This window comes from Mycobacterium sp. IDUB_17, from assembly GCF_055419465.1.
Window position 1 is genome coordinate 569,768 of record NZ_JBVAXS010000003.1, and the last position, 54,595, is coordinate 624,362.

Sequence of the window (54,595 nt, forward strand, 5' to 3'; positions counted from 1 at the left end):
GTCGTTGGGGTCGGGTTCGACCAGTACGTCGTCGGCCAGGCCGCAGCCGCCGGCGAACGCGCGGAGGTTCGACGATGCGTTGGAGTAGGTGCCGTCCTGGCGGACGACCCCGTAGAGCATCGAACCGACGAAGACCACCACCATGAACCCGGCCGCGATCGGCACCGGGGCGGCGGTCAGTGCCCGCGCCACCCGGCCCTCGGCCGAGGGCCGCAGGTGGAGCCAGTACGCCCACAACGCGGTGATGGCGAACAGCGCGAAGAAGATGGCGCTCACGGTGATTCCGCCGATTGCGGGCTTGTCGTTGTTGAACGGCACGCCGTAGCTGGACACGTACCACCAGCCGTTGGTGGTGGCGAAACACAGCGCCAGGACGAACAACACCGCGGATGTGAACGCCATCCGGTTGCGCGCCGAGCGGAGCACGACCGGCGACGCCAGCACCGTGACCACCGCGGCCATCGCCGCACCCACCGCGGCGAAGAGGCCGAAGTGGTGCACCCACTTGGTGGGGGTGAACATCAGGCAGAACATGGTGGCGAAGATGATGCCCATCAGCCGCCATACCGGGCCGCGGGCCACGCCGGGAACCCGCTTGCGCCGCAACATGATGAACAGTGAGGCGAACAGGCTCAGCGCGGTGATGATGAAGCCGAACCGGCGGGACAGCGAGCCGTCGACGGTCGGCAGGATCAGGTAGTAGTAGCGCAGGTTCTCGGTGTACCACTCCTGGCTCGGGCCGATTGCGGTACGAATCCTGGTCGCCTCCAGCACTGTTGCCAGCGTCTGGTCGGCGAAGACCACGGTCAGGATCACCGTGCCGGCGGCCAGTAGCGGCAGCACCAGCGGCCAAATGCCGAGCGTGCGGCCACGACGCACGAGGATGCGCAGCAGCGGGCGGCCACCGGCGAGCAGCGCGGCGACGGCGATCAGGCCGGTCGGCTGGATGCCGAGGGTGAAGGCCGCGGAGATGATCGCCATGGCGGCCGGCGTGAGCCGTCCGGAGATGATGGCTCGCTCGATCAGCACGTAGGTGATCAGTGCGCCGGTGGCGATCTGGCCCTCGGGGCGCAGGCCGTTGTTGAACGGCATCCAGGCGGCCATCAGAACCAGGCCCGCGGCCCACAGTGCGGGCTTGGACGCGATCACCGCGGGCCCGAGGCGGGGCAGCACTTCACGCGACAGCAGCAGCCAGCAGACCAACGCGCAGATCAGGTCGGGCAGTCGCATCCAGATGCTGGCGTCGCTGACATGGGTCATCAGGGCCAGCAGGTTGTAGAACCAGCCGAACGGATCCTCGGGGCTGCCGAACCAGCGGAAGTAGTTCGACATGTATCCGGCGTGGTCGGCCACCCGTGCCATCTGCAGGATGTAGCCGTCGTCCGACGAGTTCGCCCCGATCACGTGCCAGGTCAGGAATCCGCCGACCACCACCACGTCGACGGCGCTGAAGGTGCGCCAGCGCGACGGGATCAGGTGGTGCATCCGCCGTCCGTCGAGCCGGTCCAACCGCCACAACGCCACCAGTGCCACCACGGTGGCGGCGATGCCCAGCAGCATCGCCACCAGCTTGAGTGCGGTGGGCTTGGAGGTGAACCGGGTGTCGATCGTGGCCGACAGGGAAAGTCCTTGCGGCGCAGGCCCGCTCAATTCGGTGAAGACGCCGACGACCTGGGGCCGCAGGTTCGGGTCGGGGAAGCCGGTGCGCAGCTCTTTACCGTCGGTGCCGGTGAGGCCGACGAACGTGGCGAAGGTGCCCGCTTCCGACGAGGTGATCTCGATGCGTTCGCAGGCAGGCGAATTCACCTTGTCCCGAGTCACGCTCGCGATCACCACGTTGCGGTCGGTGATGTCGACGCGCTTGCTGTTGACGTTGACGAACAGCGCGTTGAGCGCGGCCTGCCTGCCCTCCTTGGGCGCGGTGCCCAGCACCATGCCGCCCTCGGGCGGCATGGACCGGATCACGTCACAGGGCACCGTCACCGACATGGTGACCGGCGTCTGGGTGATCAGCGGCGCGGTGACGCTGTTCATCTGACCCGCCTGGGGCCAGTTCAGCGTCGCGGTGGTCTGCACCACCGGCAGCAGCGGTGTGGCCACCGCGCACAGGAAGCCGATCAGGCCGGCGATCATCGCGACCCAGCGGGTCACCTGAACGCCCTTGTCGGCGCTGTGTTCACGCAGGGTCACGCTCATGGCAGGGCTCGGATCGGTCCGGGCCGGCTGAAGCCGAACACTCGCTGGGTTCCTTCATCGATGTGGGCGACGGGCGCCTGCCCGGCCGGCACCACCGGGTCGTATTTCTCGATCGAGCCCCAGTCCCGGTACCAGTCGTCACGCAGATACGTCGGAATGGTCGACGTCCGCAGCAGCGCCTGGATGAAGAGGAAGGGGCCACCCTTCTGGGCGGACTGCCACATGTTCGACGACACCACCACTTGCTTGACGTTGGGAAGGATGCGGTACTCCGGCAGCTCGGCCACACCGAGATGTTCGGAGAACGGCCGCTGGCAGGGGAAATTGGCGGCGGTCGCGATGTCCATCAGCACCGGGGTCTGCGCGCCGAGGAACTCACTTGCGGTCTGCAGGGTCGGCACCCGCGGCGGGGTGAAGCCGAACCACTGGTCTTCGGAGAGGTTCGGGTCGTCGGCGACAATCCGCGCCACGTTGGCCTCCGGCGGCGCCCAGGCCAGCGGGAAACGCAGGTTGCGCCAGGCGTATTGGGCGAACACGTCGATCGGTTGCACGGCGTCGAGGGCCTGGAAGCTGCCGTCGGGACGGTGTACACCCCACTGCAGTTTCAGCGACTGCCCGTAGTGGAACTCGTGCTCTTCGTCGTAGTACCAGATGGCGCCTGCCGCGGCGACGGTCACGAGCGGTCGGTCCGCGGTGCGCGGTGGCAGCTGGTACCAGGCCGAGGTGGCCTTGGCGGCGACGGTGTTCTCCTTGTAGCTGCCCATCACCGGGGTGCGGGCCGGGTCCAGGCCGAACGGCAGGTATACCCGGGAACCGTTGGCGCCGACGGGTCCGTAACCGCCGCCGGTGCCCGCCGCGTAGGCGATGCCGACGTTGGGCTTGTTGGGCGATCCGTCGGAGTTCACCGTGCCGGGGTTGGCGACGACGGGCTTCGGCGGTTCGAGGGTGTCGCTGATCCCGTTGGGGGTGAAGCCGACCGGGTTCTCGCCGCCCAGCGGGCCGTACTCGCCGTAGGTCTGGCCCGGAACCGGTTGCAGCATGCCGGCATTGGTGTCGGCTTCGACGAGAACGTCGTCGGCCATGGCGCAACTGTCCGACGACAGACCCGAGGTGAGCGCCGAGACGTTGGCCTTGGCGGTGGTGTAGACGGGGTAGCGCTGGACGAAGCCCTTGGCCATCGACCCGACTTCGAGCACCACCATGATGGTCGCGACCACGAGCAGGGGCGTCGATGCCAGCGCCCGGTTGCGCCGGGTGTTGGCCACCTCGGTGTGCCCGGCGTAGTCGATCCGGAAGTGCAGCCAGCCGGCGAGCACCGCGGTGATGATGGCCAGGGCCAGGAACATGGTGGTGACCGGATGCCCGGCGATCACGGGCTGGCGGTCGAACCAGGGCACGCCGTAGTTGCCGACGTAGAACCAGGCGTTGTTCCCGGATGTGGCCCAGGCGAGTACGAACAGCAGCGCCGTCACGTAGAGGGCGAGGTTGCGTCGGCTGTGCAGGCCCACCAGGGCGAAGGCGAATGCCGTCACCGCGCCGAGCGCGGCGGCCAGCCCGGCGAATGCACCGAACTGCACGGCCCACTTGGTCGGGGTGAAGTGCAGCAGCAGCAGGCCGATCGCCGTGGTGCCGATCAGTCGCCAGACCGGCCCGCTGGCCAGCCCGGGCACCCGGCCCTTGCGCAGCAGGACGGCGATCATGCCGAACAGGCACAGCATCATGGCCAGCACCGCGAACCGGCGGGTCAGGGAGCTGTCGACAGAGTCTTCGACGGTCAGGAAGTAGTAGCGCAGGAATTCCTGGTACCAGGAGATGGTCGGGCCGACGGTGTATTTGATCCGGGCCGATTCGGCAACGCTGGCCAGGGTCTGGTCGCGGAACACGATGACGAATACCAGTGCGGCCGAGCCGGCGAGCGCGGCCAGGGCGGGCAGGGCGATGCGGCGGCTGCGGATGGTACTGACGACGCTGCGCGCGCCGACCAGCAGCGGGGCCACCGCGATGATTCCCTGCGGGGCCAGCGTCACGCTGAGCGCTGCGACGATGATCGCCAGGCAGGTGGGCCACAAACGGTGAGTTCCGATGGTCGTCTCGATGAGCGCCCACACCGCGAGCACGCCGAAGGCGATCAGCGGTTCGGGCCGCAGGCCGTTGTTGAACGGCAGCCAGGCGGCCAGGAACACCGCTCCGGCGGTCCACATGGTGACCTGGTTGCGTGCGACGCGCCGTCCGAGGCGGGGCAGGACCCAGCGGCTGAGCAGCAGCCAGGTGCCGATCGCGGCCAGGGTGGCGGGTACCCGCATCCAGACACCGGCCGTGCTGATCGCTGCGAAGTGGGCGAGCACGGACTGGTACCAGTCGAACGGTGCCTCGGTGGCGCCGAAGTAGCGGAAGTAGTTGGCGGTGTACCCGGCGTCGGCCGATACCCGCGCGATGGTCAGGTTGTAGCCGTCGTCCGATGAGATGGCGCCGATGACGTGCCACAGCAGCAGGCCGCCGATGACGCCGATGTCGGCGATCCAGGTCGAGACCGGAACCTTCACGAAGCGCTGCCAGGCCCCGCCGACCCGGTGGCCTCCACGGCGGTCAAGAACGGCCAGCGCCACGATCGAGGCCACCACGCACAGCACGCCGAGCGTCATCACCAGCAGTTTCAGCGGGGTGGGGGAGGTGATGAACCGGGTGTCGATGTCGACGCGGGCGCTCAGCCCGGGCTGCGGTGCCATCTTCAGATCGGTGAACAGGCCGGCGACCTGAGGCTTCTTCTCCACGGCCCCGGTGCCGGTGGCGCCGGGGATGCCGACGAAGTCGGCGCCCACTCCGCCGACGTTCGCCCACAGGTGCATCGCGCTGCAGCCGCCGGCGTTGATCGCGGCGCGGGGGGCGACGGCCACCACCGAGTCACGGAACGCGACCACCACGGTTTCGGTGTTGGCCCGCACGAACAGCCCGTTGCGGCTGGCGTCGATGCCGGCCGAGGGGATGGTCGAGAACACCAGGCCGCCCTCGGCGGGCAGCGTGGCGATCGCCGAACACGGGATGGACACGTCGAGCGACTGCGGGGCGCCGGACACCAGCGGGGCGGTCACCGAGGTGACGTCTCCCGCGGTATCGGTGCCCTGCGGCCACAGGACGGTCGCAGTGGTCTGTTTGACGGGCAGAAGTGGCACCAGCGCGCACAGCACCACACCCGCGATGCCCGCGACGATGGCGATCAGGCGTGCGATGCCCACAACACGGTCGGTTGGCTCATCGGAAGGCACGAGGCTCGATGTTATGCGACCCGTATGTGAGCCCCGGTTCCAACCGCCGAGTGGCCAGTTATGTCGCGGGATTGCCGCCGCTATGTGACATAACTGGCCACTGAAGGTGGGTAATGCGAACTAGCTGTGCCGCAGCGGCGCCGGGCTCCACAGTCCACTGCGGATCGCGGTGCCCAGGTCAAGACGGGCCGGTCCGGCGTCCGGGTACCACGGCGTGAGCCGTTGCAGCGAGCCCCAGTCCCGGAACCAGTCGTCCCGCAGATAGGTCGGCACGCTCGACGGCCGCAGCAGCAGTTCGGAGATGCCCAGCGGGCCGCCGCCCAGGTAATCCATCACCGGCGAGTTGGCCTCGGCGCCGAAGCGGTCCGGCAGGATCCGCCACTTGGGCACCTCGGTCACGCCGTACTGATGGCCGAAGGGCCGCTGGCACGGGAACGCCAGGCCTACCAGCCAGTCCAGCAGGACCGGGTCCTGCGACCCGACCACGTCCTGCAGGGTGCGCAGCTCCGGAATCCGCGGCGGGGTCACCGCGATCCAGTGCTGGGGGGCCAGGTCGTCGTCGGTGGCGACCAGCCGGATCTGGGTGGCCTCGCGCGGAATGGCGGCCATCGGGGCGCGCAGGTTGCGCCAGGCCGGGGCGGCGCCCACGTCGGCGAATCCGACGCCGCCGCCGGGCTTGTTCTCGGCGGCCTGCGCGTCGGTGGCCCACTGCACCACGACCTCACCCGGATCGAAGCGGCCCGCGGCCGAGACGACCAGCAGCGGTCCGGCCTGATCGCGATCGGGCAGCCGGTACCAGGCCGAGCGCATGACCGCTGGCTGCTGGGTGCCGGCTCGCCAGCTGCCGAGCACCGGGGTGGTGGCCGGGTCGAGCCCGTAGGGCAACCGGGCCCGGGAGCCGTTGATCCCGGCGGCCGCGGTGGTGCCACCCTCGGTACCCACCTCGCTGCCGGTCACGGTGCCCGAGTCGGTGTCGGCGAAGTTGCCTGCGCCGGGCTGCTCCATCACCGGGTCGGCCGAGACGTCCGACGGGATGCCGTTGGGGCCGAATCCCTGCGCGGTGACCGCGCCGAGGGCCTGCCCGGGCGGCTCACTGACCGGTGCCAGCAGGCCGGCGTTCGCGTTCTCCTCGACCATCACGTCGCTGGCCAAGCCGCAGGTCTTGCCGGTGAGCGCCTCCAGGTTGGAGCGTCCCACCGACCAGGCCGGGTACTGGGCGGTCATCGCCAGGGTCAGCGACACCACCTCGAACATCACCACCACCCAGGCGGCGATCGCCAGTGGCGATTGCACGATCCGCTGCCAGCGGTGCTGCGGGCCGTCCGGGGATTCGTCACGGTCGCTGAAATGGAACCAGGCCGCCAACAACAAGGTCAGCACCGACAAGCCCAGCAGCATCGTGGTGAACCCGAAGTGCCACTCGGGGAACGAGTTCGACCAGGGCACCCCGAAGTTGGATACGTACCACCAGCCGTTGACGGTCGCGAACGACAGCGCCGCCACGAACAGCACGAGCGCGGCGAACATCGACCGGTTACGCCGGGACTTCATCGCCACGGCCGTCACCGCGACCGCGGCCAGCGCGCCGAGAGATCCGGCCAGCCCGGCGAACACGCCGAAGTGGTGGGTCCACTTGGTCGGGGTGAACATCATCGCCAGGAACGAGATGATCGTGATGCCGATGATGCGCCGGCTCGGACCGGCGGCGGTGCCTGGGATGCGGCCCTTGCGCAGCGTCATCGCCACCGAAACAGCCAGTGCCACCAGCAGGGTCAGCACCGCGAAGCGTCGCGCCACCGAACCGTCCGGGCTGCTGGTGAACAACCGCGAGTAGCGGATGTGCTCGTCGAACCAGGCCAGGCTGGGGCCGACGGCGGATTTGAAGGTGCTGGCCTGCAGCTCACCGGCCAGGGTCTGGTCACGGAAGATCAGGATGATCGTCACGGTGCAGGCGGCCAGGATCGGGGCCAGCAGCGGGAGATGCCCGAAGCGTGAGGTATGCCGGGCCACAATGGTTTTCAGTGGTCCCACGGCGACCAGCAGGGCGCCGATGGCGGCGATGCCGGTGGGCCCGGAGAACAGGGTCAGCGCGCCGATGACGATCGCGACGGCCACCGGCAGCATCCGGTTGGTGGCCACGCCACGTTCCACCGAGCACCAGGTCAGCAGGATGCCGAGGGCGATGATCGGTTCGGGGCGCAGGCCGTTGTTGAGCGGCAGCCAGAACGCCAGGAACATGCCTGCGGCCGTCCAGGCGGCCGCGCGGTTGGTCTTGACGGCGCGACCGAGTCGCGGGAGTACCTCACGGCTGATCACCCACCAGCAGGCGAGCGCCATCACCAGGGTGGGCAACCGCATCCAGACGCTGTTGGTGGAGACGTGGGCCCACAGTGCGAGCAGGTCGTAGTACCAGCCGAACGGGGCCTCGGGGGTGCCGAACCAGCGGTAGTAGTTGGCCATGTAGCCGGCGTGTTCGGACACCCGCGCCATGGTCAGGATGTAGCCGTCGTCGGAGGTGTTGGCCCCGACGAAGTGCCACCACACCAGCACGGCCGTGACCAGTCCGTCCAACGGTGTCATCGACCACCAGCGGGGCGGCAGGAACCGCCGGTGCCGGACGCCGTCGGCGGTGTCGAGGCGGTGCAGCGCGGCCAGCGCGATCGCGGTCATCGCGACGCCGATGATGATCGCCAGCATCTTGAGCAGCGTCGGGGCGCTGCTGTAGCGGGAGTCGATGGTGGCCGAGAACTTCAGGCCCTCGGGTGCCGGGCCGGACAGGTCGGTGAAGACGCCGACGATCTGCGGCCGGAAGTCGTAGCCGCCCCGCTCACCGCGCAGGGGCGCGGCGGGGTGGTCGGCGGTGGCGCTGGCATCACCCTGGGTGAGCCCGACGAATTCGCCGGTCACCTTGTCGGCGTGTGCGGTGAATGTCAGGGACTGGCAGGCCGGGCTGAGTACCGCGTCCAACGGGGCGCTGACCACCGGAGTGTTGCGCACGATGACCAGCAGGTCGTTGTTCACCCGCTCGATGAGCAGGCCGCGGTCGATGGCCTTGGGTGCCTGCTTGGGAACCGTGGAGAGCAGGACGGTGCGGCCCCGGTTCTCCGGCCCGGCCAGTCCTGCGGCGGCCTGGCACGGCACGGTGATGGTCAGATCGGTGGCGACGTACCCGATCAGCGGGGCGTTGATGCTCTGCCAGGTGCCGTTCTGCGGCCAGTTCAGCTGGGCCGTGGTCTGCTTGACCGGTAGCAGCGGTGTCGCCACCGCCATCAGTACGCCGAGCAGACCGGCGACGATCGCGATGAGCCGCGCCGTCCGGTGGTTGCTGCCGGCGGTTCCTTGCGGTCCCGTCACGGGCTCTGATGCTATCGGCGTATCAGTGGCCATCGGGAATGGGCTTTCTGATCGCCAGGACGAATGGGCCGATGTCAGTCACCTCGAAACGTGGATCTTTGAACAGTGCCGCGTCGAGCGCCACGTGGTAGCGGCGCACGTTCGGCTGGTTGGGGTAGACGTCGGAGGCCAGGCGCAGCGTGTAGGTGTCGTTCGCGCCGTGGCGCATCAGGAACACGGTCGGCGCCTTCCAAGGCATTTCGTCAAGAGCCTTCACGAACTGGTCGGGCTTGCTCAACGTGGCCCAGCCCTCGATGGCCCTGGCGCGTTTGTCGAACTCGGCCAGCGGGTTGGCGTAGTGCGACGTCAGCCCCTGGAACCCGTAGTAGGGGTAGAAGGACAGGAAGCTGTAGTCGGCGGTCAGCACGACGGTCTGGTTGCGCGGCACCCCGGTGATCTCGGCGATCTTGGCGTCGATCTCGCGGTAGTAGCGCTCGGCCCCGGGTGCCCGGCGGTCGGCCCGCTGGCCGCTGCCGTCGGTGTCTGTGTAGGCCACGTTGATGTCGGGGCGCAGTACGTCGGGGATGTCCTGACTGAACGTGATGCCGCCGATCGCGCCGACGGTGGCCGCCGCCGCGACGACGCGACGTGCGGTCTCCGGCTGGTAACGCCTGGCTGCGAGACGGGCCAGGCCCTGTGCCGATTCGATGAACCCGAACGCCCCGGCGGTGGTGAGCAGCACGGTCAGTGTGGGCTGCAACCGGAAGGACAGCAGCGTGGTGCCGGCGAGTGTGGTCAGCATCGACAGCAGCGACCAGGCGTAGACGGCGAGCACCGCGACGGCCAGTGCGCCGGCCCGCGTCGAGCTGCGCGCCCGGACCACCAACCACAGCGTGCCGAGCATGCAGAGCGCGCCGAGCAGCGTGAAGCTCAGCATCGGGAAGGTCAGCTGGGCGCCGGCGTCGGGCAGGTAGTGCTGGGCGGTGCCCTTCTCGGCGGGTGTTCCGCGCAGCGCGGCCAGCAGGTACGGGGCCCAGGTGAGCAGGGCGATCGCGCCGGCGATCACCGCGATGACGATGCCTCGCAGCAGCGGGTCGAAGCGTCGGCGCGCCACGACCAGCACCAGTCCCATGATGGCGAGCGTGAATGCGCAGTAGAGGAAGAGCAGGGTGTAGAGCAGCGCGGTCATCCCGAGGAAGATCCCGACGCCGACGACGGCGGCCCAGCCTCCGTTACGGGTCTGGCCGCGCAGGCCCGACCAGGCCAGCACGAACACCGGCGGCAACAGCACGGTGATGATCGCGGCGTACGGTTCGGTGGAGGCGTAGGCCAGCATGGCCGCGGTGCTCGCGGTGGTCACGATCAGCGCGGACTCGAAGCGAATCATGGTCGCCCACAACACGAATGCGAGTGCCACCGCGATGGTGATCGAGACGATCGACCAGGGCTTGAACATCTCCCAGGCCGGGGTGTCGGTGGCCGCGGCGATGCGCCCGCCCATCCAGAACCAGCCGGCCGGGTAATACGGCGGAAGCCCGAAGTAGGTCATGTCGTGCAGGCCCGGGGCGTCGGCCAGCCGGGTCAGGTACTCGGTGCGGAACTGCTGGTCGACCGAGACCCCGAACAGATAGAGCTTGGTGGCGCCCAGCGGCATCGCCAGGGTGACCACCGAGAACGCGGACAGGAAGATCAGCGCGGCCAGCCGGGCCAGGGTGCGCCGGCCCCGGCGCCAGATCAGGCCCGCGGCGAAGATTCCGGCCAGGGCGCCGACCTGGCCCACCGTGGTGAGCGCATGCAGCTGGTTGGACGTGTTGTAGGCCGGCCACTGGACCTGGGCGATCGCGGCGATCGACACCCCGGCCACCGCCGAGGCGAGCATCAGGGCGACCACCATGTGTCCGATGACCCTGGCCGGACGCGCCTGCATCAGATGGGAAGCTTGCGGAAGATGGGCCGCGGGATGTGCCGCAGAACCATCATCACGTACCGGAACGCCCCCGGCGCCCAGACCAGCTCCTTGCCCTTGGCCGACGCGGTGACGGCCAGTTCGGCGACGTATTCCTTGTCGACGGTCAGCGGGGCTTCCTTGACGTGGGCGCTCATCCGCGTGCGCACCTGTCCGGGCCGGATCACCAGCACCCGCACGCCGAACTCGCGCAGTGCCTCGCCGAGGCCGAGGTAGAACCCGTCGAGTCCGGCCTTGGTGGAGCCGTAGACGAAGTTGGACCGGCGCACCCGCTCGCCGGCGGCCGAGCTCATCGCGATGATCCGGCCGTAGCCCTGTGCCCGCATCTTCTCGCCGACCAGGACGCCGACCGAAACGGCTGCGGTGTAATTGATTTCGGCGATCTGCACGGCCTTGCGCTGGTTCTGCCACAGCTCTTCGGCGTCACCGAGGAGGCCGAACGCGACGATCGCGACATCCACGTCGCCGGAGGCGAACGCCTTGTCGATCACGTCGGGGTGGCTGGCCGTGTCGATCGCATCGAAGTCGATGACTTCCACCGAACTGGCGCCGGCCGTGCGCAGCTGGGCCACGGCGTCGTCGCGGCCCGGATCGCCGGGCAGGGCGGCCAGCACGATGCGGGCAGAGGCGTCGCGCAGATAGCGCTCACAGATCGCCAGCCCGATCTCTGAAGTGCCGCCGAGCAGCAGAATCGTCTGGGGGTTACCTACGGCGTCGAACACCATCTAGCGCAGCTCCAAGCCTCGGGGGACATCGTGACGAGGGTACCGTGCGGTTTCCTTCGAAAATTCGAGCAATCCGGGCGCAGGGTCTTGACCGCATTTCCTACACGACGTAGCTTTTTTCTACATCGTGTAGGAAACGGGGGAGATCATGACGATCCGGGACTGGCTGACGTTGCCCGAGACGGAGCCGGGGGAGGACTACGGGTTCTTCGGCCCCGATTCGGTGACATGGAAGGTGTGGAGTTACCCGACCTCGCTGTCGATCGGGTTCCAGCGGGCCGTCGTCATCGAAGAACTCGACCCCGCGCTCGTCGCGGCGGTCGACAAGACCCACGAGATCTACTCGCGGCCCCGTACCCGGTACGACCGGACGCTGCGCTACTTCGCCATGGTGGCGTTCGACGACAGTCGCTCCACCACGAAGGCCGCCGACGTCCTGGTCAAGATCCATTCCAAGGCCATCGGCACCGACCCGGTCACCGGAAAGACCTACGACGCCAACAACCCGGACTCGCAGCTGTGGATCCACCTGACCGCATGGCATTCCATCCTGGTGGCCTATGAGAAATACGGCCCGGGCCGGCTGTCACCCGAAGAGGAGCTGCAGTACTGGCGGGAATGCGCGATCGCCGCCGAACTTCAGACCTGCGATCCGTCCGACGTTCCCCTGACCCGCGAGGGCATCCGCGAGTATTTCGAAAAGATGCGGCCCCACCTCATCGGCTCGGACATCGCCCGCCAGGCCATGCATCACCTGCTGGGCGCCGAGGTGATGTTGCCCAAGATGCCACTGCTGCTGCGTCCGGGCACCAGGGTGATCACCGCGTTCCTGCGCCGCGGCACCCTGGCGACGATGCCGCGCTGGATGCGACAGATGGCCGGGCTCAACACATCCCGGCTTCTCGACGCGCTGGTGGTGCCGCCCCTGAGTGCCGCATTCACGGTGATCGCCATGAGCACACGGCTCGAGCTGATCCTGCTGCGCCTGCTGTCCCCGGCGACCCTGCCGATCGGCGCGCGGGTCCTGCTGTCCGTTCCGCCAAAGGACCCGGTCACCACGACCCCGCGCGAGGCCCAGCGTCGTTACGGCTACGCGGCACCGAGCCAGGCGCACTTCGAGTTTCGGGAGAAGCAGGCGGTCCGCGTGTTCGGTGAAGGTCTCGCACCGAGTGACGAGGGCATCGTCGAGTCCCAGCCGATTCTCGGTGGGATCGGATAGCTCGTGATCAAGAATCTCCTCGACTACCGGTTGAGCATCCGGCAACTCGTCTACCTCGCGATCGTGGTGGGGGCCCCGTACCTCGTGATCGGCATGATCTGGGCCCTCACCCACAGCGATCACATCGCCGGGCTCACGGGTCTCGACAAGCTGTTCTCGCTGCTGGGCGAGATCGTCGCGTGGCCGGTGCTGATCATCGCTAATGTCACGCTGACATGAGTGAAGCGAAGTGAACGAAGCCGCAACTGCCAACCGGACCCGCGCCGAGCATCTGGGCCCGGACCGGCGCCGGCCGCAGGTCCTCGACACCGCGTTGGAGATCGCCGCGCAACAGGGCCTGGCCGATGTGACGATGGGAGCCATCGCAAGCCGTTTGGGGGTCACCCGGCCGGTGGTCTACGCCTGCTACCCCGGGCGTGGGGAAGTGCTTGCCGCACTGTTGGATCGGGAAACCAACCAGGTGCTGGCCAGCCTTTTCGAACTGCTGCCGCCGCAGCGCACGGGTTCCATCGAGCAACTGTTCGTCGACGGGTTCCGCGCGCTGCACAGCACCGTGCGCGAGCGCCCCGCCTCATGGCGCATCATGTTCGGGGCGGATCCTGACCCGGTGCTGACCGCGGCCATCGTGCGTGGCCGGGACCGTCTCCGCGGCCAACTCGCGACCGTGATGCGCCCACTGCTGCAACGGTGGCAGGTCGCGGATCTCGACGCCGCACTGCCGATGCTGGTCGAGGTGTTCCTGGCGATCTGCGAGGCGGCGGTCCGCAAGATGCTCGCCGACGACGACGAACCGCTGGTGGCGGAGACCTTCGGCAAGGCTGCCTATCGCGCCATGCGGGCAAAAGCCTAGCGAGACAACAACACCCCGCGAGCCGAGGCCCGCGGGGTGTTGCGTTACTTGTCAGATCAGACGTCGAACCGGTCGGCGTTCATCACCTTGTTCCAGGCGGCGACGAAGTCCTTGACGAACTTCTGCTTGGAATCGTCCTCGGCGTACACCTCGGCCAGGGCCCGCAGTTGCGAGTTCGAGCCGAACAGCAGGTCGACGCGGCTGGCGGTGTACTTCTGCGCACCGCTGGCCCGGTCGGACCCGATGTAGGTGCCGTCGTCGGCCGGCGACGGTGCCCACTTGATGCCCATGTCGGTCAGGTTGACGAAGTAGTCGTTCGTCAGCTTGCCCTTGTTGGCAGTCAGCACACCGAGATCCGAGCCACCGTGGTTGGCGCCCAGCACGCGCAGGCCACCGATCAGTACGGTCAGCTCCGGACCCGACAGGCCCAGCAGGTTGGCCTTGTCGATGATCCGGTACTCCGGGGGCAACGGGTCACCCTTGCCGACCTGGTTGCGGAAGCCGTCGGAGAGGGTTTCCAGCCAGGCGAACGACTCGACGTCGGTCTGGTCCTGGGTGGCGTCGCCACGACCCGAGAGGAACGGCACGGTGACATCGAATCCGGCTTCCTTGGCTGCCTTCTCGATGCCGACTGCCCCGCCGAGGACCACCAGGTCGGCGAACGACACACCAGTGTCCGACGCTGCCTGGATCTCCTCGAGCTTGCGAATCACCTGGGCCAGCTCGTCGGGCTCGTTGGCCTCCCAGCCCAGCTGCGGCTGCAGGCGGATCCGGCCGCCGTTGGCGCCACCGCGCATATCGCTGGAGCGGTACGACGACGCTGCCTTCCAGGCCGTCGAAACCAGCTGCTGCACAGTCAGACCCGAGTCGGCGATGGCGGCCTTGAGCGTGTCGACATCGGCGCCGCTCAGGGTCTTACCGGCCGGAATGACGTCCTGCCACAGCCAGGTCTGCTTGGGCGCCAGCGGTCCGAGGTAGCGGGCCACCGGACCAAGGTCGCGGTGCAGCAACTTGAACCAGGCCTTGGCGTACTCCTCGGCCAGCTCCTCCGGGTGATCCAGCCAGCGGCGGGTGATCTCGCCGTAGATCGGGTCGAACCGCATCGACAGATCGGTGGTGAGCATCGACGGGTGGGTCTTGCCGGTGCCCTGCGCCATCGGCACAGAGTTGGCCCAGCCGTTGTCCTTGGGCTTCCACTGATTGGCGCCCGCCGGGCTCTTCGTCAGCTCCCACTCGTTGCTGTAGAGGATCTCCAGGAAGCTGTTGTCCCACTTGGTGGGGGTGTGCGTCCAGGTCACCTCGATGCCGCTGCTGACGGTCTCGTTGCCGAGGCCGGGGTTGGCCCAGCCCAGGCCCATCTGCTCGAGCGGTGCGGCTTCGGGCTCCGCGCCGTTCTCGATGTCGGTGGCGCCGTGGGTCTTGCCGAAGGTGTGGCCACCGACGATCAGCGCCGCGGTCTCGATGTCGTTCATCGCCATCCGGCCGAACGTCTCGCGGATGTCGATGGCTGCTGCCATGTAATCCGGATTGCCTTCGGGGCCTTCGGGGTTCACGTAGATCAGACCCATGTGGCTGGCGGCCAGCGGGTTCTCCAGCTTGGTGCGGTCGCCGCTGCCTGCGTAGCGGTCCTGTGAACCCAGCCACTCGTGCTCGGCGCCCCAGTAGATGTCCTCCTCGGGCTCCCAGAAGTCCGGGCGACCGAAGGCGAAGCCCGCGGTCTTGAAGCCCATGTGCTCCATTGCCCGGTTGCCTGCGTAGACGATCAGGTCGGACCACGAGATCTTCTTGCCGTACTTCTTCTTCAGCGGCCAGAGCAGACGACGGGCCTTGTCCAGGCTGACGTTGTCGGGCCAGCTGTTCAGCGGGGCGAAGCGCTGCATACCGCGCCCGCCGCCACCACGGCCGTCCTGCACCCGGTAGGTGCCCGCGGCGTGCCACGACATCCGGACGAACAGCGGGCCGTAGTGACCGAAGTCGGCCGGCCACCACTCCTGCGAATCCGTCAGCAGGGCATCGAAATCGCGCTCGAAGGCCTCGAAGTCGAGGGTCTTGACGGCCTCGCGGTAGTCATAGCCCTCGTCCGACGGATCGATGGCGGGCGGATTCTTCTGCAGGATCTTGAGATTCACCGCATTGGGCCACCAGTCGCGGTTGCTGCCGCCTTCGACAGGAGGCTTGATCCGCATGGGACAACCGCTTTCGGCGGGTTCGGTTTGAGCTTCGCCAATGGGGGGGTGTGTTTCTGCCATGACAAATCCTTTCCGGGGCTGGCGGGTTAAGGGGTTATCTACTTGGAGCAATCGAACATTCGGGGCAAGTGCCCCAATAGATGACCTCGGCTTCATCGATCTCGAAACCGTGGTCGTGTGACGCGGTCAGGCATGGGGCGGACCCGGCCGCGCAGTCCACGTCGGCGATTGCGCCACACGATCGGCACACGACGTGGTGGTGGTTGTCGCCGATACGTGATTCGTAGCGGGCGACTGAACCGGAGGGTTGGATGCGGCGCACCAGTGCCGCTGCGGTCAGGGCGTGCAGCGAGTCGTACACGGCCTGGTGTGAGACGTCGGGCAGGTCTTTGCGCACCGAACGGATGATCGTGTCGGTGTCTGCGTGCGGATGCGCATGGACCGCGTGCAGCACCGCCACTCGGGGGCGGGTCACACGCATGTCGGCGCTTCGCAGCATCTGCTGGAAGTCCGCGGTTGTCGCCACGGACCGAAGTCTTGTCCCTTTTCTGGAATTAGTCAAGAATAAAATTCTCGCGAATTCGAGACGAACGATGGTGGTGCCTGGAACGGGTCGGCGACCGTACCGAGACTGCATCCAGGGACAAAGTCGACGGCGATCTTGTCCCTGGATGCAGTCTCGGTGTCCGCTTGGCGGGGCCGGATCGCTAGACGAGCTCCAGCCGGCGCGCCATGTCCGAGACGAACAGGCCGTCGGGATCCACCTTGCGGCGTACTGCCAGCCACTCTTCGATCCGCGGGTACATGGCGTGGAACGTCTTCGCGGTGGTCCGCGAGTCCTTGGCGGTGTAGAGCCGGCCGCCGAATTCCATTACGCGCCGGTCGAGTTCGGTGAGGAACTCACTCAGGCCGGGCTTGATCTGGAAGTCGACACAGACGTTCCAGCCGGGGATGGGGAAGCTCAGTGGTGCCTGGTTGCCCGCGCCGAACAGCTTGAACACGTTGAGGAACGAGTAGTGCCCGGAGCGCTGGATGTCGACCATGATGCGCTTGAACTCGTCGACAGCCTCGGTGGGCACCACGAACTGGTACTGGGTGAACCCCACCGAGCCATAGGCCCGGTTCCATTCCCCGACCATGTCCAGCGGGTGATAGAACTGCGTCAGGTTCTGGGCCTTGCCTCGATAGGTCTTGCCCAACCGGTACCACACCTCGGTCATGGCGCCGAAGATCAACTTGTTGCCAAGACCGTTCGGGAAGATGTCCGGCGTGGTGAAGTACTGCGGCGCATCGAATTTGAGCGGATCACGCTGCAGGTTCGGGGGCAACTGGTCCAGCTTTGCCAGCGAGCCGCGGGAGATCACCGCGCGGCCCAGCTTGGGCGGGGCGCTCATCGCGTCGAACCAGGCCGACGAGTACGTGTAGTTGTCCTCGGTGCCGTCGCTGTGGAACTCGATGGTCTCGTCGAGGCCGTGGGTGACATCGCCGTCGGCGATGAAATACGCAGTCTCCGTGGGGGTCATCTCGATGGTGGCCCGCAGGACGATGCCCGTCAGGCCGTTACCGCCGACCGTCGCCCAGAACAACTCGGCTTCGGGGCCGTCCGGGGTGAGCTTGCGGATCTCGCCGTTGGCGGTCAGCAGATCGATCGAGCGCACGTGATTGCCGAAACTGCCTGCGCTGTGGTGGTTCTTGCCGTGGATGTCGCAGCCGATGGCGCCGCCGATGGTCACCTGGCGGGTGCCCGGCAGCACCGGAACCCACAACCCGTGGGGCAATGCGGCCCGCATCAGCTGGTCGAGGTTCACCCCGCCGTCCACGTCGACCAGCTTGGTGCCCGCGTCGATCGAGTGGATCTGGTTCAGCGACGACATGTCGATGACGAGACCGCCACCGTTCTGCGCGTTGTCGCCGTACGAGCGCCCCAGACCGCGGGCGATGACACCCCGGCCCTTCTGCTCGGCGGCCCGGGTCACGGCCTTGACGATGACCTCGGGATCGCTGGTTGAGAGCACCTGTGCCACGGTCGGTGCGGTCCGGCCCCAGCCTGTCAGGCGCTTGGGAGTGGTCGGCAAATCGGTAGTCGACATCGTCAAAGAGGGTACCGCGAGCACGGCCCGGGTCCCCTGCAGTTGTTTCCGAAATTGGTGTCCACTGCACAGCCGGCGACCGGAAATGATCGTCGAAACGGGAGGTCAGGCGCTGTTTTGTGAACCAAGCGATACCGAGAGTGACGCACGGGTCGCCGGAACCGCCTGCCTGATCCTCAGTGCAATTTGAAGATCACCGCACGCTGCACGATGAAGTTGATCACCGTGGCCGTGCCCTGGGCGATGACGTAGGCGACCGGCATCCGCCATGGCCCCTCCGCGAGCCAGAGCAGAAAGACGTGGTTGATCCCGACCTGGACCGCGAAAGTCACCGCGTAGAGAACGCAGACCGCAATGAAACGGGCCTTGCTCGGCGGTGCCTGGAAGGTCCAGCGCCGATTGATCAGGTAGGCCGTGGTGGTTCCGGCGATGAAGCTGAGGGCTTTGGCGAGGTCTATCTGCACGCCGAGGGTGTGCAGGATGAAGTACAGCCCGTAGTCCACGATCGCCGACAGTCCGCCGGTCACGATGAACCGGAACGCCTGCGTTTTCAGGTCAAGGGTCGGCGACATTACGGGCTCAGCCACTCAGGCAGCTTAGCGAGGTCGTACGGTGCACTCGTGCTGCAGACGGTGCTCAACTACCTCGGAATCGCGGTGTTCGCGTCGTCTGGGGCCATGGTCGCGATACGTAAGGGCTTCGACCTGTTCGGCATTGCGGCGCTCGGGGTGCTGACCGGTGTGAGTGGCGGGGTGATCCGCGACCTCTTCCTCGGCATCCATCCGCCCGCCTCTATCCAGCACTGGCCCAACATCACCGTTGCGGTGGCGGCGACCGCCGTGGCCACCCTCACCGCGAACCACCTCATCCGGTTCAACCGCATCGTGCTGTCGCTGGACGCGATCGGCATGGGCTTCTTCGCGACCTCCGGCGCGGCGTTCGCGGTCGACCACGGGGCCAGCTGGTTCGCGGCGGTGCTGATCGGCATGACCACCGCGATCGGCGGCGGCATCATCCGCGATGTGCTGGTGCGTGAGATTCCGATGTTGATGCGGCCGGCCGATCTGTATGCCGTCCCCGCCTTGATCGGTGCGATGGCGTACGCGGTCATCGACTACTTCGGCCCGCAGTGGATCGGCCTGCTGGTGGGCACGGTGCTGGCCACGACGCTGCGCCTGGCCGGGCTGGTTTTTCACTGGCGGTTACCCACGGGGCCGTCGGACCTGATCGTGGGTGAGAATTCCTAGCGGAACGTGGCCGACAGGACGCCGCACAGCGCGTCGACCGCCGGCCCGAAAGCGTGGTCTGCCGGCGCCCCGAAACCGATGATCACCCCGTCGGGGGCGGGGGTATCCGGTCCGGCGAGCGGATGACGCATGATCGACAGCCCGTTCAACGCGATCCCGGCTTCACCGGCCCGGCGCAGCACCTCGGGTTCGGCGCCGTCGGGCAGGGTGAGCAGCATGTTGACGCCCGCGGCCAGGCCGCTGATGCCGAGGTCGAATCCGGCCAGCGCGGCGACCAGGGCGTCGCGTCGCCGCCGGTAGCGGTTGCGCATCCGCCGGACGTGCCGGTCGTAGCCGCCGCTGTGGATGAAGTCGGCCAGGGTCAGCGCGGTGAGGGCGTCGACGTGGTACTGCGCCCCGCCTGCCGCCGCGATGACCGGATCGATCAATGCGTCGGGCAGTGCCATCCAGCCCACCCGCATCACCTGGGCCATACTCTTGCTGGCCGAACCCAGGTAGACGACCCGTTCGGGGTTCAGTGACTGCAGGGCGCCGACGGGTTGGCGGTCGTAGCGGAACTCGCCGTCGTAGTCGTCGTCCACCACGTATCCGCCGGTGCGCTGCGCCCACTCGATGACCGCGGTGCGCCGCGCCGGGTGCAGGGCCATCCCGAACGGGCTCTGGTGCGCGGGAGTGAGTAGTACCGCCGAGGGGTCCAACGGGTCCAGGTCGCTGATCACCGCACCGTCCTCGTCGACGCCGATCGGTGCCGTCGGCACACCCAGCGCCGCGAGCGCGTCGCGGAAGATGAACAGCCCGTGGGCCTCCACGGCGATCGGTCGCCGGCTGCCGAGGACCCGGCCCAGTAGGTCGACGCCATCGCGCACCCCGGAGCAGATCACGATCGACTCGGGGGTGGCCCGCACGCCGCGCACGCGGCCCAGATATTCGGTGAGAGCCTCGCGCAGCGCCAGCGGTCCGCGCGGGTCGCCCATCCGCAGCGCGGACACCGGTGCGGTCGTGATCGCCCGGCGCGCCGACGCCAACCACGCCGTCCGCGGAAACTCCGACACATCGGGGGAGCCGGGCATCAGGTTGTGCCGCGGGACGGCAGGAACGCGGCGTGGGCGCGGCGCCGGCCGCGGGGCGGTGGTGCGCGCGACCCAGGTGCCCGCGCCCTGGCGGGAGGCCAGCCAGCCTTCGGCGACCAGCTCGGCGTACGCCTCGGCGACGGTGTTGCGGGCCAGTCCGAGGTCGGAGGCCAGCGTGCGCGACGGCGGCAGTCGAGTGCCGGTGCTCAACCTGCCGCTGCGAATCCCCTCCCGAAGTGCGGTGATCAGCTGCTCGCGGGCGGTGCGGCTGCCGGGTTCGATCACCGCGCGCAGGTCGAGATGGAGATCCCGGCCCCGCAGATTGGCCCGTGAAGTCACTGCAATATTGAACCATCTAGGTGGTATTTTTCCGTCTAGCGTTGGAGCCATGACACAGACACTCGAGCCCGCCGCGACCGTTGACCGCCTCAAGATCTACAAGGTCTCGCCCGAGCTCTACGACGCGATGATGACGCTGTCGAATGCCGCCGCCAAGGACGTCGACCCCACGATCGGCGAGCTCGTCAAGATCCGGGCCTCGCAGATCAACCACTGCGCGTTCTGCCTCGACATGCACACCCACGACGCCCGCAAGCAGGGCGAAACCGAGCAGCGGCTCGCGCTCATCGCAGCCTGGCAGGAGGCGGGCGAGCTGTTCACCGAACGCGAGCGGGCCGCGCTGGCCCTTACCGAGGCCATCACCGAACTGGGCGACGGCCACGTCCCCGACGCCGTGTACTCGCGTGCCGCCGAGGCGTTCACCGAACGCGAGCTCGGTCAGGTGATCGCGATGGCCGTGACCATCAACGCGTGGAACCGGATCAACGTCACCGTGCGGATGCCCGCCCCGCGGCGCTGATCGCGCGCAAGATCGGAGATGTGGAACGCCACCGCTTCAATGTGATGTCGGTCACAAATCGGAATATCGGCCGCGGGTTCGTGGAATCGATCTACGGCCGTTCAGTTAATCCGGGCGTTCGGTCCTGCGTAACGGAACGTTTACACAGCAAGCGCAAACCCGGGGTGGTCGGCGGGCCAGTCCGCGATATTTACGATGGTGACGGCAATCTTTCTACTCGGCGTGATTGTCGGGCCCGTGCTCTGCAGATCGGGCAAAACGCCAGTTCTTGCCGCGTGGTGGGGTCATTCCGCGGCGCTTCGACGCCGATGTGATCCAGACGTAGCGCCCAGCGCTCACAGGTAGTCGGCAGCGGCGGTGTGACGCAGGCAGGTGCTGATCTAGCAAACTTTGTACCGAGGACTGTCTGCTCGGGTGTTCGGAAACCGTTGCCGTTGCCGCCCGGGTGCCGCCCGGTTACGTTTCCTCCTGCCAATCATGAGCAAGGCATGAGAGCCGGATGTGACCTCCCTAATCGGGCGGTGGACCGCCGATGGATCTCTAGGGTGGGGACCCTGGTTGGTGAAGCACGAATCGGATCACCGACATAGCTAGGGAGAACATGAAGGCATTCAGTCGAGTGCTGGTCGCATTGGTGACCGCAATGGCCGGGGTCCTCGCGGGCCTTTTCATAGGCACGGGCACTTCACATGCGGGTCTGGACAATGAACTGAGCCTGGTTGATGGTCAGGACCGGACCCTGACCGTTCAGCAGTGGGACACCTTCCTCAACGGTGTGTTCCCGCTGGACCGCAACCGGCTGACCCGTGAGTGGTTCCATTCGGGTCGGGCCAAGTACACCGTGGCCGGCCCGGGTGCCGACGACTTCGCGGGCACCTTGGAGCTGGGTTACCAGATCGGCTTCCCCTGGTCGCTGGGTGTCGGGATCAACTTCTCCTACACCACCCCGAACATCCTGATCGACGATGGTGACATCACCGGCCCGCCCTTCGGCCTGAACTCGGTCATCACCCCGAACCTGTTCCCGGGTGTGTCGATCAGCGCTGATCTGGGCAACGGCCCGGGCATCCAGGAAGTGGCCACCTTCTCGGTGGACGTCAAGGGTCCGGCCGGCGGTGTGGCGGTGTCCAACGCGCACGGCACCGTGACCGGTGCGGCCGGTGGCGTGCTGCTGCGTCCGTTCGCCCGCCTGATCGCCTCCACCGGTGACAGCGTCACCACCTACGGCGAGCCTTGGAATATGAACTGAGGACATGAACGTCCAGTAATCACGACGCCGATCGGCGCGTCCCGCTCCTTCCGAGGAGCAGGGCGCGCCGATTGCCATTTCGGGCGGCTACGGTGGCCTCATGACGCCGCAGAGCCCGGTTTCGGTGCTCGGGGAGGACGAGTGCTGGCAGCTGCTGTCCAGCGTGACCCTGGGCCGTCTCGTCTCGACCATCGGAACGAGGCTGGAGATCTTTCCCGTCAACTTCGTCGTCCAGCACCGCACGGTGCTGTTCCGGACCGCTGAGGGCACCAAGTTGATCAGCACCCTGTTCAACGACCGGGTGCTGTTCGAGGCCGACGATCACACGGTTGTCGGCGGGTGGAGTGTGATCGTGCGGGGCATACCGCAGCTTCTTGAGGCTCCCGAAGAGATCGCTGAGGCCGAGCGCGGGCAGCTGTTGTCGTGGATCGCCACCACGAAGCGTCGTTACGTGCGGATCCAGCCGAAGGAGATCTCCGGGCGCAGGTTCGTGTTCGGCTCCGTGCCCGACGACGTGTAGCCGTCAGACCCAGTAGGGGACTCGCGCGCGGTACTGGCGCATGGCCAGCGCCGCCAGCGTCCAGCCGATCGCCGTGAGAACCAGCACCACCAGCCAGTGCCGCAACTCCTGGTCGGCACCCAGCAGCGGCGCGCGCACGATGTCCAGGTAGTGCAGGAGCGGGTTGAGCTCGACGATCTTGGCCCACGAGCCGGCGCCCTGTTGCCGCAGCGTCGACTCGTTCCAGATGATCGGCGTCATGAAGAACAGCAACTGCACCACGGAGGCCAGCAGCGGGCCGATGTCGCGGTACCGGGTGGCCAGGATGCCGAAACAGATCGACACCCATATGCAGTTGAGCACGATCAGCCCGAGCGCCGGGATGACCGCCAGGTCAGTCCACTTCCACGGTTTCGGATAGATCATCGCGATGACCACGAAGATCACGATGTTGTGGCCGAACAGGATCATCTGCCGCCACACCAAGCGGTAGACGTGCACCGACAGCGGGGTCGGAAGTTGTTTGATCAGGCCCTCGTTGGCGATGAACACTTCGGAGCCCTCGAGAATCGACGCGTTGATCAGATTCCAGATGATCAGGCCGAGTGTTACGTAGGGCAGGTGCTCCTCGAGCGGCAGCTTGAACAGCTTCGAGTACAGCAGGCCCATGGCCACCGCGGTGGTGCCGGTGGCAATGGTGATCCAGAACGGGCCCAGCACGCTGCGCCGGTAGCGCTGCTTGATGTCCTGCCAGCCGAGGTGCAGCCACAGTTCGCGTTTGCCGAAGCCCTCGCGGAGGTCGCGTACGGCCCGGGCCATGGTCTTGGAATCGGACGCCGCGTCAGTGAACGTCATCGTTGGAACCTTTCGCGTCTGCCCAACCGCCGCAGACGAATCCACTCACGCAGACCCGCGGGGTCGCGGCGGGACACCAGAAAGTACCAGCCGAAGCGCACCCACTCCTGCGGCAGGAGTTTGCGCAACCCCGGCTGGGACAGCAGGTAGCCACGGTTGCGGTACGTGAAGAACCGCTTGGTCTCGTCGTCGGGGTACTGGGTGTGCATCCGCCCGCCGAGGATCGGTTTGAACTCGTCGGTGCCGCACGGGTGCAGATAGCTTGCGGTCAAACAGGTTCCGAACGGCAGGCCCGAGCGCACGAGCCGGCGGTGCAGTTCGACCTCGTCGCCGCGGACAAACAGGCGCAGATCCGGCACGCCGACCGATTCCACCGTGGCGGCCCGGAACAGGGCGCCGTTGAACAGTGACGCGATCCCGGGCAGGACGTCGCCCTCACCCTCGGTGCGCAATTCACTGACCAGCCGCCGCCACACCAGTCCGCGGCGCAGCGGGAACGCCAACCGCTCGGGATCGTCGAGGTTGCACACCATGGGTGAGACCTCGGCCAGGGTGTACTGCTCGGCGCAGGCCAGCAGAGTGGACAGCACGGTGCTGTCGGCGGGCCGGCCGTCGTCGTCGGCCAGCCAGATCCAGTCGGCACCCTGGGCCAGCGCGTGCAGCATGCCCAGCGCGAAACCGCCTGCGCCGCCGAGGTTTCGGCGAGATCCTAGATAGGTCGCCGGCACCGGCTGGCCGAGGACCAGCTCGCGTACGGCGTCGTCGTCATCGTTGTCGACCACGATCAGGTGGTCGGGCCTGCGGTCCTGTCCCACCACCGCGGCAAGGGACTTGGCCAGCAGTTCAGGACGCCGGTGGGTCACGATGACCGCAATTACAGACTCAGGCGTCACGCGCGGTTTCCTCCAGGACCTCGCGCACATGCCGCGCGGCGTCCGGGCCCTCGTAGGCGCCGACGACCTCTTCGATGCCGCCGGTCATCTTGACGGTGCCGTGGTCGATCCACATCGCCGTCTTGCACAGCCGGGCCAGGAACTCGTTGGAATGGCTTGCGAACACCAGGATTCCGGACCGCTCCACCAGACTCTGCAGCCGAGACTGCGCCTTCTTGAGGAACTCCGCGTCGACGGCGCCGATGCCTTCGTCGAGTAGCAGGATCTCGGGGTCGATGCTGGTGACCACGCCCATGGCCAGGCGCACCCGCATGCCGGTGGAATAGGTGCGAAGCGGCATCGACAGGTACTCGCCGAGTTCGGTGAACTCCGCGATCTCGTCGACCTTGGCCAGCATCTGCTTGCGGGTCTGCCCCAGGAACAGTCCGCGGATGAGGATGTTCTCGAAGCCCGAGATCTCCGGGTCCATCCCGACGCCGAGGTCGAACACCGGGGCCACCCGGCCACTGACCGTGGCCGAGCCCCGCGTCGGCTCGTAGATGCCCGAAAGTAGCCGCAGCAGTGTGGATTTGCCCGCGCCGTTGTGGCCGACCAACCCGACACGGTCACCCATTTTCAGCGACATCGTGATGTCGCGCAGCGCCTCGATGACGACGACGTTGGACTCGTTCCGCCCGATGGCGCCGCCGGCCTTACCGAGGAACGCCTTCTTCAGCGAGCGTGTCTTGGCGTCGAAGATGGGGAACTCGACCCAGGCTTCGCGCGTCGAAATATATGGATCAGACAATGCGGCCTACAGGTACTGGCCGGTGCCGGGGTGGGAGGTGCCACCGCGCTGCCCGCTCGGGACCTGCAGGCCCGGCGGGAGAGCGCCCTGGCGCATCTGCTCGAGCTGGGCTCGGGCGGCCATCTGCTGGGCGAACAACGCCGTCTGGATGCCGTGGAACAGGCCTTCCAACCAGCCGACCAACTGTGCCTGCGCGATGCGCAGTTCGGCATCGGACGGCACGCTGTCCTCGGTGAAGGGGAGCGTCAGCCGCTCCAGTTCTTCACGCAGTTCAGGGGCCAGACCGTCCTCGAGCTCGCGGATGCTGGTCCGGTGGATGTCGCGCAGCCGGTTGCGGCTGGCTTCGTCGAGCGGAGCCGCGCGCACCTCTTCCAACAGTTGCTTGATCATGGTGCCGATGCGCATGACCTTCGCCGGTTGTTCGACGAGGTCTGTCAGCGCCTTGCCGTCAGCTTCGGCATCGGTCTCGTCGGCTGTGCTGGCCAGGATCTCGATGTTGTCATCGTCGGGGTTGATGGTCATGGCCTTCCCTTGGATCTTGTCAGTTCTGGGTCGTGTCAGTTCGTCGCCCTGGTGGCCGCGTTCTCTCCGTGCCAGCGGTAGATGCGGTCCTCACCGTTGTCGTAGATCTTCTCCCACGACCGTGAGTGCTCTAGCGACACTAGTCCGTCCGGCATGACGAACCCGCGGACCACCGGTGTGCTGGTGAGCACGTAGCGGATGTTGAGCGCTTCGACTGCCTCGGCAACGCGGGGATCGGTGTCCGCGTCGTCGGCGTAGGCCCAGAAGATGAACCGGTGATACCCCGGGCCCTGCTGCACTGGGTAGTCATAGTGCGTCCACAGCGGGTGCAGCCCCGAGACCGCGTACATCCAGGCGGTGCCGTCGGTGTTGGCGTCGCCGATCAGCGTGGTGCGGGCATCGGGCAGATTGGCCAGGTAGGCGAAGGCTTCGAGGTCCTTGGCGTCGATCATCACCGAGTCGTACTTGTCGCCCAACAGGAACTTGTGGCGGGGGAAGTAGTGCCAGGCCAGGCCCACGGTGGTGGCGGCCAGTGCGACGGCGGCCGTCGCGCGGATCCAGGCCGGTGGGGCGCCGGTGCGACGCAGCAGCGCGGCGCCGAGCAGCGCCAGCGTGCACAGGCCGATCGCGGCCATCGGCGCGTAGAGCATCGTGACCACCGCCGACAACCGGCGCGGATCGCTGTAGAACAGGTCGCTGAACTTGCCGGTGATGGCTCCGATCGGGCCGCCGAACGGTGCGCCGGAATGCACGATCGACGTGATCAAGATCAGCCAGATCGCCAGCGGCCACCAGATTTTCTTGACCAGCAGGACCAGTCCGCCGATGGCGGCCAGCGCGATGAGCGCGTACTGGATGGGGAAGTCGTTGAGGTGACGGGTGTGCTGGAAGACCGCTGAGAACAGTGAGTGCTTCTTGCCGAGGTGGTTGACGAAGGCGTGGCCCACGATGATGTCGGCCTGCTGAAGGACCCCGAGAAACTGGGGAAGCATGATCAGCAGGGTCGGCACCGCGACGGCGGCCAGCGCCAGGAAGTCGGACAGCCGGCCGCGGACCGGGTGCCACAGCGCATCTACCAGCCACCAGATGCCGACCAGCAGCACGGTCACCACACCGCCGGTGAGGTGCACGGAGAAGACGCCGACCGTCGCGAGCACGGCCAGGCCGATGCGGTCGCGATGTGCCGGTGTCGAGACGATCAGGGCGAACACCGGTACCGCGAGCCCGTAGGCGACCAGGTTGGGCATCGCCGCCACATCGAATTCGACGTAGGGCACCGCGGTGAACGACGCGGTGAGCGCTGCCGCGGTGGCCGCGACGACGGCGGTGCGCATCTCGCAGGCGTGCGGGCGGACCATCTTCCACGTCAGTACCGCGGCGCTGACCGGGAACAGCCACACCGCCGCGGTGACCGAACTCACGGTGTACGCGGTGGTCGCGGCGGCACCGGTGAGTTGGCAGTAGACGGCGGCCAGGGCGTGGAAGGCCGACGGGTAGTAGAGCGCCTCGTGGGTTTCGACGTTGCGCAGCTCGCCCATGTGGGTGGGTGAGGCCTGGCCGGTGTCGAGGATCCACCGGATGGTGTTGGCGTGCCACACCGAATCCCAGGTGCTGGGGATGGATTGCCAGTGCGGCAGGCCGGCGATCGCCGCGGCAGCAATCAGCGCGGCGCCGAGCAGCACTCCCACCGCAACCACCACGGCGGCCCGCCGCGCCGCGCCCGAGGCCTCGGCATCGCGGTCACGGTAGCGGGCCAGCACCCTCCGCAAGCCGGCCGCAATGGCGGCGACGATGACCACAGCAAACAGCGCAGTCCACACGTTCCACGGCACGCCGATGGCCCCGAGCGGAATGATTGCCAACGCGACAGTGCCGTAGGTCAAGGCTGGACCCACTGCAACTGCCGTCGACACGGTCAGCCCGCCGGCCCTGGCTATCAGCGCCCCGGGGATCACCAGCAACAACAGTGCGATTAGCACTCCGAACCCGAAGCCCACTGGACTAGTATGGCTGCCCAGGGCGACCCGGTCCGAGCATGGTCTCGGAAGTGCAAACGTGCGGTCGGGCGCTCACCAAATCGTGTCGGTTTGTGATATCTGCGGACCCTCTAAGGTGGCTGGCATGGCATACGACGTCGCCCGGGTGCGGGGCCTGCACCCGTCATTGGGCGATGGGTGGGTCCACTTCGATGCCCAGAACGGCATGTTGGTGCCCGATTCGGTCGCGACGACGGTTTCCACCGCCTTCCGCGGCTCGATGCCCACCGCTGTCGGACCGCACCCATCGGCACGCCGCAGCGCGGCCGTCCTCATCGCCGCCCGCCAAGCCGTGGCAGACCTGGTCAACGCCGATCCGCGGGGTGTGGTCCTGGGCGCGGACCGGGCCCAGTTGCTGACCGCATTGGCCGAGGCATCCTCCAGCCGGGTCGGCCTCGGCTATGAGGTGGTGGTCACCCGCCTGAATGACGAGGCGAACATCGCGCCGTGGTTGCGGGCCGCCAATCGCTATGGCGCCAAGGTCAAGTGGGCCGAGGTCGACATCGAGACCGGTGAGCTGCCGGCCTGGCAGTGGGAAGGGCTGATCGACAAGCCGACCCGCCTGGTGGCCATCTCGTCGGCCTCGTCGACCCTGGGAACCATCACCGACCTGGGTGAGGTGACGAAGCTCACCCACGAGGTCGGCGGCATGGTCGTCGTCGACCACTCGGCGGCGGCCCCGTACCGGCTGATCGACATCAATGAGATCGATGCCGATGTGGTCGCCCTCAACGCCGTGCCGTGGGGCGGCCCGCCGATCGGCGCCCTGGTGTTCCGCGACCCGTCGACGATCGATTCGTTGGCCTCGGTGTCGTTGGATCCGCACGCCACCGGTCCGGCTCGGCTGGAGGTGGGCGTACACCAGTACGGACTGCTGGGTGGCGTGGTGGCCAGCATCGAGTACCTGTCGAACCTCGACGATTCGGCCAGCGGTTCGCGGCGTGAGCGGCTGGCTGTGTCGATGCAGTCGGCGGGCGCGTACCTGGACCGGTTGTTCGAGTACCTGGTGGCCTCGCTGCGCTCGTTGCCGTTGGTGATGGTGATCGGCAGGCCGGAGTCGCAGATTCCGGTGCTCAGCTTCGTGGTGCGCGACATCCCGGCCGAGCGGGTGGTACAGCGACTGGCCGACAACGGCATCCTGGCGATCTCGAATGCCAGCTCGCGCGTGCTCGACGTGATCGGCGTCAACGACATCGGCGGCGCGGTGACGGTCGGGTTGTCGCACTACTCGACCGGCGCCGAGGTCGATCAGCTGGTGCGGGCCCTGGCCTCGCTGGGCTAGACGGTAAGCACGATCTTCCCCGCGACCTCACCGGAGGCCAGCAATTCGTGGGCCCGCTGGGCTTCCTGGATGGGCAGTTCGGCGCCGATGATCGGACGTACCCGTCCGTCGGCGATCATCGGCCAGACATTGTCGAGCACCGCCCGCACGATCTCGCCCTTGCCGCCGGGCCCGTGCACCGGCCGGGGACGTAGTGAGGTGGCGATGACCCCGGCCCGCTTGCCGAGCAGTTTGGCGATGTTCAGTTCGGCCTTGATGCCGCCCTGCATGCCGATGATGACCAGCCGTCCTCCGGTGGCCAGGGCGTCGACGTTGCGGTCCAGGTAGGCCGCTCCCATGATGTCGAGGATCACGTCGGCCCCTGCGCCGCCGGTTTCGCTCCGGACCCGCTCCACGAAGTCCTCGTCGCGGTAGTTGATGGTGATGTCGGCCCCCAGTTCGCGGCACAGCGCCAGCTTGTCCGCCGAGCCGGCCGTCACCGCGACCCGGGCGCCGAGCGCGCGGGCCACCTGAATGGCGTGGGTGCCGATTCCGCTGGCTCCACCGTGCAACAGCACGACCTGACCGGCCGTCAAGCCGGCGGTCATCACGAGGTTGGACCACACCGTGCAGGACACCTCGGGCAATCCTGCGGATTCCCTGAGAGCAACGCCATCGGGCAATGGCAACACCTGTGCGGCCGGTACGGCTACGTACTCGGCGTATCCGCCGCCGGCGAGCAATGCGCACACTGGTTGCCCAACTGACCAGTCGGTAACATCTGCGCCGAGGGCGGCGACGGTCCCCGACACCTCCAGTCCGATGACCTCGCTGGCTCCTGGCGGGGGCGGATACTTGCCCGCAGCCTGAAGCAAGTCGGCGCGATTGACGCCCGCGGCGTGGACTCGGATCAGAATTTCTTCGTTTGCTGCTTCGATATCAGCGACGTTTTCCCAGGTCAGGTGACCGTTAACGGAGGCGGCAATTGCATGCATTATCTCAACGCTACAAGCATGCTGTTTCCCAAGCGCAGCAATACTGACGTCCCTTACGATTGCGCTCATGGCGGGGATGATTGCGGGGCGCACGGCGGGTGACATGCCGGGCCTGGACATCGCCGAGCAGAGGTCATGGCAGAACTACCTCGACTCGGCATTGCGAATGTATGCGACCTTGAACCGGTCGCTGGTGGACGCACATCACCTGACCCTCAACGATGTGCGCCTGCTCGACATCTTGGACAAGTCATCGACCGGGTCGGCCCGGATGGGTGACTTGGCCGAACGGCTGATGTCACTGCCCAGCCGGGTGACCCGGCAGATCCGGCGGCTGGAAGTCCAGAACCTGGTGACCAGGTGTGCCAGTCCCGATGACGGGCGCGGGGTGGTCGCCACGATCACCGAAGAGGGCAGGGCTGCTGTTCGTGAGGCGATGGTGACCTACGGACAGGGTGTCCGGTCGCACTTTCTCGGCAGGCTCTCACGTCCGCAGATCGCGGCGATGGGGGAGAACTGTCGCCGCATCAGCGTCGCGCTGAAGAACGGAGCGCCGCCCGCCCACATCGGCCGGGTGTGAAACCCGTACTCTTGTCGGCGGTGGCGTGGCAGAGCGGCCTAATGCACTCGCCTTGAAAGCGAGAGACGGCTAACACCGTCCGGGGGTTCAAATCCCTCCGCCACCGCCATCAGTGGTGGTTTCCGAGTTTCGCCCGCGGAGCTCGGAACCGTGTCGATGACCCAAAGTGACCCAATCCGCGGGGAATTGACCCGCCGGACCGGTCGGCGTGTCGTTCGCCTGCGCTGGTCTCATCGGATTTTCGCGATGGGATTTCTGCATGGCTCGACTCCCCAGTTACATCACCCGCGTCGACATCGGTGACGGTGTGCGCTACGAGGTACGTGTGCGCTACGAGGTACGCCTCCACGCCCGGCGGGCGGACGGCTCGCGGTTTCAGCACAAGAAGAGGTTCAAGGCGCCGGCCGAGCTCATATCCGGTACCCACACCCGCCGAGCAACCTGACCGTGACGGAAGCGGTTGAACACTGGCTCGCGGCGAAGTGCGCGCGCGTGAAGCCGACGACGGCCGCCGCCTACAAGTTCGCTCTCGCTCCCGTGGTGGAGCGGTACGGCGACGTGAAGGTGCAGAGGCTCACGAAGCTCGACGTCGAGGCGTTAATCACCGAATTGCGAGCGGGTTCCGGCGAGCGCGGCGTGTGGTCGCGGACCACGATCAACCCCATGTTGGCCAGGTGGAAGACCGTGTGGCGCGACCTCCTCGCGGCGGGTGTTCGAAGCTGGTCCTCACCGCGCCTGACACTCCAAGCAGTCCCGTCGCCCTCCGGTTCCGTTGTTGCTTCACGTCCCGAGCGTCAGATGGGAAACCACCTACGGGCTGGTCATTCCCGGCGCTACCCTCGCAGCCGTGGGGATCACCCGATACGGAAACGCGGGAGGCCTGTCAGTGCTGCGTCGATGTCCGAGACCCGGTGCGCACTGATGCCCCATGGCTCATCGAGCCCGAGCCGAGAGTCCAGATCCCACAGGACGCACCGTTCACCTGGCTCAGCGACCATGGACCAAGCGATGACGGTGCGGCGTAATTGTTCATCCATGCACTCGCCGACCGCTGAGGCGGCGGGCGGCGGCGCACCGCCCTCGGGATGGTGGTGCAGGAACCGCCCGTAGGCGGCGTTACAGAATGCCGCGTAGCGGACGGTGCACAGGATCAGACCGTGCCAGGCCTCATCGACTGCACGCGAGGGCATTCCGATCGTCTGACCGTCGCGCAGTGCTACCGCGCAGCATCGCAACCACTGTCGCAGGCCGGCGTCGATTAGTTCACGGGGCTGCCAGGGGCAGGTCTTGAACACCGCCTCCGGCAACTCCAGATCGGCGATGACCTGGTCGGCGGTATACCGAGCGCCGGGCTTTCGCAGCGTTATCATCAGCAGCCACCGCCCCCGCAACCTCCGCCGCCCCCGCCACAACTGCTTCCACCGCCGCAGCCGCTGTGTCCACCACCGCAACCTGAGTGGCCCCCGTGGCCTCCGTCGCCGAAACTGGAGGAGCCCGCATCCGTCGCCCAGATGGCAGCTGCGCCGGCGCCGGCATCAGACCCGAACCTCCCGCGACGGGCAGTCCCAAGCACGCGGAGCCGCCGACGTTTGACGGTTGCGAAGATCGCTAAGAGTGCCAGGTCGAACCCGATGACCACCACCGGAATCATCCACCACATGATCTCGTCCTCCCGTGTCGTCCACATCGTTGCGGGACGAAGCGGACCACACGGCGCGACGCTACCGATCCCAACTCCGGTGTCGTAAACGCGCGCAGCTGACGACGGTGCCCGCACCGCGATACCCGGGATGCAGCTGTGGGTAGTCACCTGACGGTGCGGGAACGGCTCGGTCACGAAACGCACCTCGGCCGCGCCGCACGTGATCGAAGCAGCCGCCCGCCGCATGGTGGAAAACCTGCTGCGGGGTCGGGTGCCCGGTCTCAGTGTCGAGGACGCGTACAGCGAGCAGCTGGGCGCACAACCTCGTTGACGAGGTGCACGAGGCCGGGCTCACCCGTCCCTACCCTGCAACCCACGGGAATTACCTTCCCGCACTCATCGAGTCTGTGAGGTGGGTATAGGGCCCCAGACATGTTCAGGGACAGGCTATTTCGCCACAGAAGTGCGACGCGGCGGATCAGTCGGTGTCGTAGAACCACCAGCGCGGCATCACTTCGGTGCCGATCCGCACATCGCCATCCCGGTCAGGCTCGGGCATTCCGGAGGGCACGTAGAGCAGGCCGTCCCAGCTGTTCTCGAACTTGATGAGCACAGTGCCACTCGAGTTCGTGTGGACGGTCGCAGGATAGGTGCCCACCCAGCGGTGCTGGGTCTCGCCCCGCGCCGGCGGGTGCTCCGCCACTGCGTGCACCGCGCTGCGGGCATGCGCCCACCGCACCTTCTGCAGCACGCCGGTGCCGATCAGGAGCATCGAGAGCGCAGCCACCGCGGCAGTCGCAGCGACGGGCACCGCCACCCGCCGTCGGCGCGCGGCGCACACCCCGAAGTAGATCGCGCCGACCAACAGCAGTGGGGGTCCGACGAAGAACGCGGGGAAGATCCAGCCCATGCGCTCGAACGGGCCGCCGCACCACACCAGCGTCCAGCAGAGGTAGGCCGCCGCCGCGACGAAGACGGTGTCGATGCCGACGAGGATCCACGCTCCTGGTGTCGGGCGCCGGAGACGGGTCACCGCTTGCGCGTCCTGCGGGGCGCCCATGCCCGGCTCCACACCTCGCGGATCGCCACTCCGAGAAGCACGAGCCCGAACATCACGGTGGGGTTCAGCTGCAGCCCGCCTGCGAACCCGCTCCGGTAGTGGAGCGCGGTGAGGATGACGCCGGCACCCGCGATTGGCGTGAGAATCGTTGCTACGCCGGCCGGCCACCTGCCGACCGCGACGGCTTCAACCATGGCCGCGGTTACGGTCACGGCCAAGGCGACTGCCGCGATGGATGACACGACGTTCGTGCTGCAGAAGAAGTCAGTCACCAGCGACGGCGGCTGGTCGGTCAGCGGCTCGTAGGCGGTCCAGCCGAAGTCGGTGTGGCCCAAGCCGACTCCGAAGATCGGTTCGCTGCTGTAATCCGCATAGCGGCGCGGTAGGCCGAACGAGTTCATCTCCGCCGCGAGCCGAGCGATCACGAACACCCACCACGACACGTCTCCGGTGACGCGGGCGATCCGTGCGGTGGTGAATCGCTTCCCGGGGAGCTCGACGTGGCTCACCCGAACCCCGGCACGCCGTTCGGCCCGATCGAGGGCGACGGCATGAAGCACGGTGGGATGCCCGGCGCATACGGCGGCATGCAGGGTTGAGGGAAGCACGGTTGCCCGTTCCAGCCGCTCGGCTGGTTCGGTGGGCACACCGTCATCGGCTCGGCGCCGGCCACCGGGGCAACGGACAGGGCGGAGCCTGCGACGAGCGCGGCACCGATCGCAGCGGTGACGATGGCTTTGCATAGCTTTGCCGCGAAAGCGAGGGGCGACTTAAATGACGTCGTGGGACGCATGCAGATGAACAATAGCGGGTAACTGCCTCGTGTCGGCGTGTCCGGCGCGAAAGCTAGGTCGCGTCGCCGGGAACGTTGGTGCCGACCTGGAGGCCACCCTCATTGACTCCGCCACCACCGTGATACTCGTCGAGGTACTCCCCGTTCCACCGCGTCCAGTCCAGGTAAGCGGCTCCCGCGACCGCACGGTAGCGCCGGAACTGCCCACGAGCAGTGCGCAGCGAATGTCGTGCCTCCCGCGCAGCTCGCCGGGCGGCGTTCCTGGCTGAGGACTCCTGCGCGGTGGTTAGCTCCACGGGAGGGTCGCGAAAGATCTGACGGTTGCTGAACATGGATTGGAGTGTAGGTTCTGGCACCTAGTGGCGCACTTCGGTGAGAGCAACAATGTTGCTGACCAAGTTCGGGTCCCACTACTCGATGCTGTCTCCCGACTTCTGTGCCTCGAGTGAGGCGCGTGATGTTGCCGGGACGCTGCGGAGCGCATCGGAACCCGGGTGTCCGCTGTGGCTGCGCCCCCGTCGATCAGAACGCAAGCTGCAACGTGAAGAGCGACAGCAGCGCGAACGGCGCAGAGGCCACGAGCACCAACGCGATCGGGATGATGGCGCGACCGGCGACTACGGACACCCATGCACCTACAGCGGCGACGATGCTCCCGACGGCAGCGACACGGAGGCCGGCCGCATCGGTCCCCGGCGGTGCGACGCCATTCTCGAACTTCGACGCCATGTCGGTATCGGAGAGCACGGTGAACGCCAACATGTATGCGATGACCATCGCCACGATGCCGATCATCGACAGTCCAGGGTTGCGGTGCAGTTCGCGGCTCATGGCTCCATCGTTGGGCACGCGGCCGGCAACCGGATCAGTAGAACTACGCGAATTGCAACAGGTGCATTCCCATGCTTGCCGCGGTCACCAGGGCCAGTGCAACGGCGACGGCAACTGTCCCGCAAGGCTTCTCGCGTGGTCATATCTGCCCGGTCAGTGCCTCGCCGAGGATCGCACCTGTCACTGCGGCGCCGGCCAGCGCCCGTCGGCCAACATTGAGTGCACCTAGAGCGTCGCCCAATTGGCTGTCTTCTCAGCCAGCGCGGCGTCTTGTTCGGGCGTTCCGCCAGACACTCCGAGCCCGCCGATCAGGTTCTGTGCACCGTCGTACAGCGGAACACCGCCGCCGACGAGGAGAAGACCTGGCGAGTGGATGTGGTCGAAGTGCAGTGCCGGCTCCCCGATCTCCAGTGGCGCTGGCAGCGCGGCGGTCGGCGCCTGGAACATCACCGAGGTGCGCGCCTTGGCGATGGCGAGCTCGTTGGAGGCGAGCCATGCGCCGTCCATGCGAACGAAGGCGACGAGGTTCGCACCTTTGTCGAGCACAGCGAAGACGGCCTTCATCCGCTGGGCCTCGGCGGTCGCGATGCCTTCTGCGATCAGTCGATTGGCGTGTTCGAGCGTGATCTCAGGCATTCTGGGTCCACTCCGTTTCCTGCCACTGCTTGGCGGCGTCGATCGTGGCGAGGGGACGCATGGTGCGGTAGAGGTGCTCGTCGGCGGGGATGATCTCCACCATCGCGTCGATCATCTCTTGCGGGTCCGCCTGGTCGGCGAGGCTGTCGCCGAACTCGGGCATGGGCACGACCGCGGTCTCCGGGTCGTACCACTGGACGTAGCTCTCCGCGCCGGTGTCGTTGAAGCCGGTTCCGAAGACGCCCGGGTTGACGGTGGCGACCTGCACGCCGTGCGGCGCGAGCTCGGCCTTCATCGACCCGGCGATGGCTTCGATGGCGTGCTTGGTGGCGCAGTACGCGCCCACGAACGGAACCACCAGGATCCCGCCCATCGACGAGGTCCAGACCACCTTGCCGGACTTTCGGGCGACCATCTTGGGAACGATCGCCTGAACCAGCGCCATGTGGCCAAAGACGTTGATCTCGAAGGACTCCCGGACCCGCTCGAGCGGGATGTCGACGATCGAACCGCCCTCCATGACGCCGGCGTTGAGTACCAGCACGTCGGGGTCGCACTTCCCGGCGTGGGCGATGTCGATCTCATCGAGGAGGTTGAGCTTGATCACTTCGAGCTCGACCCCCGCTGCTTCGGCGTCGGCGCGCAGGCTGCGCACCTGGGGCCAGGTCTCAGCGGCAGCTACGACGGTGTGCCCGGCGCGGGCAAGCTCGATCGCGGTTCCGCGACCGAAACCCGAGCTGGCGCCGGTGATGAGGATCTTCTTGGGCATGTGCTTCCTTTCGAAAGTCGCTATACGTAGGCATGTACGAGAAGGGGCCGTAACTCAACACGCACCCACCAGCCGGCGACATCGCGGACGCACACCCCCGAAACCCCCGACCGGGGCTGCTACGTCTTTGCGTCGGCAGGCGGTTTCTATCCGACCTGCTCGGTCGGGCTGTCCGTGTTGTGCAGGTACCACAGACCGTCATCGTGCTGGAGGCAGTACCAGTACTTGAGGAAGGCGTCGTCATCGCTGTGCTGGAGGTGCTCGTCGGGTCCGTCCTTGATGCAGGACGCCTCGGTCGGCCAGCTCCACGGGACGCCGTTGGCGTCGCGGACGACAACGTCGTCGGCGTGCGCCACAGCGATGCCGCCGCTGAGCGCGGAACCGAACAGGACAACTCCAACGATGCTCGCAACGCGTTTGTTCACGAGGCCTCTTCCCGGTGATGGACACAGTCCAGCGGTACATGACCGGTCGAACAGTAGGCGTGCATTCGGGGGACCGTCACTAGCGGAACACGTCAATTCGGTAGCCGATCACGCCACATCTGAAGCGGGTGAAACCTCTCGTACACTCGCCGGGATGGAAGCCAGTTCGGGCATGTTCGTGTTGACCCCGGCGGTGCGGTCACTGCTGGCCGACCTGGGCGTATCGGTGGACGCGGTCTTGCGGCGCGCTCAAATCCCCACCGACTTCTTCTCCCGCGGAACCGGAGAACTTAGCAGCGCACAGTACTTCGCCTTCTGGAGTGCCCTCGAAGAGGAGAGCGACCGAGACGGGCTACCTGTTGCCGTAGCCGGAGCATTGAGCGCCGAGAGTTTCGACCCGCCGATCTTCGCCGCTCTGTGCAGCCCCAACCTGATGACCGCCGCGCAACGCATCGCGCAGTTCAAACCCCTGATCGGCCCCATTGTCATCACCGTGGGCCGAACCGGCGACGGCACGACGGTGAGCTACACGTGGCAGACGGAGACGAAACCCCCAGCTGTGCTTACCGCCGTCGAGTTGCTGTTCTGGGTTGCTCTGGCACGGCTGGGCACCCGCCGGCCCGTGACACCGCTACGGGTTCAGGCCACACAACCCCCGCCGCCGAGCGCGACGATCCGCGGCTATCTCGGTGTGGACATCGAAGCCGGGCCAACCGATGCGGTCGTGTTCAGCAACGAGGACGCCGAGCTTCCGTTCGTGACCGAGAACGCTCAGATGTGGTCCTACTTCTCGCCGCAACTGCACGCCCGGCTATCCGAATTACCCCGGTCCTCGTCGATGGCCGAACGTGTTCGCACAGTGCTCCTTGAAGCCCTGCCGGCCGGGCACGAAGACATTGACAGCGTGTCCCGCAGGCTGGCGGTGAGTCCGCGCACGCTGCAGCGCCAACTCCAGGCGGAGGGTGCCAGCTTCCAAGGCGTACTGAGCCGCACCCGGGAAAGCCTCGCCCGGCACTACCTGACCACCGGAGACACCAGCGTCGCTCAAATCGCGCTGCTGGTCGGCTACCAGGACACCAGCTCCTTCTACCGCGCCTACCGCGGATGGACCGGCGCCACACCCGAGCAGACCCGCCTCGGCACGACGGCGGGCGCGGCATCGGAAAGTTGACACGGTTCTGACACCATCGGCTCCTGCGGGGACGCGCCGAGGCATCCGAGTGCACGTCAGTGCACATTCGGTTAATCAGCTACGGTCCTGTTTACCTAGCTCGCGGCGATGAGCGCCCGCAGATAGCGTCGGCGGAAGAATCGCTGCGCGATCAGCAATGCGGGAAACAGCGGCCGCCAAGGTCCCTCGGGTGCGGGCCGCGTCAGGGACCGCAGTGTCAGAAACACTGTGCCGGTGGCATTTCGGTGCACGATGAAGGCCTCTTCGCCGCAGACAGGGTGACCATGTTTCGTGCCGTAGGCGAACCCGCACCGATCGTCGTCGTTGACGAGGGCGACGACTCGTACCGGCTCGCGCACGACGACAGGTCCCCACCTGGCCGTGATGCAATAGTCGGCACCTTCCACGGCAACATTGTCCGGTGCGACGCCGAAGCCGCTGCGCCGCTTGATGCCCCAGTTCATCACCTCGGCTGTTGCGAAAACCCACACGGCATTCCCGTGACCGACGACGATCGTGCGTTCGAAGCGGCGGAAGTTCGGTGGACCGGCCGTCCAGATGTCGCGGGCCGGTGCGGTGAGGCTTGCGCCGCTATAGGTCAGATCCGCCGGAAATGTCGGCATGGGAACCAGCGTACGGCTGGACTTACCGGGCCGCGGCGATGCAGGAGCTAAGGCTTCAGTCGCTCGGCAACCGTGTAGCGGCGGCAATGCTTGTCGGGGCCGTTCGAAGACAGGCCTCGCGGACCTGTGGTGCGAACACCAAGAGACCATATCGGTACAACTAGCCGGCGAACAGTTGATAGAAGTAGGCGACGCTGTCAGTGTCGCCGTTGTCGACGCGTTTGAACGCTTTGCCGATAGGGTTCGCATGCGTTGTCGTGGCCGCGCGATAGACGGTCAGCGGACCGAGGTTGCGTGCGAGTTCTGTTGGTGTATCTACCCATTCGTAGCTCGCGTTGCGGACCAGCACTTCGCCGACGTAGCAGCCGAAGACGAAGATCGTCTCGGCTACCGCGTCCGAGCCTGGTTCGCGGAAACTGTCCAGGATGTCATCCACGTGGCCCAATGAGCTTGGGGTGTAGTCAAGTTCGATGCCGGAGACGTTGAGCGCCGCGTCTGCGGCGCGCTGCGCCAGTTCGGCCGCATGCTCGGCAGTGGGTGGTGCGGGCAGCCGCAGCCCCCTTCCGGTCCATACCGGTCCGGTGGGCGCCCCCGGTGGCCCGGGTGGTTCGGGCGCCGTCAACGGTTCGTCCGCATTCAGTCCGCCCTCAGTACATCGAGCATCCCCGGTCGCAACAGGTCAGCGATCCGGTCCCACGGCACGGTCACGGCCACGTAGTCACCCATCGAGTGGGCCACTGGCACGTAGATCTCGAGCTCACTCGGCGTGGGCAGCCAGTTGGCGGCGATGTCATCGCCCGAGACTGAGCTCGCATTGAGCCGCCCACTGGCGTCGAGCTGCGGCAGCAGTGTGCGCAGCCGGGCCTGCGCGGTAGCGCGATCCTGGTACAGATCATCGACGGTGATCGGTGTCGCGGTGTCGGTCTGGATCACCACGGTGCCCAGACTGTGGTTGGGATGTGCGGCTCCTTTGCCGTACCAGAGCAGCACGATGCGTCCGGTGACGACACCGGAACCGATTCTGGTTACGCCACTACCGAATCCGCCGGGGAGCTCGCCGTCGTCCACGTTCATGTCGGCGGACTGTGCGGGCATGCCGGCCCGGGAGGCCTGCATGGCAGCGTTGAAGCGTGTGGTGACGGCCGGGTCGCCGCCGGACAGCTGCGGGATGGTCACCGACTTGTCCGGTTGTGAGCCGGGTTCGGCGATCGACGTGATCGTGTAACCGTGCGCATCGGTGGCCAGTGGTGCGGCTGAGCCGGCGGACGGCCAGGGCGCCGTGGTTGGCGGGGCCGTTGTGGTCGTAGCGTTTGTCGGCACCGCTGGTGGCGAAGGCGCTGTGGTCGGCCCGCAACCTGCGAGGGCGACAACGGCGACCGCCACAGCCGCACCCTGTCTTGCCGGCAACATGAAGGCGAATCCTATCGGCCGGTTGCGGGACGTCACGGTGCTTTGCGGCGGGTGTCTCCCAATGAGGGTGCCGGCCCTGATCGCGACGGGCGTCCAGCTACTCAGCGATCTTGCGCAAATTGGTGACAGTCAGAGGGATTCCGCGCGGGTACGCTGTGGCTGCTAACTGGGGGCGATTGTCCAGTCCCGTTCAGGCGATTCGTGGCACGCCCACCGTCGGATCGCTGCGAGGTCTAAGGAGCAGGCTCGTGGGATTCATTCAGGCATTCGCTGGTGCACTCGGGGGGACGCTGGCTGACCAGTGGAAGGACTTCGTCGTTCCACCGCAGGTCGCCCCGACTTCAGCGATCTTTCCGGGCGTTCCGGTCGGTCAGAATGCCGGTCGCGGTTCCAACACCCGTGGGTCGCAGAACATCATCAGCAACGGCTCGAAGATCCTGGTCCCCGAGGGCACGGGCCTGCTGACGTTCCAGGACGGCAGGATCACCGGCTTCATCGCACAGCCCGGTGGCTACGTGTGGCGTTCTGATGACCCGAACTCGCAGTCGATCTTCGCCGGCGACGGCATTGTGAGCCCGCTGATCACGCAGTCGTTCGAGCGTTTCAAATTCGGCGGCCAGCCCGGCAGCCAACAGCTCGTCTTCTACGTGAACCTTCGCGAGCTTCCGAACAACCGTTTCGGCACCCAGTCGGAGATCTATTGGGACGACGCCTATCTCGGCGCCCAGGTGGGTGCGATCACGCGTGGCACGTACACGATGCGGATCATTGACCCCATCCTGTTCGCCACCCAGTTCGTGCCGTTGACGTACCTGCAGGCCGGCGGTGAGGTGTTCGACTTCACCGACTTCGACAACGATGCCGCCACCCAGCTCTTCAATGAGGTGGTCGCGTCGCTCGCACCGGCGTTCTCGCACTATACGAACGATCCGGCCAAGGGCAATCGGATGGCGCGCATCCAGGGTGACTCGATCGGTTTCGCCCAGTCGCTCTCGGCCGCGGTCGACAGTGCCTACCACTGGACGAGTGGGCGGGGCCTGACGATCGTCAACGTTGCGATCGCCTCCATCGAGTACGACGAGGACACCCGCCGGCTGCTCTCGGACGTCAAGAAGGCCGATGCGCTGAGTGGCACGCGCGGCAACTCCTTCCTCCAGCAGTCCGTCGCGCGCGGCATGCAGGCCGCGGGCGAGAACGGTGGTGGCGCAGCCGGAATCGCGATGATGGGCATGGGGATGAACGCCGCCGGCGGCGCGATGGGTGGTCTTCAGCAACCGCAGGGGCCGGCGCCCTATCAGCAGGTGCCCCCGCAGCAGGGCTATCCGCAGGGTTACCCCCAGCAGCAGGGGTACCCGCCCCAGCAGGGTTATCCGCAAGGCCCGCCGCCGCAGCAGGGCTACCCCCAGGGGTACCCGCCCCAGCAGGGTTACCCGCAGGGCCCGCCTCCGCAGGACGCACCGCAGCAGGCGCCCGCGGCCGACGATCCGGTGGCGAAGCTTGCGCAGTTCAAGGCCATGCTCGATCAGGGCCTGATCACGCAGGCCGACTACGACGCTGCCAAGGCGAAGGCACTCGGACTGTAGGCCATGACGCACCCGAACAACGGGGGCAATTGGTCGGGCGGGTATCCGCCGAACAACGGCGAAAGCCCGCCCCCGCCGCCGTCGTATCCGCTGGCGCCGCAACATTATCCGCCCGGTCAGCAGCCGCCCGGCCAGCCCTGGCCGCCCTATCCAGTGCAGCCGCAGCAGTTCACGCAGCCTGCCGGCGTCATCCCGCGGGACCAGGCTGTCGAGGTGACGCCGCCCGGCGAGTTCAGCAACGCCACGTGGGACGACGTCACCGAGGTGCGACGGGCCGAGCGCAACGCGGGCTACGGCCCCGGCGAAGCGCCCGTCGTGACGTACGACAACCACGACGGCCCGCAGGTCATCCAGACCACGTCCGACCGCGCGGACGGGCTGAACAAGTGCCCGCGGTGCGGTTCCACCGATATCGCCCTGGATATCAAGAGCGGCAACCTGGTATGCCGGTACTGCCGATACGCGTGGAGCGAGCAGAGCGCGGCTGATCTGTTCGATCTGAACTCGCCCATCAGCGAGCTGCGCGGACGTCGGGTCGGCTCGGGGTCGGGCAACATCGTGCCCGGGGTCAACGAGGTCGTGAGCTTCAAATGCAGCGCCTGCGGTGCAGAGGTGTCGATCGACACCAACCATGCGGTGCAGGCGCGCTGTCACTGGTGCCGGAACAAGCTCTCCGTCAACGAGCAGATCCAGAACGGCGCCGTCCCCGACGTCGTGCTGCCGTTCTCGTTGCCCAAGGCCGAGGCGGTCGCGCGGATCTCCGAGTTCGTGGCGGCGCGAAAGTTCTTCGCCAACCGGCGGTTCACGGCGGAATTCGCCCCCGAGAACGTCATGGGTGTCTACCTGCCGTACCTGATCATCGACTTCAGCAGCTCGGTCGAGTTCGTGGGCTATGGCGAACACACCACCCGCACCTACACCGTGCGCATCGACGACGACAGGTCCGAGACCCGTTATGACTACGACTCGTACCAGGTGGCCCGCAAGTTCGATCTCTACATCGACGACCTGACCATCGAATCGGCTGCCGACAAGCGCGACTTCCACACCGATCGCAACACCAACAACATCATCAATTCGATCATGCCGTTCGACACCAAGAACGCCGTGCGCTATGACCCCAACTACCTCTCGGGATTCACTTCGCAGCGCCGCGATCTCGACGTCGATGCGATGTTCGGGCCCGCGCGGCTGCAGGCCCAGGACATCGGCCGCTACCGCGCCGCCGAGACCTTGGACTTCTACGATCGCGGCGTCCGCTGGGACCAGCAGCACATCGAGGTCCACGGTGAGCGGTGGGTGTCGGCGTACCTGCCGGTGTGGCTCTACAGCTACTACGAGCGGAAGAGCAGCGGGAAAGAGCTCCTGCACTACATCGCGGTGAACGGGCGTACCGGCGAGACGATGGGTTCGGTGCCGATCAACACCATGCGCCTCTGGATGGCATCCGGTGTGGTCGAATTGTGCGGTATCGCAGCAACAATCGCGTCGGCCCTGGTGTTCTGGCGATAGGGGGCGAACATGGTTACCTCAATGTTGTCGACCGCGGTCGACGTTGTTCTCGCGACAAGTCACCACGCGTCCTCGTCATCATCGACAGATGTCGCCGAGTTGATCCCGTTTCTGTTTCTCCTTACCGGACCGGCGTTCTTCATGTACCAGTACACGCGCTACCGGAACAAGAACAAGCGGCACCACCACGAGACGGAGACCCTCTCGGACATCGCCAACATGCAGGTGATGGACCAGTACGTGCGGAGCGAGCGTGGTTCGCGGAAATCGAGCATGTCGGGCGCGAATGAACGCGAGGTGCAGGGGTAGGTCCCGACCCGCGGTTCGCTCGCGAGTTTTTGGAAAGTCGGTCGCCGGATTCTGAAGGCGTTGCCGAGCATCGGGTGTCTATGGTGGTTTTGCGTCATACGAATAGGCGACGTAGACGTACATCCGGTTGCCGCTGGCTTGTTCGCGCTTGTTGGCGGCAACCGGATTTCTCCCGCCGACTCTCGAAGTTTGCGCGCCGGTCCCGGCAACGTAGACGTTACGATCGTTGCGTGTTAGCTGAACGAACGGTCGGCCCGTTGTCGGCTCGATGAAACACCATCTCGGCGACGGTGAACACGTGCCCGGTGAGACCGGAGATGGTTTCCGCGGGCACGATACCAAGGTGCTGGGGATCGGTGTCGAGTTCGTTACTCAGCAGTTCACCGAATCGGCCGACTGGTCATTTTCTGAATCCGATCACAAGGTACTCGTCTGGTGTGGTGGGCGAGCGCGTTCCAAAAAGGTTGAGTTTGAGGGCGGATTCGCCGGCCACGTCGTCCCCCGCACGAGCAATGTGTGGGTGATTCCCGCCGAACTGCGGGCGGCTGCTTCGGCGAAGGAGGCCGAATGCAGATTCGTGCAGCTCACCTTCCCGACCGCGATCATCGGGCGCGACACGTTGCGTCCGTCGGCGGGACAGCAGGATCCCTTGCTGCGCCACATGATCGAGCGGATCATCAGCGTCGAGGGGCGCGACGACGTCGCGGCGCGGCTGCTGCAGGAGACCCTTGCCGACGGGCTGCGCCTACACGTGCGCGATCGGTACGGCGAGGCTGCTCCTCAGTCGGCGCCGCCGCGCCGGGTCCGGGAGCTGAGCCGGGACGAACAGCGATGCCTGGTCGAGTTCATCCGCGACGGAGTGGATTCCGAGGTCAACCTCCCGGCATTGGCGGGGCTGGTCGGGATGAAGCTCGACGTGTTTCGCCGCGCGTTCGAGCGGGCCTTTCACGTGACGCCCTACCAGTTCGTTCTGGACCAACGGATCGCCCAGGCCAAGCTGCTGCTGGAATCCGCACCCTTGACGATCACGGAGATCACCAGTGCCGTCGGGTTCTCCACGCCCAGCCACTTCGCCACCACGTTCAAACAGCGGGTGGGCGTCACCCCGACGGCGTACCGGCACGCAACGTGGGGTAACCGCGACGTGTAAGCCGTTGGGGCTCAGCTTTTGACGGATGGCTCCTTGGATGTTGTGGTGGCTACTGTTTGAGGTGAGGTTTGAGAAGTTCGGACCAGGCGTTGGTGAGCTTGACGAATTCGTCTTCGCAGCCGTCGGCGCGGTCTTGTGGCAGCAGTCCGTCGGTGACGACGTCGGCGTTGGCCTCGGGATCGGATCCGTAGATCCAGCATTCGAAGTTGTACATCCGGGCTTCGTTGAGGGTATGCACGTCGGCCATCAGTGCTTCGTCGGGTTGCGGACCGTCGTCCTGGGCGTACAGGCGGTATTCGCGCGCCTGATCTTTGGCGGCCTGCACCTCGTCGGGGTCGACGTGGCCGTCGGCGTCGGCGGCCAGCAGCAGGTACGCCGAGAGTTGATCGGCAACGTCCTCTTCTCGCCCGGTGGCGGGCAGTTGGTAGAGGTCGATGGCCATGTGGCCGAGCTCGTGGTAGAACGACGCGACCGCCACGCGGCGCGCAGTGGCTTCCGGATCGGGGTCGTCGGCGAACAGGGTGAGACTCTCGGCGACGTCCTCGTAGCACAGGACCATCTGCTGATCCGACGGGCTCCAGAAGTCGTTGGCCTCGCCGCACTCCGATCCGACGAGCGGAATATCGTAGGGCAGCTTGAAGATCCCGGTGACCTCGTCGGCCAGTCCCTCGAGCACCTGGGTTTTCACCATCAACGCCCGACCCTGTTGGGCCTCGGGTGTGGTGGCGTCTTCGAAGCTGACGACCATGGCGCCGTCGTCTGCCTCAGTGGCTGCGGCAGGGGTGGCCGGGGGCGTCGTTGCCGCCGGGGACTGTGCGGCGGACTGGTCGTCCTCGGCGCAGCTCGATGCCAGCAGTGCGATCGCCACCAGTGCGGTGGTGATGGTCGTCCGGCGCACCGTGGGTCCTTTCGGTAGTCGGAAAGCTTTGTGGGTCAACCGGTTCAGCCGTCTCGAATAGATGGACATTACCCAGGTGGTTCCGAAGACGCTTTCGGAAAAATGCGGACATTCGGGAAACTTGTTGTCCCGTTGAAGCTCAACCGAACACCGGTATCCCGTTCGGCCCGATCTGCGGCGGCGGCATGAAGCACGGCGGGATGCCCGGCGCGTACGGCGGCACGCACGGTTGCGGGAAGCAAGGCTGCCCGTTCCAGTAGGACGGTTGGTTGGGTGGGCACACCGTCATCGGATCGGCCCCGGCCACTCCGGTACCCGGTAGCGCCGTCGCGGCGGCGAGCACCGTTGCCACGAGGGCCGTGCGCGCCATTGCCGGAAGCGCGGAACGCGACTTGGGCAACGTCGTTGACGCCATGACTGGAAACGATAGCGGTTAACTGGCCGATGAGAGCTGGTCCGCGCGTTCGTCATACATCGACGCGTACCCGCACTAGGCTCGCTCCAATGTGTACGCGAGTCATGTGGCCCGAAGCGGGCGGTGCGGTTCTGGTCGGCAGGAACATGGACTTCCACAAGGATCTGATGACCAACCTGTGGAAGCAGCCCCGCGGCGTGCAGCGTGACGACGCGGTTTCGGGCAAGCTCACCTGGACCTCGAAGTACGGCAGCGTGATCGCCTCGGCTTACGACATCACCACCGTCGACGGCATCAACGAGGCAGGTCTGGCCGGGCACATCCTGTGGTTGGCCGAATCGACCTACGGCGAGCCGGATGGCTCGCGCACGCAGCTGGGCCAGGCCATCTGGCTGCAGTACTTCCTGGACAACTTCGCCACCGTCGCCGAGGCGACCGCATGGATCGCGGAGACCGACGTGCAGGTGGTGCAGATGGATGATCCAACCGGCGGCGTCCGCCCGGGACTGCACCTGGCGCTCGATGACGCGACCGGCGACTCGGCGATCATCGAGTACGTCGACGGCAAGGCCCGGGTGTATCACTCGAAGGATTACCGGGTGATGACCAATTCACCGACCTTCGATCAGCAGCTCGAGCTGGTGAAGTCGTTCACCGGTCTCGGTGGCGATCAGCCGATCCCTGGCTCCACCTTGGCCAGTGACCGCTTCGCCCGGGCGAGCTACTACGCCGGCCGGCTGCCCACGCCGTCCAGTCAGGTCGAGGCCATCGCGAGCATGTTCTCGGTGATCCGCAATGCCGCTCAGCCCTTCCGCATCCCCGACCCGGGCAAGCCCGACGCTTCGCAGACCATCTGGCAGGTGGTGCTCGATCTCACCAACAAGAGGTACGTCTACGAATCCACGACCCGCCCCAACATCGTGTGGGTCGACCTGGCGGATCTCGACTTCTCCGAGGGCAGTCCGCAGCTCAAGCTCGACCTGATCGGCGAGCTCGCCGTGCAGGGCGGCATCGCCGGCAACGTGGCCCACAAGTTCGAGGACAAAGGCCCCATGACCTTCCTGTCGCTCGGGTTGCTCCATCAGTTGGAGCAGGCGGCGGAGCGCTAATCCGCCTCGTCGCCTGACGCGGGGCCGGCGAATGTCGTCTGCCCCGGTTCAGGTGGCCCGTCCGCCTCGGGACCGGTGAACGTGTTCTGGCCCGGTTCGGGTGGTCCGTCCGGTGCTGGTCCGGTGAAGGTGGGGTGACCCGGTTCCATCGGGCCCGCCGGGTCGGGGCTGGTGAACGTCGGATGCCCTGGCTCGGGTGGCCCGTCCGGTGTCGGTCCGGTGAAGGTGGGGTGACCCGGTTCCATCGGACCGTCCGGTGCGGGGTTGACGGGCTGCTCGGGTACGACGGGATATCCGGGTACCACTCCCGGGTTGCTCGGCGGCGGGGCGACGGGTGATCCACCGTCGGGTGAGGCAGGCGCCGGTGGCGCGGACCGTCCTGGAGCTTGCGGCGCCGATTGTCCGTGGCTGGGTCCCGACGGGGCGGGGGCATTGCCGCCGGGCGCCGGCGTGGTGGCCGACGACGCCGGCGCCAAGGGGGCGTTGTTTCCGGTGGGGGTTGCGTCGTCGTCGCGGCTGACCATCAGGGCGACCGCCACTGCGACGATCCCGACGGCCGCACCACCGAGAGCGATGAGAACCGCGGGGACCTTGTACCACGGCGGTGATTGCTCAGGGTCGTGATCGGAAATTTGCTCGCCACGGGGAATCTCGTTGGAAACAGTCGGTTCTGCCGGTGCCTCGCTGTACGCCGTCGGTTCCGGTGGAACCTCGTTGTACATCGTCGGATCTTGCGTGGGGTCGGACATGGCCGGAGCTTACCGTCATCAGGAATCGGAATGTGTCGGGAAATGGGCGGTGGCCGTGAGGTATTCGAGCGTTCCCGATCCAATTAGGTTGGGATGATGCAGATTTCACTCCGATAGAGCTGTGACGGTCGACGACAGGGGTGGGCATGTCGTCGGTGTTGTCGACCTCAATGATGGAACCGGTGTTTGCGCTGCTCTGCTGCCGGGTGTCCGCCGGTGTTTGCCGAGCGACTGAGCCTCGGCGGCCCGCGGCCGTCCGGCTCGTTGGTTTCACGAATATGTAACCTACGGTTCCGTAACCTACGGTACCGTAGGTTGCGACAGGCGCGCTGAGGTCGACGCGCGGCCAACACGTTGGGAGGACTGGAAATGGACACCCAAAACGGAGTGCTCCACGAACTCGAACCGGTTGTCGCGAGCAACCTCGACCGCCATCTGTCGATGGCGCGGGAATGGTTTCCGCACGACTACGTCCCGTGGAGCAGAGGTCGCGACTTCGCTTTCCTGGACGGGGAAGACTGGCAGCCCGAGGATTCACCGTTGGACCAGGTCGCCAAGGTGGCCATGACGGTCAACTTGCTGACCGAGGACAATCTGCCGTCCTACCACCGCGAGATCGCCACGCGGTTCTCCCGCGACGGTGCGTGGGGCACCTGGGTGGGGCAGTGGACGGCGGAAGAAGGCCGCCACAGCATCGCGTTGCGCGACTATCTCGTCGTCACCCGCGGAGTGGATCCCGTTGCGCTGGAACGTCTTCGCATGGCGCATACCGTCGCCGGGTACGACTCCGGCGACAAGACGCCGCTGGCGGCGATGGCCTATGTGTCGTTCCAGGAGCTGGCTACCCGGGTATCTCATCGCAACACCGGGCGCGCGTCCGGTTGCCCCATCGCCGACCAGCTGCTCGCGCGGATCGCCGCCGACGAGAACCTGCACATGGTGTTCTATCGCAACCTCATGGCCGCGGCACTGGACATCGCGCCCGACGCCTCGATGAAGGCCATCCGCGACGAGGTGGTGAATTTCGCGATGCCGGGTCAGGGGATGGCCGATTTCGCGCAGAACGCGATCACCATCGCCAAAGCCGGTATCTATGACCTGCGCGTCCATCACGACGACGTGGTGCAGCCGGTGCTGCGATTCTGGCGGATCTTCGACCGAACCGATTTCGGGCCCGAGGGTGAAAAGGCTCGCGAGGAGCTCGCCCAGTTCCTGGACGCGGTCGATGAACGGGCCCGGTTCTACGAGGAGAAGCGCGAGCGCCAGCGCGTCGGGGTGGCCTCGTAGCAACTCGCAGGCCCCGCTTCGCCCGCTGAACGTGTCGCAGATCACACACTCCCCAGAGTTCGCACCGCGTTGATCTTGGGTATCGAGGAGTAGTTGGCACGGAACGTTGTGGTGGGTCGAAACGAGTGGGGTCGAGAATGAACCGGATCGGTCGTTGGTTGAGTGCGGTGGGGTCGGCGGTGTTCGTGGCGGGTGGTTGCATAGCCGCTGCCGGTCAGGCATCTGCGGATTCCTGCGCGGATGTGCAGGTCGTGTTCGCGCGGGGCACGTTCGAGCCGCCGGGCGTGGGTGGCGTCGGGGAGGCGTTCACGGATGCGTTGCGGGCCAAGGCCGGTGGCAAGTCCGTCGACGTCTACGCGGTGAACTACCCGGCATCACTTGACTTCGCGACTGCCGCCGACGGCGTCGCCGACGCGAGTAACAAGGTCCAGGCCACGGTCGCGGCCTGCCCCGACAGCAAAATCGTGCTGGGCGGCTTCTCGCAGGGGGCGGCGGTGGCCGCCTACCTCACCGAGGACTCCGTGCCACAGGGCTTCGCGTTGCCGCCGAGCATCACCGGGCCGCTTCCTGCGGGGGTGGCCGATCATGTCGCCGCGGTGGCGTTGTTCGGCAAACCGTCGAGCGGGTTCCTGCAGATGATCTACACCGGCGCACCGCCGATCACGGTCGGTAGCCGATACGCCGCCAAGACCGATGACCTGTGCATCCCGGAGGATCCGGTGTGCTCGCCGACCGGCAGCGACAACAACGCGCACAACCTGTACGCGGTCAACGGGCTGACGGAACAGGCGGCCGATTACGTGGTCTCCCACTTGGGCGGTCAGCGGGCGGACCGGAGTGTCGACCAGGCCTCCGGGCGGTAGGAATCCCCTAGGCGGCGCGCGCTATTGTTCGAGCACGTTTTCTCGGACAGGGGGAGGGTCAGTGACGGATCAAGAGCAGCAGCTGACGTTTGGGCAGAAGGCCAAGCTGTACCTTCAGGCCGCCGGCGCGTTCGCGCGCAATCCGAAGGCGCTGGTCGCTCTTGTGAAGTACAAGCTGGCGGAGCGGAAGTCGGCCAAACAAGCAGGCTGACCACACCTGGCATAGCCCGGGATCAGCAGGCTGACGCGGCCTCGGGGTCACCGAACTGCCGGTGTCGGCAAGGCTTTTGGCGGTTCTGATCCGCTCGCTCAGGTGTGCGTCCGCTAGATTGGCGAGCACGCGCGCCGTGCGCGAACGATCGGGGGACCATGGAGCTCGGAGTTCACTTCCGTCTACGCGACGCCGAGGCCGAGCGCGTGCTCGAGGTTGCCGGCGACGATGAACGCCTGCATGAAGTGATCGGTGCCCTCGAAGCCGACGACGAGGTCTGGGCGCGGGCGTGCGAGACCGACAAGGCCTGGGACCCGATCGCGTGCGCGCTGGCGCCGGCGGGCGACGACGGCGAGTGGCCGGCCCGCGGTGTGATCGGCGGCGCTCGTGCGCTGCAGCAGGACGACGAGGAGTGCTGGGTCACCCATCTCAACCCGGCCGAGGCCGCCGAGGTCGCCGCGTATCTTGCGACGCTCGACGACGAGGCGTTCGTCGGCGCCTACGGGCTCATGCCACCCGAATTGCGCAATCCCGAGTACGGCGACGACGAACAGGTCTACACCCTCGCGATGCTCGCGGACCTACGCGAGTTCTTCGCATCGGCTGCAGCCGAGCGGCAGCACGTCGTGTTCACGGTGTGGGGGTAGGGCACGCGCCTCAGCCCATGCTCTCCGGTGGTCGTAGGCTCAGTGCGCAGCCTGGCCGAGTAGTTCCACGCCCGTGGCGATCTGGGACTCGGTGAGGTTGGCGTAGCCGAGGATCAGCCCGGGTGGCGCGGTGTCGGGGTCGGCGTAACAGGGGGCCAGAGGCTCCAGCCGGATGCGTGACTCGGCGGCCCGGCGGGTGAACTCCTCGATGGGGAAGCCGGCCGGGAACCGCACGGTCAGGTGCACGCCGGCGGCCGCGCCCAGAACCTCGGCCTGCGGTAGGTGGCGCGACAGTGCGGTCAGCAGCGCGGTGCGACGGGCCGGGTAGCGGCGGCGCATCTGCCGCAGGTGGCGGTCGTAGCCGCCGGAGGTCAGGAACTGGCTGAACGCGATCTGGTCCATCACCGAACTGCCGGTGTCGGCAAGGCTTTTGGCGGTTCTGACCCGCTCGATCAGATGGGCGGGCACCACCATCCATCCGATCCGCAGTCCCGGCGCGAGGGTCTTGCTGGTCGAGCCGAGGTACACCACCCGGTCGGGTGCCACCCCCTGCAGTGCGCCCACGGGGGCCCGGTCGTACCGGTACTCGGCGTCGTAGTCGTCTTCGATGATCAACCGCCCGGGTTGGGCCCATTCGAGTAGTTCGGTGCGCCGGGCGGTCGAGAGCACAACCCCGGTCGGCGACTGGTGGGCCGGGGTCGTCAGCACCGTGGCCGCGCCACTGGCGGTCAGAGCCGCGACGTCGATTCCGTTGCCGTCCACCGGGATGGGCAGCGGTTCGATACCGTTGTGCCGCAGAACCATTCGATGCAACCAGAATCCCGGATCCTCCGTCGCCACCGGCCCGTCCAGGCATCGGGCCAGCAGCGCGACGGCTTGCGTTGCGCCCGAGCACAACACCACCAGCCGTGGGTCGGCGACCACACCGCGGGTGCGCCGCAGGTAGTCGGCCACGGCGGTGCGGGCGGCCGGCAAGCCGTGTGGGGCCACGTACCCGAATGCGCTGGACTCGATCTCGGCCAGGCCCTGACGCATGGCCCGCAGCCAGGCCTGACGCGGGAAGCTCGCGAGATCCGGTGAGCCGGGGGCGAAGTCGATGTCGAAGCGGGGACGGTCACGGTCGGATTGAATGCGGCTTGACGGGACGACGTCGACGGCGGCGACGCGGGTGCAGCCGCCCTGGCTGCTGTGCAGAAACCCTTCGGCGGTCAACTGGCCCTAGGCCTCGACCACCAGCCGGCGCGACACCCCGAGGTCAGCGGACAGCACGCGGGTGGACGGCATGCGGGAGCCGGGGGTCAACCGGCCGGACCGGACCGCGTCGCGCAGCCCGTCGGCGAGTTGGCGATGCAATGGCCGCCTGCTGTCCCGGTCCAGTTCGACCAGCAGTTCCGGACCGGAACTGGTACCCGAATTTGCCATGAAATTGGAGCCTACTCGGAGACCACTGCGGCGTTAGCGTGATGGCATGGCCAATGCTGCGCCCCCGGCGAGGCGAACCCGGCGCTACCCGGAAGTGGTCCTCGCCGTGTTCGGCGTCTACTCGGTGAGCCTCGGTCTGTTCATGCTGCTGGCGCCGGGCATGTTCTACGACACGATCGGCGCCTTCGGCACCCGCAACGATCACTACATCCTCGACAACGCGTCCTTCGAACTGCCGCTCGGATTGATGATGCTGGCCGCTCTGAAGTGGCCGCGGTGGCGGGTGCCCGCGCTGGCCTTCGCCACCGCACACTGGGCCCTGCATTCGATGAGCCACCTGATCGACACGAACCATGCCGCCGGCACCTGGGTCGGTTGGCTGGAAGCCGCGGGCCTGGTGGTGACCACCGTCCTGCTGGCAATTGCATTGCGTATCAGCATGTCCGACGACAAGGCAGGGGAACCGTAGATGCGCGTCCTGGTGGCCGGTGCGACCAGTGTCCCCGGAATCCCGCTGTTGCGTGAACTCAACAGGCGCGGCCACGAGGTCATCGGGGTGACGCGTTCACCGGGCAAGACCGCCCAGATCTCGGCGGCCGGGGCCAAGCCGGTGGTGGCAGACGTCCTCGATGCGGGCCAGATCGACTCCGTGCTGGGAGAATTCGTCCCCGAGGCGGTGGTGAGCCTGCTGACCACGCTGCCGAAACTGGGGCCCAAACGGATCAAGGACTTCGAGCCGGCGATCGAGCTGTGGAGCCGTGGTGCGGGCAATCTGGTGGCCGCCGCCCAACGGGCCGGGGTGCGCCGCGTCGTCGCCGAATCGGTGATCTTCGGCTACGGATACGCGTCAACGGGGCCGGATCTGATCGAGGAGACCGAGCCCGACTTGGGTCCGCCTCCGCCCGGTGGCGGACGGATGCTGGCCGCGCTGCGGGCGATGGAACGTAACGTGCTGACGTCGGGGGAGCGCAGCAAGACCGAGGGAATCGTGTTGCGCTACGGGGTTTTCTACGGTCCCGGCGTCACCCACGACGATCTGTTCCGCCGGCTGGCCAAGTGGTGGGCACTGCCTGCGATGACCGGCACCGGGGTGCTGTCGTGGGTGCATATCGATGACGTCGCCCGGGCCACGGCCGACGCACTCGACAAGGGGCCGGGCGGGCAGATCTACAACATCGTCGACGACCGGCCGCAGTCCTTCGGCGACTACGTTCGGGAACTGAACGCGAAGCTGGGCCGGCCGCGGCCGTGGTCCATCTCGCATCGGCTCGTCGGTCTCGTGGCCCCGTACCCGGCCACCGCATTCGGCTCGGCCTGGCTTCCGCTGTCGAACGCGAAAGCCAAAGCCGAACTCGCCTGGACGCCTATTCCCCGGTGAACTGGGGCGGGCGCTTCTGGAACATCGCGGTGACCGCCTCGGCCAGATCCTTCGACGGCAGGAAGGCCGAATTCCACGCGGCCACGTAACGCAGGCTCTCGGCCACTCTGGCGGTGCGCTGTTGGTCGAGCACGTCCTTCACCCCGGCGACGGTCAGCGGCGGGTTGGCGGCGATCTCAGCGGCGGTGGCGTGTGCGGCCGCCAGCGATGCGTCGGCGTCGGCGTGCACGTCGTTGACCAGACCGATGCGCGCGGCATGCGATGCATCCACATCTCGGCCGGTGAGGACCAGCTCACGCAGATGTCCATCGGACAGGATCAGCGGCAGCCGGGCCAGGCTGCCCACGTCGGCGACGATGGCCAGCTTGGTCTCACGCACCGAGAACTTGGCGTCGGCGCTGGCGTAGCGGATGTCCACGGCGCTGATCAGGTCGACGCCGCCGCCGATGCACCAGCCGTGGATCGAGGCGATGGTGGGGGTCCGGCAGTCGGCGACGGCGGTGATGGCGCCCTGCATCTTCTGCAGCCGCTTGTGGAACGCCGCGCGGTCACCGGCTCCGGCGTCGAGGCCGGGCATCTCGGCGCCCATCGCGGGCAGGTCGAGGCCGTAGCTGAAGTTCTTGCCCGAGCCGGTCAGCACGATCGCGCGAACGTCCGGGTCGGCGTCGAGGGTGCCGAAGACGTCCGGCATCTCGGCCCAGAACGCCGGACCCATCGCGTTGCCCTTGCCGGGACCGAGCAGCGTCACCTGGGCGACGTGGTCCTTGATCTCGACGGAAACGGACTCGTACGTGTCAGACATGGAGTGGACACTACCGAGTATGGATGAACTCGAAGGCGCCGAGGCCACGCTCGACGTGCTGCAACGCGTGCTGCACGGTGTCACCGCGGACGATCTGTCCCGTCCGACCCCTTGTCGCGAGTTCGACGTGGCGGGGCTGACGGACCACCTCCTGAACTCGATCACCCTGATCGGCTCGGCGGCCGGTGCGCAGATTCCCGAACGCGATCCCGCCGC

The 54,595-nt window shown here is 66.8% G+C and carries 56 protein-coding genes and 1 tRNA gene (2 of these 57 cut by a window edge); 24 read left to right on the forward strand and 33 right to left on the reverse strand.

Features of this window, described 5'->3' with window-relative positions:
• The 5 genes from ACZYZ7_RS15695 to ACZYZ7_RS15715 form a co-directional block, all read right to left on the reverse strand.
• Positions 1 to 2,196 carry the 5' portion of an arabinosyltransferase domain-containing protein gene (locus ACZYZ7_RS15695; RefSeq protein ID WP_450071433.1) on the reverse strand. The gene continues 1,005 nt to the left of window position 1, outside the view, so only the first 2,196 of its 3,201 coding nucleotides appear in the window; the start codon lies at positions 2,194 to 2,196; the stop codon falls past the left edge of the window.
• On the reverse strand, positions 2,193 to 5,459 hold the full coding sequence (locus ACZYZ7_RS15700; RefSeq protein WP_463741284.1) for an arabinosyltransferase domain-containing protein: 3,267 nt from the start codon (positions 5,457 to 5,459) through the stop codon (positions 2,193 to 2,195). The genes ACZYZ7_RS15695 and ACZYZ7_RS15700 overlap by 4 nt, the downstream gene beginning before the upstream one ends.
• Positions 5,460 to 5,579: 120 nt before the next feature.
• On the reverse strand, positions 5,580 to 8,846 hold the full coding sequence (locus ACZYZ7_RS15705; protein ID WP_463741285.1) for an arabinosyltransferase domain-containing protein: 3,267 nt from the start codon (positions 8,844 to 8,846) through the stop codon (positions 5,580 to 5,582).
• Positions 8,836 to 10,719: a galactan 5-O-arabinofuranosyltransferase gene (locus tag ACZYZ7_RS15710; protein ID WP_463741286.1), complete on the reverse strand. Its 1,884-nt coding sequence runs from the start codon at positions 10,717 to 10,719 to the stop codon at positions 8,836 to 8,838. The genes ACZYZ7_RS15705 and ACZYZ7_RS15710 overlap by 11 nt, the downstream gene beginning before the upstream one ends.
• Positions 10,719 to 11,483 carry a decaprenylphospho-beta-D-erythro-pentofuranosid-2-ulose 2-reductase gene (locus ACZYZ7_RS15715; protein WP_463741287.1) on the reverse strand — a complete coding sequence of 255 codons (765 nt, stop codon included), beginning with the start codon at positions 11,481 to 11,483 and terminating at the stop codon, positions 10,719 to 10,721. Before ACZYZ7_RS15715 ends, ACZYZ7_RS15710 begins: the two co-directional genes overlap by 1 nt.
• A gap of 148 nt (positions 11,484 to 11,631) precedes the next feature.
• On the opposite strand from ACZYZ7_RS15715, the gene ACZYZ7_RS15720 reads away from it, so the two are divergent.
• Genes ACZYZ7_RS15720 through ACZYZ7_RS15730 form a run of 3 tightly spaced genes read left to right on the forward strand, consistent with a single transcriptional unit; the run spans position 11,632 to position 13,552 of the window.
• Complete coding sequence (locus ACZYZ7_RS15720; RefSeq protein ID WP_463741288.1) at positions 11,632 to 12,702, forward strand: oxygenase MpaB family protein; 1,071 nt, start codon at positions 11,632 to 11,634, stop codon at positions 12,700 to 12,702.
• A gap of 3 nt (positions 12,703 to 12,705) precedes the next feature.
• Positions 12,706 to 12,921, forward strand: coding sequence for a hypothetical protein (locus ACZYZ7_RS15725; protein ID WP_167858033.1), 216 nt, complete (start codon positions 12,706 to 12,708; stop codon positions 12,919 to 12,921).
• A gap of 10 nt (positions 12,922 to 12,931) precedes the next feature.
• Positions 12,932 to 13,552 carry a TetR/AcrR family transcriptional regulator gene (locus ACZYZ7_RS15730; RefSeq protein WP_450071428.1) on the forward strand — a complete coding sequence of 207 codons (621 nt, stop codon included), beginning with the start codon at positions 12,932 to 12,934 and terminating at the stop codon, positions 13,550 to 13,552.
• Positions 13,553 to 13,608: 56 nt separating this feature from the next.
• Here the strand turns inward: ACZYZ7_RS15730 and katG are convergent, their stop codons facing one another.
• From katG to ACZYZ7_RS15750, 4 genes are all read right to left on the reverse strand, one after another.
• The gene (gene katG / locus ACZYZ7_RS15735) at positions 13,609 to 15,801 is read right to left on the reverse strand and encodes a catalase/peroxidase HPI (RefSeq protein WP_463741289.1); all 2,193 of its coding nucleotides are present in this window, start codon (positions 15,799 to 15,801) and stop codon (positions 13,609 to 13,611) included.
• A gap of 34 nt (positions 15,802 to 15,835) precedes the next feature.
• Entirely contained in the window at positions 15,836 to 16,240 is a 405-nt protein-coding gene (locus ACZYZ7_RS15740) for a Fur family transcriptional regulator (RefSeq protein WP_167858212.1), read from the reverse strand.
• Positions 16,241 to 16,448: 208 nt separating this feature from the next.
• Entirely contained in the window at positions 16,449 to 17,831 is a 1,383-nt protein-coding gene (locus tag ACZYZ7_RS15745; protein WP_463741290.1) for an FAD-binding protein, read from the reverse strand.
• A gap of 176 nt (positions 17,832 to 18,007) precedes the next feature.
• A complete protein-coding gene (locus ACZYZ7_RS15750; protein WP_450071587.1) occupies positions 18,008 to 18,403 on the reverse strand; it encodes a GtrA family protein in 396 nt (131 codons plus the stop codon).
• 48 nt (positions 18,404 to 18,451) lie between these two features.
• On the opposite strand from ACZYZ7_RS15750, the gene ACZYZ7_RS15755 reads away from it, so the two are divergent.
• A complete protein-coding gene (locus ACZYZ7_RS15755) occupies positions 18,452 to 19,078 on the forward strand; it encodes a trimeric intracellular cation channel family protein (RefSeq protein ID WP_450071426.1) in 627 nt (208 codons plus the stop codon).
• On the opposite strand, the gene pdxR (ACZYZ7_RS15760) is transcribed toward ACZYZ7_RS15755, so the two are convergent.
• The gene (pdxR, locus tag ACZYZ7_RS15760; protein WP_450071425.1) at positions 19,075 to 20,487 is read right to left on the reverse strand and encodes a MocR-like pyridoxine biosynthesis transcription factor PdxR; all 1,413 of its coding nucleotides are present in this window, start codon (positions 20,485 to 20,487) and stop codon (positions 19,075 to 19,077) included. The two genes, ACZYZ7_RS15755 and pdxR (ACZYZ7_RS15760), sit on opposite strands and share 4 nt — an antisense overlap.
• A gap of 49 nt (positions 20,488 to 20,536) precedes the next feature.
• Here pdxR (ACZYZ7_RS15760) and ACZYZ7_RS15765 point away from each other — a divergent pair, with 49 nt between their 5' ends.
• The 3 genes from ACZYZ7_RS15765 to ACZYZ7_RS15775 all read left to right on the forward strand — a co-directional run bounded on the left by ACZYZ7_RS15765 (position 20,537) and on the right by ACZYZ7_RS15775 (position 22,776).
• A complete protein-coding gene (locus ACZYZ7_RS15765; protein WP_450071424.1) occupies positions 20,537 to 21,007 on the forward strand; it encodes a carboxymuconolactone decarboxylase family protein in 471 nt (156 codons plus the stop codon).
• Between the two features lie 601 nt (positions 21,008 to 21,608).
• Positions 21,609 to 22,256 carry an MspA family porin gene (locus ACZYZ7_RS15770; protein ID WP_135459406.1) on the forward strand — a complete coding sequence of 216 codons (648 nt, stop codon included), beginning with the start codon at positions 21,609 to 21,611 and terminating at the stop codon, positions 22,254 to 22,256.
• Positions 22,257 to 22,356: 100 nt separating this feature from the next.
• Positions 22,357 to 22,776, forward strand: coding sequence for a pyridoxamine 5'-phosphate oxidase family protein (locus ACZYZ7_RS15775; protein ID WP_135459405.1), 420 nt, complete (start codon positions 22,357 to 22,359; stop codon positions 22,774 to 22,776).
• A gap of 3 nt (positions 22,777 to 22,779) precedes the next feature.
• On the opposite strand, the gene wzm is transcribed toward ACZYZ7_RS15775, so the two are convergent.
• From wzm to ACZYZ7_RS15800, 5 genes are read right to left on the reverse strand one after another with little or no spacing between them, the layout of a single operon-like run.
• Complete coding sequence (gene wzm / locus ACZYZ7_RS15780; protein WP_135459404.1) at positions 22,780 to 23,610, reverse strand: galactan export ABC transporter permease subunit Wzm/RfbD; 831 nt, start codon at positions 23,608 to 23,610, stop codon at positions 22,780 to 22,782.
• Complete coding sequence (gene glfT1, locus ACZYZ7_RS15785) at positions 23,607 to 24,503, reverse strand: galactofuranosyltransferase GlfT1 (protein ID WP_463741291.1); 897 nt, start codon at positions 24,501 to 24,503, stop codon at positions 23,607 to 23,609. Before glfT1 ends, wzm begins: the two co-directional genes overlap by 4 nt.
• Complete coding sequence (gene wzt, locus ACZYZ7_RS15790; RefSeq protein ID WP_450072454.1) at positions 24,493 to 25,290, reverse strand: galactan export ABC transporter ATP-binding subunit Wzt/RfbE; 798 nt, start codon at positions 25,288 to 25,290, stop codon at positions 24,493 to 24,495. Before wzt ends, glfT1 begins: the two co-directional genes overlap by 11 nt.
• Before the next feature lie 6 nt (positions 25,291 to 25,296).
• Complete coding sequence (locus ACZYZ7_RS15795; RefSeq protein WP_450072455.1) at positions 25,297 to 25,812, reverse strand: bacterial proteasome activator family protein; 516 nt, start codon at positions 25,810 to 25,812, stop codon at positions 25,297 to 25,299.
• A 35-nt stretch (positions 25,813 to 25,847) separates the two neighbouring features.
• The gene (locus ACZYZ7_RS15800) at positions 25,848 to 27,809 is read right to left on the reverse strand and encodes a DUF6541 family protein (protein WP_463741292.1); all 1,962 of its coding nucleotides are present in this window, start codon (positions 27,807 to 27,809) and stop codon (positions 25,848 to 25,850) included.
• 124 nt (positions 27,810 to 27,933) lie between these two features.
• Here ACZYZ7_RS15800 and ACZYZ7_RS15805 point away from each other — a divergent pair, with 124 nt between their 5' ends.
• Positions 27,934 to 29,130 (forward strand): cysteine desulfurase-like protein, encoded by a 1,197-nt coding sequence (locus ACZYZ7_RS15805; RefSeq protein ID WP_463741293.1) that lies wholly within the window; start codon positions 27,934 to 27,936, stop codon positions 29,128 to 29,130.
• Here the strand turns inward: ACZYZ7_RS15805 and ACZYZ7_RS15810 are convergent.
• On the reverse strand, positions 29,127 to 30,104 hold the full coding sequence (locus tag ACZYZ7_RS15810; RefSeq protein WP_463741294.1) for an NAD(P)H-quinone oxidoreductase: 978 nt from the start codon (positions 30,102 to 30,104) through the stop codon (positions 29,127 to 29,129). The two genes, ACZYZ7_RS15805 and ACZYZ7_RS15810, sit on opposite strands and share 4 nt — an antisense overlap.
• Before the next feature lie 67 nt (positions 30,105 to 30,171).
• On the opposite strand from ACZYZ7_RS15810, the gene ACZYZ7_RS15815 reads away from it, so the two are divergent.
• The 3 genes from ACZYZ7_RS15815 (at position 30,172) to ACZYZ7_RS15825 (ending at position 31,129) form a co-directional block, all read left to right on the forward strand.
• Positions 30,172 to 30,684, forward strand: coding sequence for a MarR family winged helix-turn-helix transcriptional regulator (locus ACZYZ7_RS15815; RefSeq protein ID WP_135459397.1), 513 nt, complete (start codon positions 30,172 to 30,174; stop codon positions 30,682 to 30,684).
• Positions 30,685 to 30,703: 19 nt separating this feature from the next.
• Positions 30,704 to 30,793: transfer RNA gene (locus ACZYZ7_RS15820), tRNA-Ser, on the forward strand.
• A 150-nt stretch (positions 30,794 to 30,943) separates the two neighbouring features.
• On the forward strand, positions 30,944 to 31,129 hold the full coding sequence (locus ACZYZ7_RS15825) for a hypothetical protein (protein WP_463741295.1): 186 nt from the start codon (positions 30,944 to 30,946) through the stop codon (positions 31,127 to 31,129).
• 409 nt (positions 31,130 to 31,538) lie between these two features.
• On the opposite strand, the gene ACZYZ7_RS15830 is transcribed toward ACZYZ7_RS15825, so the two are convergent.
• The 8 genes from ACZYZ7_RS15830 to ACZYZ7_RS15865 form a co-directional block, all read right to left on the reverse strand.
• Positions 31,539 to 32,054 carry a glycine-rich domain-containing protein gene (locus ACZYZ7_RS15830; RefSeq protein WP_463741296.1) on the reverse strand — a complete coding sequence of 172 codons (516 nt, stop codon included), beginning with the start codon at positions 32,052 to 32,054 and terminating at the stop codon, positions 31,539 to 31,541.
• A 750-nt stretch (positions 32,055 to 32,804) separates the two neighbouring features.
• Positions 32,805 to 33,386, reverse strand: a complete 582-nt coding sequence (locus ACZYZ7_RS15835; RefSeq protein WP_463741297.1) for a hypothetical protein — start codon at positions 33,384 to 33,386, stop codon at positions 32,805 to 32,807.
• On the reverse strand, positions 33,356 to 34,033 hold the full coding sequence (locus ACZYZ7_RS15840) for a hypothetical protein (RefSeq protein WP_463741298.1): 678 nt from the start codon (positions 34,031 to 34,033) through the stop codon (positions 33,356 to 33,358). Before ACZYZ7_RS15840 ends, ACZYZ7_RS15835 begins: the two co-directional genes overlap by 31 nt.
• 199 nt (positions 34,034 to 34,232) lie before the next feature.
• Positions 34,233 to 34,511, reverse strand: coding sequence for a hypothetical protein (locus ACZYZ7_RS15845; RefSeq protein WP_450072491.1), 279 nt, complete (start codon positions 34,509 to 34,511; stop codon positions 34,233 to 34,235).
• Positions 34,512 to 34,701: 190 nt separating this feature from the next.
• Positions 34,702 to 35,010, reverse strand: coding sequence for a hypothetical protein (locus ACZYZ7_RS15850; protein WP_450072492.1), 309 nt, complete (start codon positions 35,008 to 35,010; stop codon positions 34,702 to 34,704).
• 225 nt (positions 35,011 to 35,235) lie between these two features.
• Positions 35,236 to 35,646, reverse strand: a complete 411-nt coding sequence (locus ACZYZ7_RS15855; RefSeq protein WP_463741299.1) for a GlcG/HbpS family heme-binding protein — start codon at positions 35,644 to 35,646, stop codon at positions 35,236 to 35,238.
• Positions 35,639 to 36,415: an SDR family oxidoreductase gene (locus ACZYZ7_RS15860; RefSeq protein WP_463741300.1), complete on the reverse strand. Its 777-nt coding sequence runs from the start codon at positions 36,413 to 36,415 to the stop codon at positions 35,639 to 35,641. The genes ACZYZ7_RS15855 and ACZYZ7_RS15860 overlap by 8 nt, the downstream gene beginning before the upstream one ends.
• 146 nt (positions 36,416 to 36,561) lie before the next feature.
• The gene (locus ACZYZ7_RS15865; protein WP_450072591.1) at positions 36,562 to 36,819 is read right to left on the reverse strand and encodes a hypothetical protein; all 258 of its coding nucleotides are present in this window, start codon (positions 36,817 to 36,819) and stop codon (positions 36,562 to 36,564) included.
• Between the two features lie 175 nt (positions 36,820 to 36,994).
• Between ACZYZ7_RS15865 and ACZYZ7_RS15870 the strand changes: the two genes are divergently transcribed.
• Positions 36,995 to 38,011 carry an AraC family transcriptional regulator gene (locus ACZYZ7_RS15870; protein WP_463741301.1) on the forward strand — a complete coding sequence of 339 codons (1,017 nt, stop codon included), beginning with the start codon at positions 36,995 to 36,997 and terminating at the stop codon, positions 38,009 to 38,011.
• A 95-nt stretch (positions 38,012 to 38,106) separates the two neighbouring features.
• On the opposite strand, the gene ACZYZ7_RS15875 is transcribed toward ACZYZ7_RS15870, so the two are convergent.
• The 3 genes from ACZYZ7_RS15875 to ACZYZ7_RS15885 form a co-directional block, all read right to left on the reverse strand.
• A complete protein-coding gene (locus ACZYZ7_RS15875) occupies positions 38,107 to 38,634 on the reverse strand; it encodes a DUF1990 family protein (protein ID WP_463741302.1) in 528 nt (175 codons plus the stop codon).
• A 160-nt stretch (positions 38,635 to 38,794) separates the two neighbouring features.
• Entirely contained in the window at positions 38,795 to 39,256 is a 462-nt protein-coding gene (locus ACZYZ7_RS15880; RefSeq protein ID WP_463741303.1) for a hypothetical protein, read from the reverse strand.
• Between the two features lie 14 nt (positions 39,257 to 39,270).
• A complete protein-coding gene (locus tag ACZYZ7_RS15885; protein WP_463741304.1) occupies positions 39,271 to 39,954 on the reverse strand; it encodes a hypothetical protein in 684 nt (227 codons plus the stop codon).
• A 338-nt stretch (positions 39,955 to 40,292) separates the two neighbouring features.
• On the opposite strand from ACZYZ7_RS15885, the gene ACZYZ7_RS15890 reads away from it, so the two are divergent.
• From ACZYZ7_RS15890 to ACZYZ7_RS15905, 4 genes are all read left to right on the forward strand, one after another.
• A complete protein-coding gene (locus tag ACZYZ7_RS15890) occupies positions 40,293 to 41,627 on the forward strand; it encodes an SPFH domain-containing protein (RefSeq protein ID WP_463741305.1) in 1,335 nt (444 codons plus the stop codon).
• Between the two features lie 3 nt (positions 41,628 to 41,630).
• A complete protein-coding gene (locus ACZYZ7_RS15895; protein WP_463741306.1) occupies positions 41,631 to 43,139 on the forward strand; it encodes a TFIIB-type zinc ribbon-containing protein in 1,509 nt (502 codons plus the stop codon).
• A gap of 9 nt (positions 43,140 to 43,148) precedes the next feature.
• Positions 43,149 to 43,448 (forward strand): growth/differentiation factor, encoded by a 300-nt coding sequence (locus ACZYZ7_RS15900; protein WP_463741307.1) that lies wholly within the window; start codon positions 43,149 to 43,151, stop codon positions 43,446 to 43,448.
• A gap of 268 nt (positions 43,449 to 43,716) precedes the next feature.
• On the forward strand, positions 43,717 to 44,598 hold the full coding sequence (locus ACZYZ7_RS15905) for a helix-turn-helix transcriptional regulator (protein ID WP_463741308.1): 882 nt from the start codon (positions 43,717 to 43,719) through the stop codon (positions 44,596 to 44,598).
• A gap of 49 nt (positions 44,599 to 44,647) precedes the next feature.
• Here ACZYZ7_RS15905 and ACZYZ7_RS15910 read toward each other — a convergent pair whose 3' ends face one another.
• Both ACZYZ7_RS15910 and ACZYZ7_RS15915 read right to left on the reverse strand, forming a co-directional pair.
• Positions 44,648 to 45,346: a DUF4344 domain-containing metallopeptidase gene (locus ACZYZ7_RS15910; RefSeq protein ID WP_463741421.1), complete on the reverse strand. Its 699-nt coding sequence runs from the start codon at positions 45,344 to 45,346 to the stop codon at positions 44,648 to 44,650.
• 289 nt (positions 45,347 to 45,635) lie between these two features.
• Entirely contained in the window at positions 45,636 to 45,911 is a 276-nt protein-coding gene (locus tag ACZYZ7_RS15915) for a hypothetical protein (protein ID WP_463741309.1), read from the reverse strand.
• A gap of 89 nt (positions 45,912 to 46,000) precedes the next feature.
• Here ACZYZ7_RS15915 and ACZYZ7_RS15920 point away from each other — a divergent pair, with 89 nt between their 5' ends.
• Positions 46,001 to 47,020 carry a linear amide C-N hydrolase gene (locus ACZYZ7_RS15920; RefSeq protein WP_463741310.1) on the forward strand — a complete coding sequence of 340 codons (1,020 nt, stop codon included), beginning with the start codon at positions 46,001 to 46,003 and terminating at the stop codon, positions 47,018 to 47,020.
• On the opposite strand, the gene ACZYZ7_RS15925 is transcribed toward ACZYZ7_RS15920, so the two are convergent.
• Complete coding sequence (locus tag ACZYZ7_RS15925) at positions 47,017 to 47,769, reverse strand: hypothetical protein (RefSeq protein ID WP_463741311.1); 753 nt, start codon at positions 47,767 to 47,769, stop codon at positions 47,017 to 47,019. The two genes, ACZYZ7_RS15920 and ACZYZ7_RS15925, sit on opposite strands and share 4 nt — an antisense overlap.
• A 369-nt stretch (positions 47,770 to 48,138) precedes the next feature.
• Here ACZYZ7_RS15925 and ACZYZ7_RS15930 point away from each other — a divergent pair, with 369 nt between their 5' ends.
• The 4 genes from ACZYZ7_RS15930 (at position 48,139) to ACZYZ7_RS15945 (ending at position 50,777) form a co-directional block, all read left to right on the forward strand.
• Positions 48,139 to 49,056, forward strand: a complete 918-nt coding sequence (locus ACZYZ7_RS15930) for an acyl-ACP desaturase (protein WP_463741312.1) — start codon at positions 48,139 to 48,141, stop codon at positions 49,054 to 49,056.
• Between the two features lie 137 nt (positions 49,057 to 49,193).
• Complete coding sequence (locus tag ACZYZ7_RS15935) at positions 49,194 to 49,919, forward strand: cutinase family protein (RefSeq protein WP_463741313.1); 726 nt, start codon at positions 49,194 to 49,196, stop codon at positions 49,917 to 49,919.
• Between the two features lie 61 nt (positions 49,920 to 49,980).
• Positions 49,981 to 50,130, forward strand: a complete 150-nt coding sequence (locus ACZYZ7_RS15940) for a hypothetical protein (protein WP_463741314.1) — start codon at positions 49,981 to 49,983, stop codon at positions 50,128 to 50,130.
• A gap of 158 nt (positions 50,131 to 50,288) precedes the next feature.
• A complete protein-coding gene (locus tag ACZYZ7_RS15945; RefSeq protein WP_205265013.1) occupies positions 50,289 to 50,777 on the forward strand; it encodes a DUF1877 family protein in 489 nt (162 codons plus the stop codon).
• 39 nt (positions 50,778 to 50,816) lie between these two features.
• Here ACZYZ7_RS15945 and pdxR (ACZYZ7_RS15950) read toward each other — a convergent pair whose 3' ends face one another.
• Both pdxR (ACZYZ7_RS15950) and ACZYZ7_RS15955 read right to left on the reverse strand, forming a co-directional pair.
• Positions 50,817 to 51,989, reverse strand: coding sequence for a MocR-like pyridoxine biosynthesis transcription factor PdxR (gene pdxR / locus ACZYZ7_RS15950; RefSeq protein ID WP_463741315.1), 1,173 nt, complete (start codon positions 51,987 to 51,989; stop codon positions 50,817 to 50,819).
• A 6-nt stretch (positions 51,990 to 51,995) separates the two neighbouring features.
• Positions 51,996 to 52,199 carry a GntR family transcriptional regulator gene (locus tag ACZYZ7_RS15955; protein ID WP_463741316.1) on the reverse strand — a complete coding sequence of 68 codons (204 nt, stop codon included), beginning with the start codon at positions 52,197 to 52,199 and terminating at the stop codon, positions 51,996 to 51,998.
• A gap of 46 nt (positions 52,200 to 52,245) precedes the next feature.
• On the opposite strand from ACZYZ7_RS15955, the gene ACZYZ7_RS15960 reads away from it, so the two are divergent.
• Together ACZYZ7_RS15960 and ACZYZ7_RS15965 are read left to right on the forward strand one after the other, a co-directional pair.
• A complete protein-coding gene (locus ACZYZ7_RS15960) occupies positions 52,246 to 52,668 on the forward strand; it encodes a hypothetical protein (RefSeq protein WP_463741317.1) in 423 nt (140 codons plus the stop codon).
• A complete protein-coding gene (locus ACZYZ7_RS15965) occupies positions 52,669 to 53,577 on the forward strand; it encodes an NAD-dependent epimerase/dehydratase family protein (RefSeq protein WP_463741318.1) in 909 nt (302 codons plus the stop codon). It begins immediately after the preceding gene.
• On the opposite strand, the gene ACZYZ7_RS15970 is transcribed toward ACZYZ7_RS15965, so the two are convergent.
• Positions 53,564 to 54,379 carry a crotonase/enoyl-CoA hydratase family protein gene (locus ACZYZ7_RS15970; RefSeq protein WP_450072502.1) on the reverse strand — a complete coding sequence of 272 codons (816 nt, stop codon included), beginning with the start codon at positions 54,377 to 54,379 and terminating at the stop codon, positions 53,564 to 53,566. The genes ACZYZ7_RS15965 and ACZYZ7_RS15970 overlap by 14 nt on opposite strands.
• Positions 54,380 to 54,398: 19 nt before the next feature.
• Between ACZYZ7_RS15970 and ACZYZ7_RS15975 the strand changes: the two genes are divergently transcribed.
• Positions 54,399 to 54,595 carry the beginning of a TIGR03086 family metal-binding protein gene (locus ACZYZ7_RS15975; protein WP_450072503.1) on the forward strand. It continues 349 nt past the right edge of the window, so only the first 197 of its 546 coding nucleotides appear in the window; its start codon is at positions 54,399 to 54,401; its stop codon lies off the right edge, out of view.

What these genes read in the sequence shown, in the direction of transcription:
- ACZYZ7_RS15715 (WP_463741287.1), bottom strand. Translation starts at nt 11,483, where the DNA reads ATGGTGTTCGACGCCGTAGGTAACCCCCAGACGATTCTGCTGCTCGGC.
- ACZYZ7_RS15910 (WP_463741421.1), bottom strand. Translation starts at nt 45,346, where the DNA reads ATGGTCGTCAGCTTCGAAGACGCCACCACACCCGAGGCCCAACAGGGT.
- ACZYZ7_RS15850 (WP_450072492.1), bottom strand. Translation starts at nt 35,010, where the DNA reads ATGAGCCGCGAACTGCACCGCAACCCTGGACTGTCGATGATCGGCATC.
- ACZYZ7_RS15770 (WP_135459406.1), top strand. Translation starts at nt 21,609, where the DNA reads ATGAAGGCATTCAGTCGAGTGCTGGTCGCATTGGTGACCGCAATGGCC.
- ACZYZ7_RS15750 (WP_450071587.1), bottom strand. Translation starts at nt 18,403, where the DNA reads ATGTCGCCGACCCTTGACCTGAAAACGCAGGCGTTCCGGTTCATCGTG.
- wzm (WP_135459404.1), bottom strand. Translation starts at nt 23,610, where the DNA reads ATGACGTTCACTGACGCGGCGTCCGATTCCAAGACCATGGCCCGGGCC.
- ACZYZ7_RS15960 (WP_463741317.1), top strand. Translation starts at nt 52,246, where the DNA reads ATGGCCAATGCTGCGCCCCCGGCGAGGCGAACCCGGCGCTACCCGGAA.
- ACZYZ7_RS15930 (WP_463741312.1), top strand. Translation starts at nt 48,139, where the DNA reads ATGGACACCCAAAACGGAGTGCTCCACGAACTCGAACCGGTTGTCGCG.
- ACZYZ7_RS15875 (WP_463741302.1), bottom strand. Translation starts at nt 38,634, where the DNA reads ATGCCGACATTTCCGGCGGATCTGACCTATAGCGGCGCAAGCCTCACC.
- ACZYZ7_RS15895 (WP_463741306.1), top strand. Translation starts at nt 41,631, where the DNA reads ATGACGCACCCGAACAACGGGGGCAATTGGTCGGGCGGGTATCCGCCG.
- ACZYZ7_RS15970 (WP_450072502.1), bottom strand. Translation starts at nt 54,379, where the DNA reads ATGTCTGACACGTACGAGTCCGTTTCCGTCGAGATCAAGGACCACGTC.
- ACZYZ7_RS15955 (WP_463741316.1), bottom strand. Translation starts at nt 52,199, where the DNA reads ATGGCAAATTCGGGTACCAGTTCCGGTCCGGAACTGCTGGTCGAACTG.
- ACZYZ7_RS15815 (WP_135459397.1), top strand. Translation starts at nt 30,172, where the DNA reads ATGGCGGGGATGATTGCGGGGCGCACGGCGGGTGACATGCCGGGCCTG.
- ACZYZ7_RS15835 (WP_463741297.1), bottom strand. Translation starts at nt 33,386, where the DNA reads ATGGGCGCCCCGCAGGACGCGCAAGCGGTGACCCGTCTCCGGCGCCCG.
- ACZYZ7_RS15855 (WP_463741299.1), bottom strand. Translation starts at nt 35,646, where the DNA reads ATGCCTGAGATCACGCTCGAACACGCCAATCGACTGATCGCAGAAGGC.
- ACZYZ7_RS15805 (WP_463741293.1), top strand. Translation starts at nt 27,934, where the DNA reads ATGGCATACGACGTCGCCCGGGTGCGGGGCCTGCACCCGTCATTGGGC.
- ACZYZ7_RS15810 (WP_463741294.1), bottom strand. Translation starts at nt 30,104, where the DNA reads ATGCATGCAATTGCCGCCTCCGTTAACGGTCACCTGACCTGGGAAAAC.
- ACZYZ7_RS15860 (WP_463741300.1), bottom strand. Translation starts at nt 36,415, where the DNA reads ATGCCCAAGAAGATCCTCATCACCGGCGCCAGCTCGGGTTTCGGTCGC.
- ACZYZ7_RS15845 (WP_450072491.1), bottom strand. Translation starts at nt 34,511, where the DNA reads ATGTTCAGCAACCGTCAGATCTTTCGCGACCCTCCCGTGGAGCTAACC.
- ACZYZ7_RS15740 (WP_167858212.1), bottom strand. Translation starts at nt 16,240, where the DNA reads ATGCTGCGAAGCGCCGACATGCGTGTGACCCGCCCCCGAGTGGCGGTG.
- ACZYZ7_RS15945 (WP_205265013.1), top strand. Translation starts at nt 50,289, where the DNA reads ATGGAGCTCGGAGTTCACTTCCGTCTACGCGACGCCGAGGCCGAGCGC.
- ACZYZ7_RS15905 (WP_463741308.1), top strand. Translation starts at nt 43,717, where the DNA reads ATGAAACACCATCTCGGCGACGGTGAACACGTGCCCGGTGAGACCGGA.
- ACZYZ7_RS15915 (WP_463741309.1), bottom strand. Translation starts at nt 45,911, where the DNA reads ATGGCGTCAACGACGTTGCCCAAGTCGCGTTCCGCGCTTCCGGCAATG.
- ACZYZ7_RS15775 (WP_135459405.1), top strand. Translation starts at nt 22,357, where the DNA reads ATGACGCCGCAGAGCCCGGTTTCGGTGCTCGGGGAGGACGAGTGCTGG.
- ACZYZ7_RS15925 (WP_463741311.1), bottom strand. Translation starts at nt 47,769, where the DNA reads ATGTCCGACCCCACGCAAGATCCGACGATGTACAACGAGGTTCCACCG.
- ACZYZ7_RS15705 (WP_463741285.1), bottom strand. Translation starts at nt 8,846, where the DNA reads ATGGCCACTGATACGCCGATAGCATCAGAGCCCGTGACGGGACCGCAA.
- ACZYZ7_RS15825 (WP_463741295.1), top strand. Translation starts at nt 30,944, where the DNA reads ATGGCTCGACTCCCCAGTTACATCACCCGCGTCGACATCGGTGACGGT.
- ACZYZ7_RS15935 (WP_463741313.1), top strand. Translation starts at nt 49,194, where the DNA reads ATGAACCGGATCGGTCGTTGGTTGAGTGCGGTGGGGTCGGCGGTGTTC.
- ACZYZ7_RS15870 (WP_463741301.1), top strand. Translation starts at nt 36,995, where the DNA reads ATGGAAGCCAGTTCGGGCATGTTCGTGTTGACCCCGGCGGTGCGGTCA.
- ACZYZ7_RS15710 (WP_463741286.1), bottom strand. Translation starts at nt 10,719, where the DNA reads ATGCAGGCGCGTCCGGCCAGGGTCATCGGACACATGGTGGTCGCCCTG.
- ACZYZ7_RS15830 (WP_463741296.1), bottom strand. Translation starts at nt 32,054, where the DNA reads ATGATAACGCTGCGAAAGCCCGGCGCTCGGTATACCGCCGACCAGGTC.
- katG (WP_463741289.1), bottom strand. Translation starts at nt 15,801, where the DNA reads ATGGCAGAAACACACCCCCCCATTGGCGAAGCTCAAACCGAACCCGCC.
- ACZYZ7_RS15900 (WP_463741307.1), top strand. Translation starts at nt 43,149, where the DNA reads ATGGTTACCTCAATGTTGTCGACCGCGGTCGACGTTGTTCTCGCGACA.
- ACZYZ7_RS15795 (WP_450072455.1), bottom strand. Translation starts at nt 25,812, where the DNA reads ATGACCATCAACCCCGACGATGACAACATCGAGATCCTGGCCAGCACA.
- ACZYZ7_RS15745 (WP_463741290.1), bottom strand. Translation starts at nt 17,831, where the DNA reads ATGTCGACTACCGATTTGCCGACCACTCCCAAGCGCCTGACAGGCTGG.
- ACZYZ7_RS15920 (WP_463741310.1), top strand. Translation starts at nt 46,001, where the DNA reads ATGTGTACGCGAGTCATGTGGCCCGAAGCGGGCGGTGCGGTTCTGGTC.
- ACZYZ7_RS15765 (WP_450071424.1), top strand. Translation starts at nt 20,537, where the DNA reads ATGACACAGACACTCGAGCCCGCCGCGACCGTTGACCGCCTCAAGATC.
- ACZYZ7_RS15720 (WP_463741288.1), top strand. Translation starts at nt 11,632, where the DNA reads ATGACGATCCGGGACTGGCTGACGTTGCCCGAGACGGAGCCGGGGGAG.
- ACZYZ7_RS15965 (WP_463741318.1), top strand. Translation starts at nt 52,669, where the DNA reads ATGCGCGTCCTGGTGGCCGGTGCGACCAGTGTCCCCGGAATCCCGCTG.